We start from the raw sequence: 57,399 nt of genomic DNA on the forward strand, positions 1-57,399 counted from the left end.
TCTATTGTTTCTTATTTCTATTTTAACATATATCTTAATATTTTTATAATTTCCATTCCAGCAATCCTAGTTTATGGATGCATGCTACTTATCTTTTTTTTAATATTTTTTGGCACTCAAGAGTTTGATTGGAGTATTGGGGGAATACTCAACCAATCTGGTTTTTTATCACCCTCCCCTTCGTCATCAGCACACTAACCGCCCCCTATATTGTATATCGATGGACAGGCGAAGTGTTTGAGAGTCGGATCAACCGGAAGGTTCGTGCGCAGTTGGAAGAGAAAGATCGCATGCGAGAACTTCAGACCCCGCCAGAAAAGCCCTGGTGGGAAGAAGGCTTCGGACCAGATACCCTGCTGGACTTTTACCACAAATGCTTCCGGAAAAGATCTACTAAATGAAAGCGGTCGCAGTTTCCATCAGAAGATTTAGTGTAGCACACATTCCCAAGTCTCGCCAAATTCCGCTCCAAGCTTCAAGCGATGGTTTGATCCCGCGCACCATTCACCGCCGAAAGGATGAAGGAGGTTTGCCATAGAGTGCTTTGAACACATCATTAAATCGCCTCACACTTTGAAAACCAGCGGCAAAGGCGATGGAGGTAAGCGACATCGTCCCCTCATTGATCATCCTTTTGGCCCGTTGCACTCTTGCCGTTGCTGCGGCTTGTGTTGGACTGGCTCCTGCATGTTTTGCAAACAATCGTGAAAGATGACGCGTTCCAATACCTAGTTTGTTCGCAAGATCATCAACACTGTTCGTATCCAAGAACCCCTCATCAATCAAGCGTAGGGCCCGCCCCACGGTCGTCGCGGTACCAAGCCAGGCTGGACTGCCCGGTGCGGATTCTGGTCGACATCGAAGGCAAGGTCTGAATCCCGCCTTTTCTGCCGCAGCGGCTGTGGGATAGAAGGTAACATTTACCGATTTTGCAGGCCGCACAGGACAGATTGGTCGACAGTATATCCGTGTCGAACGGACTCCAGAAAAGAAAACACCATCATAGGCCTTATCGCGGGCCAAACGCGCACGATCACAGGTTTCAGAATCTGGGAAGAAGGTCGTTATTTCATCCATACCTCATTTTCCCTGAGGGCTTTAAGCAAGTCTAGCTGGAATCAGACTCGATCCCGCGATGGCGTCCGAAACCAGCCAGATCACGTTGCGCCAAAGTGATAGATCACAGGAAGCCCAACAAAAATATAGGAAAATCAATGCCCCAAAAATCAGAGGTAAAGCTACCAGAAATTGGGCTTCTCATTCTCTTGTCATTTTTATGGGGAGGATCGTTTACCCTTACTGAAATCGCTATCGAGACAATCCCACCAGCAACCATCGTCTGCGGGCGCTTGATCGTAGGGGCGATTCTTTTGAGCCTTTTTGCTGTTTGGAATCGTGTCACCTTTCCAAAAACGCTCAACCAGTGGACCCCAATGGTACTACAAGGGATATTGCAAAGCGCACTGCCCTTCATGTTGATCAGTTGGGGGCAGACGCATATCGACAGTGGCCTTGCTGGATTGCTTAATACAACACCGCCCCTATTTGTCTTCCTGATCGGTGCCTTTTTGTTGCGCGATAGAAGCGTTGGGAAGCGACATTTATTTGGAGTTCTGCTGGGGCTAATTGGCGTTCTGACCATTATGGAGCCTGCTTTACGATCGGGTGAAAGCAGTTCCACTTTAGGCCAACTCGCCGTAATCGGTGCCAGTCTTAGCTATGCTCTGGCGGCGCTCAATGCCCGAAGATTCAACACTCAGCCAGCGGTACTCACGGCGGCCTGCTCTATGAGCTTTGCCGCATTGATGATACTTCCTGTCTCGGTTGTTGTAGATCATCCGATGACCCTTGCGCCGACATTTCATGCCGTAGCGTCGGTCATCACCCTTGGTGTATTTTCCACTGCCATTGCGATGGCAATTTACTTTCGGCTTATCCGTACCCTGGGGCCATTGATTGTCACAACCGGCAGCTATATGCGCGCCGCCTTCAGTGTGCTGCTGGGCGTTGTGTTGTTACAAGAAGAGGCCTCGGCGACCTTAATCCTCGGTCTGATCATGATCTTTACGGCAGTGGCCGTTATCAGCGGACATCTGAAACTAATACCTAAAATCACATCGAAGAAATCCTAACTAAAAAGGACCGTTTAAAATGAAGGCTATGTTGCAATGGCTACTGGTTCAAATCACTTGGATCTTTCAATTGGACTGCGCATCGCTTCGCACCCGAAGCAATGAGCGCGCTGTGATTACGCTCGAGAGTTTTGGACATTGATTGCCTAAAAGCGGTCACATCCGGTCCCTACGAGACCACCAGTTGGAACGCTATCGGCGCAGTAGACAACGATAAATTTTGGACGGAAACACTGGTCGGCACAAGAGAAGCACAGGACTATCTGAAGTTCGTGAACAGAAACCTGCCCCCCCCAATAGACATGAGGTTTTCGCCAACCTGCAAAAAGGAGTCGGACCAAAGGAGAGCCTGCTGGACTTTTGCCGCAAACGCTTTCGCCCCCCAACCGAGTAAGGGCTAAGCGGCGATTGGTACGGTTACGACAATTACCTTAAGTCACTCCCCCAATGATTTGGTCGCGATTTCCAGGCTGTCGCGGCTGAGGCCGCTGGTTTTGGCGATGCGTTCCAACTGGTCGCGCATAAGGCGGCTGCGATCAGCGGGCAGGCGACGCCATTGACCAAAGACACCCAGCAAGCGGGCGGCGACCTGGGGATTGATGCCATCCAACTGCACCAGAACATCGGCGACGAAGCGATAACCCGTGCCATCAGCAGCATGGAACCGCACCGGATTTCCCATGGCGAAAGCCCCGACCAGGGCGCGCACCTTGTTGGGCTTTTTAATCGAGAAGGCTGAATGGGACATCAGTTTCTTGACGCGGTCCAAAGTATCGGCGCGATTGCTCATGGCCTGGACCGCGAACCATTTATCCATGACTTGCTCGTCACCCTTAAAGCGGTCATAGAAAGCCGCCAGGGCCGCCTCTTGCTCTGGCCCATCGGTATCGGCCAGCACAGAAAGTGCGGCCATGCGATCGGTCATATTGTCAGCCTGATCAAAGCGCGATTTTGCCAGCGCAATGGCGGCCGCGCTGCCCGTTGCGCCCAGATAGGCCAACGCCGTGTTGCGCAGGGCCCGACGCCCCGCAGACTCTGCGGCTGGATCATAAGGGCCAGTTTCCGCGAGAGCATCGTGCACCGCCAGAAACTCCGCCTGGAAAGCCTCAGCAATTGCCTTGCGCAGCATCATGCGGGCGGAATGGATTTCATCTATGGCGACCGGGCGCATCTGTTCTGCAATGTAATCTTCCGTCGGCAAGGCAATGGCCTGGGCGCGGAAGGCCGGATCCAAATCCGTGTCCAACAGGATTTTACCCAAGGCCTCGATCAAGGCCTTATCGATGACCGGCTCTTGTCCATCGCGCAGCGCCTGCACCATCTCCAACAGGCGCTTAGTGGCATATTGCTGACCGGCCTCCCATCGCGCAAAAGGGTCTGGATCATTGGCCATTTGAACGACGCGGTCTTGCGGTGTGTAAGCCGCTTTCAAAGCGATTGGCGCAGAAAATCCTCGGTTCAATGAGGGTACAGCCGGAGCGCTGATATCTTCAAACACCGTCACCAATGTCGCCTCGTTCAGGGCCAGCACGGTTTCCTCGCCCAAATCCTCCCCATCCACACGCAAGCGGAGGGGCTGACCGGTTATCGCATCCATCAATCCCATACGCAGCGGAATTGGCAGAGCCTGTTTTTCCGGCTGACCGGGTGTTGGCTTTGTGGTCTGTTCCAAAGTCAGTGTCAGTTGTTGTGCTTTGGCGTCATGCTGCCATTCTGCCTGAACCTCTGGCGTGCCCGCCTGACTGTACCAGGGTTTGAAATATGTCAGGTCACGCTTATTCGCATCGGCCATGGCGGCGACGAAATCATCACAGGTGACCGCCTGCCCGTCGTGACGCTGAAAATACAATCGCATACCGGCCTGGAATCCGTCTTCGCCCAGCAAGGCGTGAAGCATACGGATGACCTCCGCCCCTTTCTCGTAGACGGTCGCGGTGTAGAAATTGTTGATCTCGATATAGCTTTCTGGCCTAACGGGATGGGCCAGGGGGCCGGAATCTTCCGGGAATTGCCGCGCGCGCAGCATGCGGACATCCTGGATGCGCTTCACCGGACGCGAGCGCATGTCGGCGGAAAATTCCTGATCGCGAAACACGGTCAGGCCCTCTTTCAGGCTCAACTGAAACCAATCGCGGCAGGTAACGCGATTGCCGGTCCAGTTGTGGAAATATTCATGGGCAACAATGCCTTCGATAGAGCCAAAATCCGCATCGGTGGCCGTCTCTGGATCGGCCAGAATGTATTTCGCATTGAACACATTCAGCGACTTGTTTTCCATCGCGCCCATATTGAAATCACTGACCGCGACGATGTTGAAGATATCCAAATCGTATTCCAGGCCAAAGCGGGATTCATCCCAGGCCATGGACCGCTTCAGCGCATCCATTGCATAGGCACAGCGCGGCGCATTGCCCGGTTCGACCCAGATTTTTAGATCAACCACACGCCCGCTGCTGGTGGTAAAGGTATCTTCAAACGCGTCCAGAGTTCCGGCGACCAGGGCAAACAGGTAGCTGGGTTTTGGAAAGGGGTCGGCCCAGACGGCCTGATGCCGCCCGTCTGACAGATCGCTCTTATCCGTTAAGTTACCATTGGACAGCAGGACAGGATAAGAGGCTTTGTCGGCGCGAATTGTGGCGGTGAAAACGCTCATCACATCGGGTCGGTCGGGATAGAAGGTGATCCGCCGAAACCCTTCCGCCTCGCACTGAGTACAGAAAATGCCATTAGACTGATACAGGCCTTCCAGACGAGTATTTTCGACCGGATCAATGGCAACCTGTGTCATCAACTCAAAGGAAGCCGGTGGATTGTTAAGGGTCAGGCCGGTCTTGCTTTGGCTATACGCGTCTTTCCCCAGCGCTGTCCCATCGATCTCAATCGCCTTCAGACGCAAATCTTCGCCGTCCAGGGTCAAGGGACCGGTTGCCCCCGGCGCTCGCCGAATGGCAAGCCGCGCTGTGACCAGAGTTTCCTTCGGGGCCAGATCGAATTCCAAGGCCACATGATCAATGGAATAGGCAGGCGCACGATACTCTGACAGGCGGATTACGGGCGGCTGGTCGGTCTTCATCATAGGTCCTTAATGCAATAAAGGGGAACGCGATAAGGGGGCAGCGTGAGAGCCCACAGGCAAGACCTTTTCAGACCTTACGTCAAGGTGCGCCTGAAGAGCGTCACGGCCACAACATCTCCGGCCCGGAATAGCGGGCGACCAGGAAATCGACAAAGGCACGCACCTTGGCCGACAAATGGCGATTGGGCGGATACAGCGCATAAATGCCAATCGGGTCCGGTTCAAACGCATCTAGTGCTGAGATCAAGTCCCCGTTCCGGATGCTTTCTGCACATATAAAAGTTGGGGAATTCACGATGCCCAGACCCGCCGATGCCGCCAAAGCCAGGGCATTGCCGTTATTGGATGTTAACGTACCGCCGACACGAACGGAGATCCCCCCGCCTTTCGGATCATCAGGATCCTTAAAGTTCCAGGAATTCGGGGCGCTGAGATAGGTGTAGATCAGGCAGTTATGTGCTTCCAGATCTTTGGGATGTTCTGGTCGCCCCATTCGGTCCCAATAGTCCTTGGACGCCAGGATCGGCCGCCTGGTTTCTGCAATGCGCTTGGCGATCAGGCTGGAATCTTCCAACACACCGATGCGAACCGCCATATCAAACCCTTCCTCCAGGATATCGACACGACGGTCGCTGAAATCCATGAAGACTTTCACTTCGGGAAACTGCGTCATGAAATCCGGCAGTGCGCGGGCCAGATGGGTAATGCCAAAACTGACAGGTGCCGTTACCCTCAACTGTCCCCGCGGGCGTTCCTGCAAATGGGTGACGGCCAGTTCCGCCTCTTCCGCTTCGGCGATGATCCGGCGACAGCGCTCATAGAAGGCCTGGCCCACCTCCGTCAAGTTTAACCGGCGCGTTGTGCGGGCAATCAATTGCGCGCCCAGCCGTTGTTCCAGGCGCGTCACCTGCTTGCTGACCGCAGACTTTGATTGTCCCATCTTTTCTGCGGCTGCGGTGAAGCTTCCCGCCTCAACAACCGCTGCGAATACCGCAATCCCACTTAAATCCTGCATCGCCCATCACTCCAGGTTGGTGGAAAGACATTAGGGCCTTTTTCGAAACAATTAAATTCTTTTCTGATCGATTGTTCTTATTCGGATCGAGATTAAGTTATCTGTCAACAAATGAAACAGAAGGAGCAACGACATGGGACTCTTGGTAGACGGCGAATGGCACGACAAATGGTACGATACGTCCAAGACCGGCGGGAAATTTGTGCGCAGTGAATCAGTATTCCGAAACTGGGTCACTGCTGATGGCAGTGCTGGACCGACCGGCGATGCAGGTTTCAAGGCAGAGGCCGGACGCTACCATCTGTATGTGTCCCTGGCCTGTCCCTGGGCCCATCGCACCCTGATCTTTCGGGCCATTAAGGATTTGGACGAAATGATCGATATCTCGGTCGTCCACTGGAAAATGAAAGAAAACGGCTGGACCTTTGATGACAGCGATCAGGACGTCATTGCAGACCCGATCCATAAGGCGCGGTTCCTGCACCAGGTGTATACGGCGGTGAAGCCTGACTATTCCGGTCGGGTCACGGTTCCGGTCCTGTATGACAAGAAAACCGACCAGATCGTATCGAATGAGTCTGCCGATATCATCCGGATGCTGAATTCCGCCTTCGATGGGATCGGCGCACGGGCCGGAGATTACTATCCAGAAGCCCTGCGCGCGGAAATCGATGAGGTCAATGACCGGGTCTATAACACTGTGAATAACGGTGTCTATAAATCAGGATTTGCGACCGAACAGGCACCTTATGAAGAGGCGGTCACCGACCTGTTCGACAGTCTGGACTGGTTGGAAAATCGCCTGTCAAAACAACGGTATCTGGTCGGGGATCAAATCACAGAGGCGGACTGGCGTTTGTTTACGACCCTGGTTCGGTTTGATCCGGTCTATGTCGGGCATTTTAAGTGTAACCTGCGGCGGATCGTCGATTACCCCAATCTGTGGGCCTATACCCGGGAATTGTATCAACAGCCCGGCGTACAGGAGACCATCAATATGCGCCATATCAAGTCCCATTACTATGGCAGCCACGACATGATTAACCCGACCGGGGTGATCCCTGTGGGACCGGTTCTGGACTTTGGAGCAAATCCCGAGCAAACGGAGGCGTTTGCGACGACGAATTTGCCGAAATAACAACCAGCCAGAGTATCTTGTGTGAGCTCATGCGAACGCATGATGCTCTGGCGAACCCCATGGGCGGGATGCCCAGAAAGCCGCCTGACCGGAAAAAAGCCGGTGGACAAGACGAGGAGTGCGTATCATGACCCTTGAACTGAGACCTTTCGACAGCTTGGGCGCTGCCAATTTTGGCTGGCTGGATGCAAAGCACCATTTCAGCTTCGGGCACTATTATGACCCCAAACGGATGCATGTCGGCCCGCTGCGTGTCTGGAATGATGATACGATTGCACCGGGCACTGGTTTTGACCCGCACCCGCATCGGGACATGGAAATCATCACCTATGTTCGGGAGGGGGCAATTACCCATAAAGATAATATGGGTAATAAGGGCCGCACAGAAGCTGGCGATATCCAGGTCATGTCCGCCGGAACAGGTATCGTTCATTCTGAGTACAATGAAGAAGATGTCACGACCAAGATCTTCCAGATCTGGATCATACCGCGCAGTCAGGGTGGCAAGCCACGCTGGGAAACCAAATCCTTCCCTAGGGGAGATCAGGCGGGCAAATTGCATCCCCTGGCCTCGGGTCGGGCCGGGATCACCGGCGTCGCCCCGATTGATCAGGATGCGACCCTGTTTGCGGGCAGCCTGTCCAAAGGCACGGTCATCGACCAGATTTTAGGGCGCAACCGCTGTGCCTATCTGGTCCCCGCAAAGGGACGCGTGAAGATTGATGGCACGGAGATCAAAAACCGCGATGGCGTCATTATCCGCGATGCCAAATCGGTGAAGATCGAAGCCTTGGAAGACGCTGAAGTCATCCTGGTGGATGTTCCTAACGGATAAGCGTTGAAACAAGTCCCCCGACAACCGGACCTGAGTCCAATCTGGAGTCAGGTCCGGCTTTGCCTTATCTGGGAACAGTTACCGAATTATTTTTAGTCTCATATTGTAACATCTTTGACACGGGGTCACCTATGCGTGCGGGTGGCTGGAAATCGTTCTGCCCTCCCCTTTTCATCGGATGATCCTACCGTGCTTATCACCCTTTCTTTGCTGGTTCTTGGTCTTGCGCTGCTGTTCGCCGGGGGTGAAGCCCTGGTTCGTGGCGGTGTCTCCCTGGCGCTGAGATTTGGACTGTCGCCCCTGATCGTCGGCCTGACCGTTGTGGCCTTTGGCACGTCTTTGCCAGAGCTTCTTGTCTCAGTGCAGGCCGCGCTTTCCGGGTCACCTGATATTGCCGTGGGCAATGTGGTCGGATCCAATATTGCGAACATTCTGCTGATCCTGGGGGCGACCGCCGTGATTGCCCCAATCACCATGGCATTCAAGACAGTGTCGCGTGATCTGGTCATGATGATCGCTGCTGCTGTCGCGATGCTTGCCTTAGGGTGGGTCGGACTGATTGAAAGATGGATGGGCATGGCCATGCTGGCGAGTTTGATCATCTATCTGGTCTTTGCCTGTCGGAACACCCCCTGCGAAGAAGACCCGTCCGACACCAGTATGTCGAAATTGCTGTGGTGGCAGGAAACCCTGGCGATCCTGGGTGGTCTGGTTGCCCTGATGGTGGGGGCCAATCTGCTGGTCGGGTCGGCAACCGATATCGCACGCACCTTCGGTGTGTCCGAAGCGGTGATCGGCCTGACCATCGTAGCCGTCGGCACCAGCCTGCCTGAATTGGCCGCATCCCTGGTGGCGGCCATTCGTCGTCAGTCTGATATCGCCATCGGCAATGTGGTCGGATCGAATATCTTCAACATCCTCGCCATTCTGGGCATCACCGCGATGATCGAACCCGTCACAGTTTCCCCAGAAATGGCGCGCATGGATATTCCGGTCATGATCGGTGTATCCATCCTTCTGACCGGATTGATTTTCGCCCTGAATGGATTGGGGCGGATCGTCGGGGCTGGTTTCCTGGGCCTGTATGGCAGCTATGTCGTCTACCTGTATTAACGCCGCTTTATTGGTCGCAAAAGCGTGTCAGGCGATGGGGCATCAAGGTGAGTTCGTGATCAATTTCTGAGACGCGGGTTTGGCATAATTCCGGGCTGGCGCTGACCTTCGACCAATCTGGTGCCTTACAGCGTGTCAGCATATCCTCGAGGCTGTCGACGCATTGTTCAAAATGCGCTTTCGCCTTATCGAAACGCTCTTTCCCTGTGCGTAAAAAACTGCATGTCTCTAAATCAGTGGTGTTTGACCGATGCAGGGCTTCTTCCGTCAAATTTTGGGCTGCGGTCAGGTCACCAAGCCCATCCTGCATCATACCTTCCAGGGCATGTATGCGGTCTTCACAGTCTGCCGCAGCCACACCTGCCGACGCAATAAGCAACAGCACCGCGACGCTAGCCGTTTGGATGAAAGAAACCGTGGATCTTTTTCGCAACTGCCTTTGAAATACCATCCACATTCTCCAAATCCGACACAGATGCGCGCGATACCGCTTTCGCAGAACCGAAGTATAACAGAAGCGCCTTTTTACGCTTCCCCCCAATTCCAGGAATTTCATCCAATGGGCTGCGTACCTGATCTTTTGCGCGGCGCTTACGGTGTGATCCGATAGCGAAACGGTGCGCTTCATCCCGCAGGCGCTGAATAAAATACAGAACCGGGTCGCGGGGTGGCAGCAACAGGGGCTGATCCCCACCCGGCAGCATGATCCGTTCCCGGCCCGCTTCCCGTTCTGGCCCCTTGGCGACGGTCATGACGGGAACATCATCTTCCAGGCCCAGTTCCGCCAGTGCTTCCATCGCAGAACTCAATTGCCCCTTACCGCCGTCCAGAATGACCAGGTCGGGCCAGACACCGCTGGTGCGATCGGGGTCTTCCTTCAGGGCACGGGCAAAACGGCGATAGATGACTTCCTTGGTCATCGCATAATCATCCCCACCTGCCGGGGCATCGGTTAAGGCAGGCACGGGCGCCTCTGCAAGGCCGGGAACAGAGGGGCTGGCGGGCTCATCCTCTCCCCGAATGTTGAATTTGCGATACTGATTCTTTGCAAACCCGTCCGGCCCGGCCACGATCATTGCGCCAACCGCCTGACGCCCGGAAATATGACTGTTGTCGTAAACCTCCACCCGCTGCAGCGGCCCTTCCAGACCGCTGAGGTCCGCCAGGCCATTCAACAGCCGCACCTGGCTGGAACTTTCCGCCAGCCGCCGTTCCAATGCCTCCCTGGCATTGTCAGCGGCATGGTCCACCGCCTTACGCCGTCCGCCTCGTTGGGGCACGGCTATGGTGACCTTGCGCCCTGCCTTCAGTGTCAGCGCCTCTGTCAGAAGATTCAATTCGTCCGGAGCCTGGTTCAAAAGCACATCTTTTGGCGGCGGGCGGTTTTCATAGAATTGGCCCAGAAATCCAGCCAGAATCAAACCTGGCTCCATCTGTTTGTCATGGCTGGGGAAGTACGACCGCGTGCCATTGTTCTGGCCGGCACGAAAGAAAAAGACCTGAATACAGCTCTGGCCGCCACGCTGTTCCAGGGCAATCACATCCGCGTCGCCAATGCCTTCGATATTGATGTCCTGGCTGGATTGCACATGGGCCATGGCGCGCAATCGATCCCGATAGGATGCGGCGCGCTCAAAATCCATCGCGTCAGACGCTGCCTGCATCTCGCTGACCAGATCGTCTTTCACCTCCTGGGATCGACCCGACAGGAAGGCTTTCGCTTGCGCCACAGTGGCGGCATAGCCTTCTTGCGAGATATAGCCGACACAGGGCGCACTACAGCGTTTGATCTGGTATTGCAGGCAGGGGCGCGACCGATTGCGAAACACACCATCCGTGCAATTGCGCAGTAAAAAGGCGCGCTGCAACACATTCAGGGTGCGATTGACCGCCCCTGCTGAGGCGAATGGACCAAAGAAATCCCCTTTCCGGTCCCGCGCGCCCCGGTGTTTCACAATTTGGGGAAACTCCTGATCGCCCCGAATTAAGATATCTGGAAATGTCTTATCATCCCGCAACAGCACATTGTAACGGGGCATCAGGCGCTTGATCAGATTGTTTTCCAGCAACAGCGCCTCGACCTCGCTGGCGCAGGTGACAAACTCCATCGTTGCGGTTTCAGAAACCATGCGTTGCAAGCGGATCGGCAAACGCTCCGGCCTGGAATAGGTTGTCACACGCTTGCGCAGGTTATGCGCCTTACCGACATATAAGGGCTCACCATCTGCAGAAATCATGCGATAGACGCCAGCCTCGTTGCCCAGCTTCGCAAGATATCGCTTCACCACCGCAGCCCCGGTCGCAAGACTGGGGCGCGCGGCGACAGTGGGTGCCAATAAGGTCCCATCCGCCGTTTGGCTCAAACTCTCCGCTCTGGTGTCGTTGGGCATACACGTATCACTTTCCTGCCTCAGCATCATGGGCTCTTATAAACGCACACATGACACGCTGGCCTGTTGTTCTCTCTGCACATATGCCGTTGCAAACATTTCTGTCTACTCGGGTTTGCTGAACCTCATATTTCTTTCCGCCAAACGCATTGGTCAAGGGTGCCGATAGCGCTATTTTAACCTTGGCGAATTTCGTCCCATACGGGCCAAATTCAGCGCTGGCACGATTTAAATCCAGCTATCCACCGCGCCTGTGGAAAACCTTGTTGGTAACCAAGGGACGACCCCACGCCTCGCCACATTCCCTAGGGGAGTCAACGGTTTGCCTAATATTTAACCACCAAAAACTAACATATTGTTTTTATTAACATTATAATAAGTCAAGTATGAAAGATTGGTTAAACTGAAAAAAGCTCCTTGCCTGCAGACTTCCCCCGAATCCGGCAAATTCTCCTGTGCACAACTCAAAAACGATAAATTGAATTTTAGGCATATTTTTAAATATTTAGGCAAAAGTGCATTCAATACACACAACCAGCATTAAACTGTACAGTCTAAGTATTGGTGTCATCATCATTCTTCGATATAACATCCCAACCCTGCCTGTTGCCACCCCAGATGTTCTCCCCCATCCAGGGCGATCATCTGTCCGGTATAGCTCGGGCTTTGTATGATGAAGCGCACGGCTTTGGCAATGGCGGTGGGTTCGGTGCGCCGTTTCAAGGGAACAGCGTCCCATTGTCGGTCAAAATCGGTCGTATTCTGCCTGGCGCTGGGGACTGTTGGCCCTGGCCCCACAGCCGCGACACGAACCTGTGGCGCCAAGGCCAGCGCGAGCGTTCTAGTCAATGTCCAAAGGCCCGATTTCGATGCCGTATAGCTGATGAAATGCGGTGTAAGATTAAACACCCGTTGATCGATGATATTGACGGCGACACCATTCTTATCGTCGGGCAATGCCTTTGCGAAAGCCTGAATGATCCGCATGGGCGATTCCAGATTAATCGCCATATGAGATGACCAGCTATCCCGCGTAACCGTATTCCAATCGTCGCGTTCAAAGATTGAGGCATTATTGACGACAACACCCAATTCACCGAAAGCAGACAGGGTTTGGGCGACCAGATCCGTCGCCGCATCTGGGTCTGCCAGATCCGCATCGAACAAATGCACCTCTCGCCCCAAATCCCGAATTTCTTGGGCTGTCGCTTCGGCATCGGATTCTGATCCCCGATAATGCAGCGCGATATCAAATCCATACTGCGCCAAATCCAAAGCAATCTCTCGACCAATCCGGCGGGCCGCGCCCGTGACCAGCGCTACCGGGGCCAAGCGTTCATCCTGTAGCATAAAAGGCACCCGCATCAACGACGCCCCCGACGACGACCAGAAGAGGCCTTTGCCCCCTTGCGCCCCTTCGGCACAGCCTCAGGATTCTTACTGATCAGAGAGGCCGCGATCTCCACATCAATGGGCAGGGAATCGACTGGCATATCCAGGTCATAGGCTTCCAATCGCTTGATCTCGTCTCGCATCTTGGCCGCCGTTTCAAATTCCAGGTCGGCAGCAGCGGCCTTCATGCGCTCTTCCAAATCGCGGATATAGGTTTTCAGATCCACCCCGACCAAATGGGACTGTGCCCCATCACCCGTGCCGACCGTAACCCGATCCCGCTCGTAAACGGAATTCAGCACATCAGAGATGGATCGTTTGATGCTTTCCGGCGTAATGCCATGTTCCGCATTGTATAGCTGCTGCTTCTCCCGGCGGCGACTGGTCTCGTCCAGGGCATAGGTCAGGCTGTCGGTCATGCGATCCGCATATAACAGGACGCGCCCATCCACATTTCGTGCCGCCCGGCCAATCGTCTGAACCAGCGATGTCTTGGACCTCAGGAACCCTTCCTTATCCGCATCCAGGATCGCCACCACCGCGCATTCGGGAATATCCAGGCCTTCCCGCAGCAGGTTGATCCCGATCAAAATATCAAAGGCCCCCAGACGCAGATCACGGATAATCTCAATGCGCTCCAATGTGTCGATATCAGAATGCAGATAGCGGACCTTTAGGCCCGTTTCCGACATGTAATCGGTCAGGTCCTCGGCCATACGCTTGGTCAGCACCGTGACCAGAACGCGCTCCCCTTTCTCCGTACATTGGCGGCATTCATCCAGCAGGTCATCGACCTGATTGGCGGTTGGACGCACGATACAGACCGGATCGATCAATCCGGTCGGGCGCACCAATTGCTCGGTAATGACGCCCCCCGTCCGCTCCAACTCCCAGGGGCCTGGCGTGGCGGAAACAAAGATGGTCTGAGGCCGCATCGCCTCCCATTCTTCAAATTTCAAGGGACGGTTATCAACGCAGGACGGCAGTCGGAAACCAAATTCCGCCAATGTCGATTTCCGCGCAAAGTCACCCCGGAACATACCGCCGATCTGCGGCACGGTGACATGGCTTTCATCCAGCACCAACAGGGCGTTGTCCGGCAGATACTCAAACAGGGTCGGTGGCGGCTCCCCGGCATTGCGCCCGGTCAGATAGCGGGAATAGTTCTCAATCCCGTTACACGCCCCCGTCGCTTCCATCATCTCCAGGTCAAAGACCGTGCGTTGTTCGATGCGCTGTAATTCCAGCAGTTTCCCGGCCTTCTCAAATTGCTCCGTGCGCTGACGCAGTTCCAGCTTGATGCGGTCCATTGCCTGTTTCAGCGTCGGGCGCGGCGTAACATAGTGGCTGCCTGCATAGACCCGGACTTTCTCCAGGGTTGCTGTCTTCTCCCCGGTCAGCGGGTCAAATTCGTGAATTGCATCGATTTCATCGCCAAAGAAAGACACCCGCCAGGCGCGGTCTTCCAGGTGGGCCGGAAAGATTTCAATCGTATCGCCACGCACGCGAAAGCTGCCGCGCTGAAACTGAATGTCGCTGCGTTTATATTGCAGGGTAACCAATTCGCGCATCAGATCGCGCACATCCATGCGCTTTCCCGCCTCCACATCAATAACCATCTGGCTATAGGTTTCGGGGGAGCCAATACCATAAATGCAGGAAACAGACGCAACGATGATCACATCATCCCGCTCGAACAGAGCCCGGGTCGCAGAGTGACGCATCCGGTCGATTTGCTCGTTTCGCGAACTCTCCTTCTCAATGAAGGTGTCAGAGCGCGGAACATAAGCTTCCGGCTGGTAATAATCATAATAAGAGACGAAATATTCGACCGCATTATTGGGAAAGAAGGATTTCATCTCCCCATATAATTGCGCCGCGAGTGTCTTGTTTGGCGCCAAAACCAGGGTGGGGCGCTGTAACTCCTGGATCGCATGGGCGATGGTGAAGGTCTTACCAGACCCGGTCACGCCCAGCAGGACCTGGTCCCGCTCCCCTTCACGCACACCTTCGACAAGCTGCTTGATCGCCTCTGGTTGATCGCCAGCGGGTTGATAATCGGACTCTATTTTGAAAGGGACGCCTCCCTCAGTCAAAGGGCGTGCATATTTCGGTGTTTCACCGAAGATATACCCGACGGGCATCTCTGGTTTCAGATCAATGGTGTCGCTCATAGGGGTGACTATAAACCGCGATTGGCGGCAAGCAAGAGATGCACGAAAGCAATCCCAGCCTTAATGACGGATCAGCCAAACCAGCGCGATCCCAAACACCAGCGCCCCCATTCCGACGCGACGCAGACTCGTTGGTGAAAATGTCAATGCCGCTGCCATCATTCGCTGCATTTGGGTGGGAATTAATGCATAAAGCAACCCTTCCAAAACACATAAAAATGCAAATCCCGTCATCAGCGACGTCCAAAATTCTTCCATGATTCCCTCAACTTCCTGTTTATCGCGCGGCCGATGCCAATACTGGCACCGGAAATTACGCCTGAAACGGTCTGCACATTCTTGCCATATTGCCCTGAATGACGTAGTTACATCACCGAGGGTGAATTCGCCCGACATATTTTATTCTGGCACCTGGCACTTGTTTTTCCCGCTCATCAGTTTGGAGCGACACCGCCTTAGTATTTGCGGTACGGTTTGCAGGGGAGAGTATCATTTTAAAGTTGAACACCAGCCTGCGCTGGATTGCCAGCGCACTGACAGGGATTGTTTTCGCCACGGGCCTATCGCTTGGTGGTGCCCAGGCGCAGTCTGAAATGGCTGCCTTGGCGCCGCGCGTCGGCCCTATGTCTGACTCCACCAGTGCGCTTCCTGCGATTCTGGCGCGAAACGATATCGCCCTCTATACCGAAATTTTTGATCTCCAGAATGACGGCCAATGGGACAAGGCGGATCGGCTGATCGCGCAGTTGTCGGATGATTCTCTGATGGGCCATGTGCTGTTTCAGCGCTATATGCACCCGACCGCCTACCGGTCTTCCTATCAGGAATTAAAGAACTGGCTGGCCGATTATGCGGATCATCCCGGCGCAACGCGCATTTACGGTTTGGCCCTGAAACGCAAACCGTCATCTGTTGGCTATCCACGCAAGCCTCAGGCCGTTGAAATGCCTGCCATGGATGCAGTCGTCGCCTTTGACGAGCCTCAGGGCGGGTCCGAAACCGAATCACCGGCTACGGAAAGCCGCAAATATGCGGGGAAATCCTCAAGCCAGCGCGCCAAAATTCGTGCAATTCAGTCCCAGATTCGATCATTGGTTCAACGCGGCAATGTGACCATCGCCTTAAAAAATCTGGATACCAAGGCCAATCGCGCCCTGTTTGATCCGGTCAGCTTTGCCGAAAGCCTGGGCGTTATCGCGCGGGGATATTTCCGGTATCATGAAGATCAGGAAGCCATGGCGGTTGCCAAGATGGCAACCAAACTGGCCGGTGATGATGCCGCCCGCGCCCATTGGTGGGGCGGATTAGCCGCGTTCCGGGCGAAAGATTGGAATACCGCTGCGGCGCATTTCGCCGCGCTGAGCCTGTCGGTTGAGGCGGATGATTGGCTGAGGGCGGCTGGCGGGTTTTGGGCTTCGCGTGCCTATTTGGTCGGGGGCGAACCCCAGAATGTATCTGCCATGCTGCAGCGCGCCGCAGAAATGCCGCGCACATTCTATGGCCTGCTGGCGACCCGCGCCCTGGGCCAAACACCCCCATTAGATTTTGAAATGCCGGTTCTGTCCGATACAGAGACGGAGTTTCTGTTAGAAATCCCCGCAGCCCGTCGGGCAATCGCGCTGATCGAAACCGGCCAGACCAACCGCGCCGATGAAGAATTGCGGCGGTTTGTGGATGAATTGCCGCCGTCCTTTGTTGGGACACTTCTTGCGCTGGCTGATCGGGCGGGGCTGGCTGATGTCGCCTTTCGCCTGGGGCGTGATATGGAGCGCCGCCAGAAGGTCAGCCTGGACGGTGCCCTGTATCCAGTACCAGGCTGGGAACCGGAAGATGGTTTTGGCATTGATCGCGCCTTGATATTTGCCATCGTGCGCCAGGAATCTCAATTCCGCAGCCGCGCGATCAGCAGCGCTGGTGCGCGGGGCTTGATGCAATTGATGCCGGCCACCGCCGGATATATGGCGGGCGACCGATTCCATGGTTCATCCCGTGCGGAACTGTTTGAACCTGGCCTGAACCTGTCGCTGGGTCAGAAATATGTGCATCATGTCCTCAATCTGGCGGAAATTGATGGAAACCTGCTTTATGCGCTGGCGGCGTATAATGCGGGGCCTGGCAATTTGCAGCGTTGGCGGGCCAAGATTGATTATGCCGATGATCCGCTGTTGTTCATCGAAAGCCTTCCGTCCCGTGAAACCCGCGCCTATATTGAGCATGTCCTGTCCAATTTCTGGATCTATCGCCTGCGGTTGAAGCAGAATGTCGATAGCCTGGATATGTTGATCGGGGGATCCTGGCCGATTTATGTCAGTCAGGATCAAAAGGGTTCCCCGACCGGAGAGCCCCGCACAGTGCGGATCAGCGCGGAGTAATTTCAATGCTGGGTGTTGATAAGAGCCTGCCGTTCAAACCGGTGCGAATTGCGGTGCTGACTGTCTCTGATACCCGCACCGTTGAAAATGACCGATCCGGCGACTTGCTGGTCGCGCGCCTGGAACAGGATGGTCATATCCTGGCAGCACGTCAGATTATCATTGATGATGCAGCACAGATTGTTCAGGTCCTAAATCAGTGGATCGATGACCCGGAAATTGATTGTGTCATAACCACCGGCGGCACTGGTCTGACCGGGCGTGATGTCACCCCCGAAGCATTCGCCGCCGTTCGGGAAAAGGACATACCGGGCTTTGGCGAGTATTTTCGCTGGATGTCCGCCCAGAAAATCGGAACCTCCACCATTCAAAGCCGCGCCATGGCGGTCCTATCCCGGGGCACCTATCTGTTCGCCCTGCCAGGGTCTACGGGGGCCTGTAAGGATGGCTGGGATGAGATCCTGCACTATCAACTGGATTTCCGCCACAGACCCTGCAATTTTGTTGAGTTGATGCCGCGCCTGCGTGAAGTTTAACGCCGCAAACGCCAGATCAGTAAGACCGACACAGCAGATACCGGCACCATCGCAACAAAAACCCAAACCCCCGCAGATTGGGCATCCGCCAGTGTCGGTTGGTCCCCATAGCCCACCAGATTCGCCACCAGCCCGCTAACTGCCGCCCCCAGCGCATAGCCGACGGTCTGAACCGTGGTCATGGCACTGGCGGCCCTGTCTTTATCCTCCGGCGGCGCCGCCTCTGTACAGCGCTGAAGGATATGGCCAAAACAGGCCCCAAATCCGGCCCCCGTGATAAACAAGCACGGCAGGATGGCCCAGACGGGACCGGGTGTTACCAGCAAGGCAAGACCTATTGTTGCCCCTAAGATCGCCAGAAAAGACAGGCGAATGGCAATCACCTGCTGACGGGGAGCCAGACCTGACAAAGACAGCGCCCCCACTGTCCAAGCCACCGATTCCAGCGCGATCATGTACCCAACACCCAGAGGCCCAATGTCATGTAACGTATGAAGCAGGACCGGGCCATAGACGGAAAATGCAATCGTTGCGAAAGAGATCAGGAATATCCCGATCAGGCCAATACCAGTGATATGGGTCATGTCCGTGATGCTGTATGGCAGCAGGCGGCTGTCGGTTGCCGCCTTGTCCAGACGCAGGAACAGCGCGAAACCAAGAATACCGATGCAGGACAAAGCCCCCATCAATACAAGGCTGTCCTTCTGGAGCCCCGCTGTTGCGATACACAAGACCGCAACAGACAACACCAACAGACGGCGCCAGGGCAGGCGCGCCGGATCTGATGGCGGCGATACCGCCACCGGCAAGGCCCAGCGCAAGGCAAATGCGAGAAACAGCGCCTGAGCACAAAACGACCAAAATCCCATTCGCCACATATCAAATTCTGCAAAAATACCACCAACTAACGGGCCTAAGAAGGCCGACGCACCCCAGACCGCCGAAATCGCGGCCATAACGCGGGGCGTATAGTGACTGGGGAATAGTTTCGCGACACCAATCATGGTGCATGCGACCAACATACCGCCCCCGAACCCTTGCAGGACACGCCCCGCAATCATTCCCCCCATTGTCGGGGTGACGGCGCTGACCAGACATCCAATCGCCACAGCCAATGCTGACCAGATCATCAACCGGCGCAGACCAAGCATCCGTGCGACCAATGCCGAACTGCACGCCGCCGTGATCGAGGCCAGAAGGTAGAGCACGAAATTCCAGGAGATGAACGCCTCTCCCCCCACATCAGCGACGACGCCGGGCAGCAAGGTGGCGATGACGGTGCTGTCTGCTGCATGCAGCCAAACCCCGAATGACAACACGGCGAAAAGACCGCGATTGGGTCCGGATAAAACCGTCCCCCAGGATACCGGATTTTCTGTGGTCATCCTTCAGCCTGCACGAAATTCAGCGCTTGATAGGCCGTACGTTGAACATGCTTGCGCTTCAACGGGCTGGCAAGGAACCGGCGCAGGGCAGCAGCGGCCAGGGCATTGAACTGTGTTTCCGGTATTTCCTGCATTTCTTCCCGTATCGCGTAGCTGAGCTTTAATAAATGGCTGGAAACGATGTACTCGAACTTGCCATGATCCTCAACGCCCGATAGGGCCTGTTGAACCGCCTCCAAGGGATCATTGCTGCGCCAGGGGGCCTCATCAATATCAGGATCGGTAAAGCCACTGTTGCGCCCAAGGAAACATCCCATCTGTAACAGGCCTTGGGGCCACAGGTCCGGATAGCGTTCTGCCAATTTCCGCACCGCATTGCCGAAGGTAACCGTATGGGTGAAGTCCAGCCAGCCAACGCTTTGGGCGATGCTGCTGTCGGTCTTGTCCTGCCAATCCAGATCGAAATGCAACAATTGCCAGGCCCCAGCCGTCATGGCGGCGTCGTATAGGGCAATCGGATCCTTCGAACCCGCGCTCAGCCGAGCCAAAATCTCCCGAGCAGATCCCCTGCGAAGCGACTCTGAGTCTGGCTGTTCTGATCCCTGCCCATCCCATGCCTTGAGGGCTTTACCATAGGCACGGAATTCCGGAATCAAATCCTCCCGACTGGCATAGATAAAGGATCGGGTTAGCATCAGACACAGCATCAACAGGCTTTCGCGATCCCCCAACGCCGCGGTTAAGGCTCGCATCTTATAGGTATAAATCGCGGAATGACCGAAATCCGCATAATGCGACAGGGCTGCCCGTGCAAAGCCCCGCTCCATATCCGACCAGGTCAAACCATCAGAAACGGCCCCTCGGACATGGGAACAGGCCGCCGCCTCATCTTCCGCCTCAACCGCGGCGACATAGGCATCCTCATCCCAGGCCCGGGAGGTTGTTGGATAGGAAAATACGGGTTCGCGCCGCGTATCCCAGGCGAAATGACCAATGCATTCTGTCAGCATTCCCAATTGCCGCACCGGGTCTTGAGTCTCACCGCGAAGGCTCAGCCAATCGGCGGCGGCGGGCAAGGCATGGGTCGCGCCATATTCAAACCGGTCCCCCACCCTTGCAATCGTGCGCCGCAAACCGTCCAGCGGATCCCCGCCCGCTTTCATCAGGCGCGCCAATTCCCGTGCAATGCGGTCATATTCATGGCGGTCGAAACAATCGGTGATGTTATCCAATGCCTGAGCAATCGCCGCTTCAGCCGGTGGATCGATTAGGTCCAGTTCCACCTGCCTCGCAACAATCCGGGCTGGATATCGCCGCAGTTTATCACCCCCGACCAGGGTCTCCCCGCTGTCCAGATCAAATTTCCAATTGTGCCAGTTACAGGTCAGGACACAGCCGGAAACATCCCCTTCCGACAAGGGATAGCCTTCATGAGGACAGCGGTTGTTACAGGCCAGGACCTGTCCATCCTGCCACAACAGCAGGATTTGCTTGCCGTCGACTTTGACAACCAGCCGACCGGCCTTTTGCAGTGCTTCGGCTTTAGCGACTGGCTGCCAGTCTTGCGTCTTGGTTTTCATTTACATCCTCGCCTGTCTTGCCCTGCAACGCGATATCCAGACCGTACCATATCGCAAGCTGGGCTATACACTTTCGCATCAAAATAGTTTCTATAGATTTAACTTTATAAATATGACTCACCTATCTTGCTTTAATCAAGTTTTTTCTTTAGAAAGTTTCACATGACAAAACCCACACAGAAACCGCGCTCTCGCCGGGATATCCTGGACCGATTGAAACGCGACGGACCGTCGGACGCATCCGCATTGGCCCAGGCAATGGGCGTCACCCCAATGGCGGTGCGCCAGCATCTGTATGACTTGCAGGCGGAAGGGATGGTGACGACGCAGGAGGACCCCCGCACTGTCGGGCGTCCTGCAAAGCTGTGGCAATTAACACCGGCGGCGGATCAATACTTTCCCGATGCACATGCCGATCTGGCTGTTGGATTGATTGATGCCCTGAAAAACAGCCTGGGTCAGGATGCGCTGGATCTGTTGATCGCGGAACGGTCCAGGCGGCAAAGCGCGGATTATGCCGCAACCCTATCAAAGCCAGAAACCCTGCGCGACAAACTGGACGCCCTGGCAAAGATCCGAACCCGCGAGGGGTATATGGCAATGGTCGAACCCCTGGCCGATACGGATGGATATCTTTTCATCGAAAACCATTGCCCGATTTGCAGTGCCGCCAAGGCCTGCACAGGGTTGTGCGCGATGGAATTGACGGTGTTCAAGATCGCGCTGGGCCCGGACATTCGGGTGGAACGGACCGATCACATACTGGCGGGCGCGCGCCGCTGCGCTTATCGCGTCACGCCTTACTGATCAGGGCCAGACGCTCCGCCACACGGGCCAAAACCGCCGGCCATTCCTCATCAGGCATGCGCCAGAATACATCCGTGTTGGGATAGAATGGGTGGCGTTCCGCCCCCAGCGTAATCCATTCAGGCTTCAGCAACAGCGACCAACAGGGCACATCCAAGGCACCGGCCATATCACCGACCGACGTTCCCATATTGATGACCAGATCACAGGCCTGGGTCAGGGCGGCGGCCCCGTCCAGATCATTGAACAGATCAATATCATCAAAATGCGTGATGGAACGGCCTTCCAGCTCTTCCGGTTGAACGCCATATTGCAAATTCACAAAATGCACATTGGGAACCGACAATACCTTCTGCCATTGGGCAATTTCCGTCAGCGCCGCCTGACTGCGCACGCGCCGCAAGCCGCTGCGCCAGGCAATACCAACCTTCATGCCACTGCCCAATTGATCCAGCCGCTTCTTGATCGCTGCGACCTGATCAGGATCGGCGGTAAAATAGCCTGCCGTTTCTGGAAAGTCAGAAAGCGCGTTGCGAAACAGTTTCGGCAGGGACGCGACAGGGATGGAGACATCCGCCTGGGCATTGGCAATATCAGGCCGCCCAATGGTCTCAACCGTGGAGAAGGCGCGCTGAACCAGGCCCTGCAAGCGCGGGTCACAGCCAACCAGAACAGTTGCCCCCTCACCCGCCGCACGCACAACATCGGGCAGGCAGGACAGGCTGCGAATTTCATCCCCCAGCCCTTGTTCCGGCACGATCAACAAGCGCCTGCCTTTCAGGGCATCGCCCTGCCAGGGCGGCAGGTCTGGACTGGTGACCGGGACACGTTCCCCACAATCCAAACCGCTTTCATACAGCGCCCATCCTTTGGCAAGGTTGCCCTGCCCCAGATGACACAGGGCCAGTTGAAAGGCATGGCGGGCATCGCTGGGGTCCAGCTTATAGGCCTTATCATAGGCAACGGCGGCTTCTTCCAGCCGGTCGGTCGCAGTCAGCATATTACCGTAATTGCCCCAGATATCGGCAAAGTCCGGCGTGGCGCGCAAGGCGTCGTGATACAGGGCTTCCGCCTCATCAAAATGACGGGCTGCGGTCAGGATCATCGCCAGATTAGCCATCGCCCCTGCGCTTTCCGGCGCAATGGACAGGGCGTGACGGGCAATATCTTCGGCTTCTGAAAGTTGCTCCAGCCGCATCAGTGCCGCGGCCAGATTGGTCAGGCTATCTGGATCATCCGGTGCCAGTTCCAGCACCGCCTTGAAACAGGCAGCCGCCTCCTCGACACGGTTGGACGCAGACAAAACCACGCCATAGTTTAGCATCATATCGGCATCATTGGGCGCATAATTCAGGCCGGTTTCAAAGGCAGCCAGCGCCGCCCCATAGGACCCCATGCGATACAGGGTAACGCCCAGATTCTGATAGGCCTCAACATAATCAGGCTTCAAGACGACGGCACGCCCGAAGGCTTCGGCTGCCTTTTGCAAGGTCCCCGTCTCACGCAGCAGGGCACCCAGATTGTTCCATATTTCCGGCGATTTCGGTGACAGGGTCAAGGCCTTGCGATAGGCCTGTTCCGCCGCTTCGGGATTACCCGCCCCTTCCAACGCCAGTCCCAACAGGGTTAAGACCTCAGGATTTTTCGGATCGGCCTTGCGGGCTTCCGCCAATAATTCCGCCGCCGCCGCCGGGTTGCCCAATTGATAGGCCAGGGCCCCGCGCAGGCGCAGGGCATTTGGATCTGTCGGATGCTGTTCCAGAATCTGTCGGTAATGGGCATCCGCCTCCATCAGGCGCCCGGCCTGATGCAATGCCATGGCCTGGTCCAGCCGGGAATCATCAGATCCCCCGCTGGTCCCATTGCCAGCCCCGTTACCGGTTCCATTCCCTTTACTTGCGCGCCGCTGCTGTCTGTTCATGGTGGGGGTATAAAACCCTCAAACCTCTGGGTCTAGGTCTAATGCAGCGGAATTCATACAATATCGCAATCCGGTGGGCTGTGGCCCATCGGGAAAGACATGCCCCAAATGCGCATCACAGCGGGCGCACAGAACTTCCGTGCGGCGCATGAACAGGCTGTTATCCGATTTCTCTGCCACGGCGGTTTCGTCGATTGGCTTAAAGAAACTGGGCCAGCCGGTGCCACTGTCGAATTTTGTATTCGAATGGAACAGTTTTTCACCACAGCATTTACAGGTGTAGATGCCGCGCGTCTTTGCATCATGATACTTGCCGGAAAATGGACGTTCCGTCCCCTTCTTGCGGGTGACCTTGTATTCTTCCGGGCTCAAGCGCTTTTGCCATTCAGCGTCGCTTAACGTCATTTTTGCTTTATTGCCAGCCGTATCACTCATGATCCGGTGCTCCTTTCCAGTTCCATTTCAGACTGCAATGCCCGCACGCGATCCCGCAGTCGGTGCATCGGACCATCCCCAATACCAATCTCATCCATGGCAGATACCGTTTGTTCCAGATAATCCGAACAGGGTCCCAGTCTACCGGCGGCGCGGGCGATCTGTTGCGCCACCTCTTCCATCGGGCGGCATCCTTTATAGCGATCGCAATCCCGACGCATGACAAAGGCAATCGCATGAAACGCCCCGCCATCATTATCTATCAGGCGCACCCAGGTCGGGCGATAGGACCCCGCCAACATTTCGCGCGCCCAGATCACATCCAGTTCTTCATCCGCCTGTGCCTCATCAATGCGCAAGGCAACGCCCTGCACCGACCCGCCGCGATCCAGCCCCAATACCAGGCCAGGACAATCGCGCGTTCCGCGCCCGATCTGTGTTTCCAGACAAAAGGCGCGATGATACCCATGCAATCTTGCAATCTTTCGGTCCACAAAATGAAAGGCCGGGTTCCACATCAGGGATCCATATGCAAAGACCCAGATATCCGACCCTTTGGGGCGCGCCGCCACGGTCGCAATCCGCGATGCGCGGCGTTCCTCATCACATAAGGGCTTTAACAGACCTTCCGCCTCCGCCTGGCGCGCCATTTCCTGAAAAAAGCCGTTCTTGATACCGTCTCTGTCGACCAAAATTCCCATCCATCTTTATGATTCGCATAAGATAACATGGAACATCGCGGCTGGAACGCAAGGCCTTACTGGGACGCAGACTTATTCCCCACGGTTTTCAAATCGCGCACGATCCGCATCGCCGGAAATAATACCCAACATGACATCCCGGAATCCTTCCACAGCGTCAGGGCCGGCATTTCGATAGGCGCGCGCGATGCGCTTGCGTTGAGTTTCCGTCAACAAGCGCTCCAACTCCGCGCCCTTGTCTGTCAGGGTCAACAATCGCTGGCGGCGATCTTCCTGTCCCTGATCCTGACGAATATACCCCTCCGCCATTAACTGGCTCAGCACACGGCTCAGGCTCTGCTTGGTGATCTTCAGAATATCCAGCAGATGCGATACGGTCATGCCCGGATAGCGACCAACGAAGTAAATCACACGGTGATGTGCCCGCCCCAGGTCGCGCTGTGCCAGAATGATGTCCGGTTCACCGGTGAAATCCCGATAGGCATAGAACAAAAGTTCTATCGCCTGGCGCAATTCTTCATCGCGCAGAAACAAAGGATTTCCACCGGTCTTGGCAGACCGATGTCTATCCCCACCCAGAGATGGTGAAGAAGGAGGTGATCCACGCTTAGAAGAATTTATGTCAGTCATGTTGACATATATGCCTCATGATGTTACGTCTGGCAACAATGAAGCGTATTGGATCATATCTTTTGACCCGGCTCCAGAGTAATAAAATTACCAAAAAATCCGAACCGTAGTAAAGAATGGTCGGAAAAATCGTTGTAAGTCATGAACTTACGAGAAAAACCTCGGGGAACCAGCGTGGAAGCTGGCAACACCCCCATAATGGAGTGGAAACGATGTCCTTAATGCCCTTTGATGATCGCGATGGCTCCATCTGGATGGATGGCAAACTGGTGCCATGGCGGGATGCCAAATTGCATGTTCTTACCCATGGCCTGCACTATGCGTCTGGCGTGTTCGAAGGGGAACGCGTCTATGGCAAAGAGATTTTCAAGCTGACGGAACATACCGAGCGCCTGCACCAGTCTGCGGAGCTGCTGGGCTTTAAGATTCCGTTCACTGTCGCTGAAATTGACGCCGCCTGCGATCAGGTCGTCGCCGCCAACAATATTGTCGATGGCTATGTGCGTCCCATCGCCTGGCGCGGATCGGAAATGATGGGCGTGTCTGCACAACAAAACACCATCCATCTGGCAATCGCAGCCTGGGAATGGCCCGCCTATTTCAGCCCGGAAGCCCGCATGCGCGGCCTGAAAATGCGGATTTCCGATTGGGCGCGCCCCGATCCCCGCACAGCACCGACACGCAGCAAGGCCGCTGGCCTGTATATGATCTGCACCATGTCCAAGCATAAGGCGGAAGCGGAAGGATACCATGACGCGCTGATGCTGGATTGGCGTGGGTATGTTGCCGAAGCAACCGGTGCCAATATTTTCTTCCTGATGGAAGATGGAAAGCTGCATACGCCCGATCCGGATTGCTTCCTGGATGGCATCACCCGGCGCACGGTCATCGATCTGGCCCGCCGCAATGGCTATGAAATCGTGCAGCGACACATCAAGCCGGAAGAGATGGCACAGGCAACAGAGGCCTTCCTGACCGGGACGGCGGTGGAGGTCACCCCGATTGCATCGATTGGTGACTATCAGTTCACGCCGGGCAAAGTCTGTGAAACTTTAATGAAGGCCTATGACGCAGAGGTGCGCAGAGGCTCAGATAAGGCGGCCTTGATCACAGGGTCTGCGGCATAAGCGTTTAGAATGATTTTTCGGTCGTGCCAATCGGGACCGGGCGTGATAAGCCCGGTCCCGTTCGCATTTTAAAGACCAATGCCTTTCGCCGTTCCTATCAAAAAGGTCGTTTGAGCAGCCCGTATGACCCAACAGACTAAAACAAAACTCTCTCCCCGCCAGGACACTTCCTTGGAGATCAGTGTTGTTGTCCCGGTCTGCGATGAAGAAGGCAATGTCTCTCCCTTGATTGAAGAAATTGCGACGGCCTTCCCGGATACAGATCGGGTGGAAATCATCTATGTCGACGATGGCAGCCGTGACAGCACACCTGCTGTTCTGAAAGACTGCCAATCAAAGCACAAGAATCTGCGTGTTCTGACCCATGCCCAGCGATCCGGCCAAAGCCGCGCGATCCGCACAGGTGTTCTGGCCGCGCGCGGACGTCTGATCTGTGTGCTGGATGGTGATGGCCAGAACAATCCAGCCGACCTGCCCCGCCTTGTCGCCATATTCAATGCGGCCCTGGCGGAGGGAGAAGCCATCGGCATGGTCATGGGGGAGCGCGAGAAGCGCCAGGATTCAGGTTTTCGGCGGTTTATCAGCCGGGTCGCCAATGCCTGCAATAGAGCGCTTTTAAACCATACCGCGAAAGATGTCGGCTGTGGCCTGAAAGTCGTCGCAGGGCCCGTCTTCAAGCAACTACCCTATTTTGATCATATGCACCGCTTCATGCCGGCCTTGATCAGTCGCGAAGGCTTTTCGGTTCGCTATGAACGGGTGACGCATCGCGCGCGGGATCGCGGCCAGTCCAAATATGGAACGCTGGAGCGTGCCTTGGCCGGATTGGTTGATTTGTTTGGTGTCTATTGGTTGGTGAAACGGTCAAAACGGCCGGATGTTCAGGAAGAGGTGCCCCATGGGGTGGATCGATAAAATCATCGCAAATATCGGAGCCATGGCTCCGGAAGAGATCATCTGGCTGTCTATCGGCTTTCTGGGCCAGTTTCTGTTCGCCATGCGATTCATCATTCAGTGGATCGTCAGCGAAAAGAAACGCGACAGCGTGATACCCATCGCATTCTGGTATTTCAGCATTGGCGGCGGCGCTATCCTGCTGTCCTATGCCATATGGCGGGCGGATCCCGTGATCATTCTGGGGCAGTCGACGGGTCTGTTTATCTATTTGCGCAATCTATATTTTGTCACACGCCGCCGGAAGGTCGATTTCGATGTGCCCGACCCGGACCGGGAAGGAATGGCTGCCGATACGCCCAAGACCTCAGATGGTATCACTAAACAAGGCCCGAAAGCGTAACGCAGCAGGGTCCAGTTTTTTCGATACTGACGCCGGAATTGCCTGCACCAGGGTTGCGGAAACCGGCCTGGCTATCGGTGCCAGAAAGGCCAGATCCTGTTGCCATTTCTTTTCTTCGAACCAACGATACAGGATCAGATTGGTGCCACAGGTAAAGACGCCCGCATAGAGAATGTCGCTGAGGAAATGCGATCCATTCATGACCCGCAGAATCCCCATGCCGATCCCAGCGGCCACAGTGACCAATATCCAGAACTTTCGACGTTTGGCGGCATACAGCGCCAATGCCAGGAATACATATCCCACCGACGCGTCCCCAGAGACAAAGGAACAGTTTCCGTCGCATTGTTGGGCTGGCAATAGCGGCGGGGTGAATATTTGTGCCCCGGCAAATTCAGTCACCTGTTTGGGACGGGCCCGCCCCCAGTTTTCCTTAAAAACCCCGTGTACGACCAACCCGGTCGACAGGATCAGACATAACAGCAGGAACGCATATCGCGCCAGCTTGCGAACCTGCTGAATCCGAACTGTGAACAACCGCCACAGGAACACAACAAGCCCGACAACAACCAAATAGCTGAATAACGGGCGCAAGACATCATTCTTGAACGCCGTGAATTCACTGCGGCTCAGCCAGAATTCATTTTCGCCCAGATAAACCTGTTTTGATACCCACAGATCTATCTGGGGAAAGGGTAGGAAAAGGACCGTCAGGGCGATAAAAACCAGCCCACAGATTTTCAACATCCAGACCGTGGACCAGGCTGGGCTGCCAAGCGACATCATTTCGGATCCTCCAACACACGCAGTTCCAGATTTTTGGCCTGCCCAACACGATCAACTTTCCCGATGGAGGGCAATTCTTTGACCGTGGTAAAATGACTTTCGATGGACTGGGTGCCATGGGGCGTCATCAACAATACGCGCGATCCATCAACGGACGGGCTGTACAGCCAGGCCATTTCGTAATGATGATCAATCTTGGTGTCATGGTTCCAGGTCCGGATGACAATTTCCGGCTGGTCGCGCAACGCATAGGCCATAGAGGCGATCATCATGCGATTGTCCATCAACAGCACGGACAGATTTTCAGCCTTCATCCTGTCAGTTACCTGATAGGCCACCTGATCCCAACCGCTGAGGTCCTGAAATGGATCCCGACCCAGGGCGCGGGCGGTGGCACCTGGCATCAGCACCGCCCCATACAGGCCTGCCGCCACGATCATATGCAGCGCAATCGATCCCCATAACCACCAACGCCGCCTTGTCTGGGCAAGCAGCACAGAAGTTACCAGGATCGCCGCTGCAGGATAGGCCGTCGCCGCCCAGTTCGCATTGGCCCGGGACAGGATCGCCTGAATTGAAATAATCAACAGAATGGGCAGCGAAAATGCTAACAGCAAACGCGCTGGTTCAGACAGGGCCTGACAGGCGCGACGGCTGCGCGGGATTACCAATAGAAGAACCACAAACAAAACCGGACCGAACACGCCAAACTGCGCACCCAGAAAATCCCCCAATTCATTGAAATGCAGGACCACTCCCTGCCAATGGACATTATCAGCCGTATGTCCAACAGTCGCCCAGCCATGCACCTTGTTCCACCAGACATTGGGCAGAATGGCGCAGGTCCCCAGCCCAAAGCCTGCGATCAAATGCGTTGCTGCGACGCGGGCCTTTTGGCGGGCCTGTGCACTGATCAGCAGATGCACCAGCGCACAGATCAGAAAATAGGCCATGGCGTATTTCGCGTTCAGGCCCAGTCCGAAACAAAGCGCCAGGAGTACCGCCCCCCCCCAGGTTGGGCGCCGCAACAATGCCCCATAGGCCCACAGGCATCCTGTCCAGAAAAACAGCAAAAGCGCATCTGTCGACATGATCAGGGACGAAAATGACACGGCAGGCACGGTCAGCCAGACGATCCCGGTCCACAGCGCGGTGCGATTGTCGAACAACAACCGGGCCGTGCCAGCCAATAGGATGGCGGTCGCCGTTTGAAACAATGCGGCAGGCGCACGAATGCACCATGTGTCATCGCCACAAATGCTGGTCGCCGCACCAATGACCCAGGCGATCAGAGGGGGCTTGGAATAATATCCGAACTCAAACGTCCGGGACCAGGTCCAATACTGTGCCTCATCCCCATGCAGCGACAACCCTGTCGCATAGGAAACCATCAGGCGAACCGCACACAGCGCCAGCGCAGCGCTCAGCAACAGACGCCACATACTTTGTGTGCTGATATCCCCTGACACCTGATCCTCACGCGACATAGCGATGCACCCATCATGTACCCGGGACATCAGACATTCGCCAATGCGAACCCTAGAAACCCCAACATAGTGTTTCCATGCAAGCCATCGTCGCAAACAAGGTTGTTTGGATATGATTTGCTTCGGATGGGCTAGGGCGTACACCATTCGCCCGCGATAACCAAGAACCCTTAAAGGCCCAAAAGGCGATGTTTCTTAATTTAGCGTTCACGTGGAGATTTTGTCGCGGCGAAACTGCGCTTATACTGCGCTCATGAACACTGATACGCATATTCTTGTGGTTGACGACGATGCGCGCCTGCGCAGCCTGTTGCGTGACTATCTGACTAAAGAAGGCTTCCGGGTCACCCAGGCGGAGGACGCTGCAGATGCACGGCGCAAGATTGCTGGCCTGACCTTCGATATTATGATCCTGGATGTCATGATGCCCGGCGAATGTGGCCTTGATCTGGCAAAATCCATCCGTCAGGAGGTTGGTGTGCCAATCCTGATGCTGACCGCGATGGGGGATACCGAAAACCGCATCCAGGGGCTGGAAGCCGGTGCCGATGATTATCTGCCCAAGCCGTTTGAGCCCCGCGAACTGATCCTGCGCATTCAATCGATCCTGCGCCGCCTGCCCGCTGCGGCAGAACCAAGCCGGGCCTCTGTTGTGCGTTTGGGCGATTTGTTGTTCGATCTGGGTCGCGAATTATTGTTGCGCAACAATACGCCGGTGCGCCTGACATCCACAGAAACCGCCCTTATGAAGGTGATGGCCGGAGAGCCCGGACGCGTCATGAGCCGGGATGAACTGACGCAATTTGTAGACATCGATGGCGGTGACCGGGCAGTAGATGTCCAGATGACCCGCCTGCGCCGGAAAGTGGAGCCTGATCCAAAAGTCCCCCGCTATCTGCAAACCGTTCGGGGACGCGGCTATGTTTTAAGGCCCGATGGATGACGGAGCCCTCCCCGATAAAGCCCACGCATTCGCCCGCTGGTAAACCGATGGGACCGATCCGATCCGCGCTGCGCACCATTCGCCTGACGATAAAAAGCGGCCTGCCCAAGACGCTGTTCGGGCGCGCCCTGATGATCATCGTCATGCCCCTGATCCTGTTACAGATTGTATCGGCATGGGTGTTTTATGATCGCCACTGGGATACGGTCACCTGGCGCCTGTCGGCCAGTGTCGCAGGGGATATCGCCAATACGATCGACCAATTGCGCCGCACACCCGATGCCCGCGACGAAATCTTTCAAAGCGTTCGCCAGAACATGGAATTGGATATCACTTTGCTGCAAGGTGAAATCCTGCCCAATCAAGAGACAGAAATCAGCAGCCAATTGGATCGCCTGTTAGCCCAGGCCATGAACGAGCGTGTACGACGCCCCTTTATCATCGACAGTTCGTCCTTTCGGAAACAACTGATTTTGCAGATTCAGTTGAAGGATGCGGTGCTGAACGTCGTTGTGCCGGGCAGCCGACTGTTTAGTTCGACAACCTATATCTTTATCCTTTGGATGGTTGGCACTTCTTTAGTGCTGTTTGCCGTTGCCTCTATTTTTATGCGCAATCAGGTGCGTCCGATCCGGCGCCTTGCCCGTGCGGTTGAAAGTTTTGGAAAAGGTCGAGAGCCAGAGCAGGATTTCAAGGCGGAAGGGGCCCTGGAAGTGCGCCAGGCCGCCAATGCGTTTAACCTGATGTCCGAACGCATCCGTCGCCAGATCCGCCAACGCACCGATATGCTGTCGGGGGTCAGTCATGATCTGCGCACCCCTTTGACCCGCATGAAGCTGCAGTTGGCGATGCTGGGGGATTCGCCAGAAACTCAGGAACTCAGCGTCAATGTCTCCGAAATGGAGAAAATGATTCAGGATTACCTGACCTTTGCCCGTGGCGAAGGGGGGGAGAAATCCATTGAATGCGACTTGAGTGAGGTCGTCAAAGACCTTGCCGCAACATGGCAGGCCTCCGGTATCGCCCTGGATTGCCATGCAGAAGGTAAGATCGTGACATGGTTGAAACCCAATGCCTTTCGGCGATGCATTGATAACCTGATCGCAAATGCGTCACGCTATGGCAGCCAGGTCTGGTTACAGGCCGGAAAGCGGGGCAATGCCATTGAAATTCTGGTGGATGACAATGGCCCTGGCATTCCTGAGCAAGAACGCGAAGACGCCTTCCGCCCCTTCTATCGTCTGGATCGGTCCCGCAATCCATCCACCGGCGGTACGGGTCTGGGCCTGTCGATCAGCCGTGACGTTGCGCGCACCCATGGCGGTGAAATCCTATTGGAAACCTCCCCCCATGGCGGGTTAAGGGCCCGTGTACGACTGCCTATCTAGAAGTTTCAGCGGCCCTATTGGTATCTTCCCCAACCATCTGACAGATATCCTGGGGCGTTTTTCCAGCCTTACGCAAGGCCTGTAACGTGATCGCCTTATCACGTTTGGCATATCGTCTGCCCTGCGAATCCAGCAGCAATCGGTGATGGCGATACACCGGCGTTGGAAATCCCAGCAGGGTCTGCAGGACGCGGTGGATATGGGTGGCGTGCAACAGGTCTTCCCCCCGCGTCACACAGGATATCTGTTGAAACGCATCATCCACGGTAACCGACAGGTGATAGCTGGTTGGCACATCTTTACGCGCCAGAACAATATCGCCACAGCTTTCTGGCACGACCGTGATTATCCCACGATCCAGATCAGTAAAGGTCAATGGACCGGTCATATGGGCAGCCCGATCCATATGCAGGCGGATCGCATGAACCTGCCCGGCCGCGATCCGGTCTTTCGCGATCATCGGGTCCAAATGCTTACAGGTGCCCGGATACAGCGCACCATCCGGCCCATGCGGGGCGCGCGGGGCGTTGGCGACCTCTGTCCGAATTTCCCGGCGCGTGCAAAAACAGGGATAGGTCAGCCCGCCCTCTTCCAATGTATGGAGAAAATCATGATACACCGGAAAACGATCCGATTGCCGCAGCACCGGATCGGGCCAGGTCAAACCCAGCCAGCGTAAGTCTTCGTAAATCGCCTGCTCATAGGCCTGCGTACAGCGCGCCAGGTCGATATCCTCAATTCGCAACAGAAAGGTACCGCCCATCGCTGTTGCTTGCCGGGCGGAAAACAGGGCGCCATAGGCATGCCCCAAATGCAGGAAACCGCTGGGGCTGGGCGCAAATCGGGTTGCGGCAGAATTGAATCCATCCATACCCACTGGCGTAGTTTGCCTCTACAGGGTAAGTCAAGAGCCATGGATAAATCACATATCATCGCCGCCCTGGACGCCGTTGCCGCACATGACACAGATGTGGCGACCGGGTTGAGTCTGGTTGGATATCCGGAGCCTCGCCTGCGGCCCCATGGGTTCAACACTCTGCTGAGCATTATCGTATCACAGCAGATTTCCAAAGAAGCGGCAGGCGCCATCCAGGCGCGGTTGGAAGCATTGAATCCGGGGGGGCAAGCTGAACCCTTTCTGGCATTGGGACCAGATGCGATTCGCGCGGCGGGCCTGTCGCGCCCCAAGGTTGCCTATGCCCTGGGACTGGCGGACGCGATTGCCCGTGGCACCTTAAATCTACAGGCTGTCGCCACAATGCCTGATGAGCAGGCCGTTGCGGCGATCATGGGCCTGAAAGGATTCGGGCGGTGGAGTGCAGAGATTTACTGCATGTTCTCCCTGCAGCGGCAGGACCTGTTTCCCGGCGAAGACATTGCCTTGCAGGAAGCGATGCGACGGCTGAAAGGCCTGCCCAGCCGACCGGATGCGAAACAGGCGCGCCTTTTGGCGGAAAACTGGTCCCCGCATCGATCCGCCATGGCCGTATTTCTTTGGCATTATTACCGGGGCGCACCCGCCTGACAGCACATTTGCGCATCCCGGCTGTATCGTCCAAGCTGGGCAAAATCCAATCCAAAGCTTAAGGAAATTCCTATGACCGATACACCGGTTCTAAGCGGACCAGAACAAGCCCCCAACGACGGTCAGAAACCTGACCGCTTGATCATTTTCCTGCATGGGCTTGGGGCCAATGGGGATGACCTGATCGGCCTGGCACCGGTCCTGGGTCAGGTCTTCCCGACCGCGCAGTTTCTGGCCCCCAATGCACCGGAAGAATGTGATATGGCCCCGATGGGCCTGCAATGGTTTTCCCTGCAGGATATGAGCCGCGAACAGTTACAGGCGGGCGTCGATTCTGTCACACCGGTTCTGCACCGCTATCTGGATGATCAAATCGCGCGGTTTTCTGTGACGCCGGACCGCGTTGCAATCGTCGGCTTCAGCCAGGGAACGATGCTGGCGCTGCATGCAATGCCGAAATATTCAGGGCTGGTCGCCGGTGTCCTGGGGTATTCTGGAATGCTGATCGCCCCGGAATCCCTGGCCGACGAGAATATTCGAAAACCACCGACCTTGTTGATCCACGGAACGGAAGACCCGGTCGTCCCTGCTGAAATGTCAAAGGTGTCGGGCGAAGCCATGAAAATGGCCGGGTTTGATGTAGAAGTCGCCTATTCCAAAGGTCTGGGCCATTCCATTGACGAAGCGGGCTTGCGCCTTGGCATTGAATACTTGCAGCGCGCGTTTGGTGACAAGGAAGTACCAGAGACCTAAATCAGATAACAGCCGCGATAAGAAACAAGCGGATCTCGCCTAAAATTGGATGCGTTATATATTTGTCATTGAAATCGGATAGAGAGAAGGGAGTGTCGGGTCCTCATTACAACAATGTGATAGTTTCCAGCAGGCTTACACAAAATGTTGTGGTGATGACAAAATATGGGGTAACGTACCTGTATCGGTTCTGACGAAATCGATCTGGTGATACAGAAAGTTCGGAGTGCGGCAATGTTAACCGCCTTAGATCATAGTCCCGCTTTGGTGCTGAATGCGGATTTCAGGCCGCTCAGCTACTTTCCTTTGTCGGTTTGGGACTGGCAAGACACCATCAAGGCCGTCGTTGCCAAACGGGTCAACGTCATTTCGGAATACGATATGGAGGTGCGCAGCCCGACCTTCGCCCTGCGCCTGCCCAGCGTGATCTCCCTGAAAGAATATGTTGCCCCGGCGCGACGCCCCGCGTTTACCCGGTTTAACGTATTTCTTCGGGATAGGCTGGTCTGTCAGTATTGCGATGGAACCTTCCCGGCACATGACTTGACCTTTGACCATGTTATCCCGCGCAGTCAGGGTGGGATCACCAGTTGGGAAAACGTCGTCGCCGCCTGTAGCCCGTGCAATCTGACCAAAGGTGGCCGCACCCCGAAACAGGCCAATATGCCATTGCTGCGCGCCCCCATCGAACCATCGACCTGGGAATTACAGGAACATGGCCGGGCCTTCCCGCCAAACTTCCTGCATGAAAGCTGGCGGGATTATCTGTACTGGGACACCGAACTGGAAACCTGATCCAGTCCGGACCGCTCTTTACCCAAATCATGTATATTTTCACCTCTTCGGACAAAGTTGGGTTTGTCTCGCGCCGATAACGCGCTGTAGCATCATGCGTTCGCATGAGCTCATACGTGAGGCTCTTACCGTTTGTATTAGTGGCAAATACGTCGTCGCAAACATATCCGTTTGCTCGGGATTTGCTTTAGACTGATCGAAACAGATACCGAGGATGACATGGCTTTACTTGCGTTAGATGATCAGGGCTTCAAGCAATCCCTATGGACAGCTACAGGCGGCGACGCACCCCATTGCCCGCCATTGGATACAGACAAACAGGCTGATATCGCGATTGTCGGGGGTGGGTTTACCGGACTGTCCACCGCCCTGCATCTGGCAGAGCGCGGTGTTTCCGTTATCGTGCTGGAAGCACGCGAACCCGGCTGGGGGGCATCGGGACGCAATGGCGGTCAGGTGATTTCCGGTCTGAAACATGATCTGGCCGAGTTGGAACGCCTTGTCGGCCCCGAAATGGCCCGCCGAATGATTGGCTTTGCCGATAAATCAGCCGATACCGCGTTTGCTATCATCGATAGATTGAAACTGGATTGCGATGCCGTGCGGGGCGGATGGGTCCAATCCGCCCATGGCGTGGGCGTGCTGGAAGATCAGAAGAAAAAAGCGGAGAAAATGGCAGCGCGTGGTCGCGCGGTTAGCATGCTGTCACAGCAAGAGATGATCGAGCGCGTGGGAACAGATTGGTATGTAGGAGGCCTGTTCGATGCTGCGGGCGGTACCGTCCAGCCTTTGAAACTAGCCCGTGGCCTGGCCCGGGCAGCCCAGGCAGCAGGGGCACAAATCCATGGTGAAACCGCCGTAACGGGGTTAGCACAGGCCCCGCATGGATGGTCCCTAACGACAGGAGATGGCATGACCGTCACCGCTGGGAAGGTCCTGTTATGCACGAACGGGTATTCTGATCTGGCGCCGTTACAGGATGCGACAACGCAATCGGTTGTCCCATTTTACAGCTATCAGATGGCGACAAAGCCGCTGTCGGATAACTTGCTGAAAAGCCTGCCTGTCCATGGTTTGGGCGTTTCCGAAGCAAGGCGCGTTTTAAGTTACTACCGGATCGACTCCCAAGGGCGCTTCATCATGGGCGCGCGGGGCAAACTGAACGGATCCCTGGATGATTCCGCCTTTGATCTTGCCAAACAGCGTATGCAGGAAATGTTTCCCAGACTGACGGGTGTGCCGATGGAGAATTTCTGGAATGGGCGCGTTGCCGTCACCACCGATTCCCTGCCCCGCTTAATGCAGATCGCGCCCGGATTGGGCGCTGCGATCGGGTGGAATGGGCGAGGTGTCGCCATGACCACCGCAACGGGATCGGTTCTGGCGGACTGGTTGTGCGATGTCCCCCACAAGGATTTGCCTATGCCCATCAATGCGCCGCGCCTGATCCCCTTTCATTGGCTGAAACGGCCTGCCTCTGGCGTCGCCGTCATGTGGAAGAGCTTCCTGGATCGGCGAGAACGCAAACTGTAACCCCGCCATCACACCGGCGGGGCACCATGCAGCATTTCACACAGGCCGACATAGTCGGGCTCCCGATCCGGGTCAATCAAGCCATGGCGGATAAAGAAATCGATCAGGACCGGGGCGCAATTGAATTTGAACCGGTCCGTATCGCGCACGATTTCCATGACTTCCTGTGCAGGCATCAGGTAAAACCCCGCAACTTCCCCATCGGCCGGGATTGGGGTGAAACTTTCATCCAGTTCCAGGTCATAACAGAACATCTGATCCGGCTTCAGCCCTTGCGGGCTTTCATACAAATAAGATATCGCCCCGACCGCACGGGCCTGGCGCGCCAGATGCGCGGGGATTGAGGCCTCTTCCGCGCATTCCTTGATAAGATTCTGCGCCAGGGTCAGACCTTCGGGATGCCCCCCGGCGACCGTGTTATCCAGCAATCCGGGATAAGATGGCTTATCATGGGCGCGCTGTGCGATCCAAAGGTACAGACCGTCTGGCTTTCGCACATATCCATTCAAATGAAAGCCCCAACTGCGAATGCCTAAGAAAGGACATCCCGCCCGTTCAATCGAAAACACAGCGGGATCCGAAAACCGTTCAGCAACCGCATAACGCTCGTCCCGCCACCCTTGAATAAGGCCTTCATCGGCCATTACGCGCAGGGCATAATCCACCGCTGCCGTCGCAGAATCGTAATCGAACAAAGCCGCATGCAGATCAACCTGTTGCCCCCCCACCACGAAGATATCGGGGAAACCGGACAACCGTTCCAATCGATCCTTGCGGATCCAGCCCAATTGCTGACCGCGCCCAAAGAACGGCAGATAATTTTCACGCGATCCATTGTTACAGGCGAGAATCCGGTCCTGATAGGCCACGGTTACCTCTTTTCACACACCAAAACGCTGCGAACACCGACAGTCTGACGCATCACCGCGCCAACGATATCACAGCTCTGCGGGTCCAGGCCGCTGACCTGCACATCGATGATCAGATTGGGGTCAATTCCTCCGTCGATCACAGCATTCAACTTCTGTGTAATCAAGCCACGCTTTGTGATGGGGGCCAATACGCGGGCCAGGATGCCAACATCCGTATCGGCGGTGACGGAAAAACAATACACTGAAGGGGATGTACCGACATCATTGGACGGCACCGACAAAGGTAAGGTCATGGAAGTCTCATTTCTCTGTGAATAGCATCAGGTGGCGGCACAGGCCCGGACCCCCCAGCCGCATTATATGCGGGGGACCGGGTCCGTAATTCGACCAATGCGCCCAAACAGCGCCACAGAGAAATTCGAGGTCAACATACTGAAACCATATATCCGGTTGGAAGGTGACGCAAGAATATTACAAACCACCCTGGAACAGCCACAGGATAAGCCATAAGGTAAAGACCGACCCAATCGTCGACAGGCATATTGATGTCGTCGCCAGGGCCTGGGCCGTCCCATATTTCTGGGAAAATATATAGACCATGACACCACTGGGCTGGGCCGCTGTAATGGTGGCAATTTGTACCCACAACGGATCCAAAGCAAAAATATACGTGCCCGCCAGATAGACCAATAACGGAAACAGCATGATCTTCAGCGACACCTGGACCATGGATTGAACCACACGCCCGGCAATACCATAGCGCTTCAGCGACGATCCCAAGGCAAACAAGGCACAGGGCAGCACGGCCCCCTGCATGGTTTCGGCAATCCGCGCCAAAGGTGTGGGCAGAGACAGACCCGCCAGATTTGTCGCCATGCCCAGAAACAAACCCCACAGGATGGGATTGCGAATCAACCCGCTGGCAACCTGTTTGGGCAGTGCGGCCAGACCACCGCTGCGGCGCGATTGGCTCATTTCCAATAGAACCGTCGTGCCGGTGAAAAAGATAATGCCGTGGACAGACAGGATCAGAAAGAACGGCAGAGCCGCCGTCTCTCCATAGGCCAGCAGGATCAGGGGCAGACCCAACAGAACCGTGTTGGAAAAAGCACTGCCCATCCCGGTCAGGATAGCCCCCATTATGTCGCGCCCAAAGATGAAACGCGCGACCAGAAAGCCGATCGCATAAATCAGAATTCCTGGCCCGTAATAGCTGGCAAACAGGTTCCAGGGCACCTTGTCTGGCAATTGCGTGGTCGCAATCGTCCTGAACAGCATGAAGGGAACGGCGAAATTAAAAACGAAAGATGCGACCCCCGCTTCCGCAGATTCAGAGAACCACCCAAGGCGGGCCGCGACATACCCAAGGGCTGCAATGCCAAAAATCGGCAGCAGAATGTTGATTACGATATCCAAGAGAGCCGAATCCTTATCTTATCTGTTTTCTGATTACTCCGTGTGGCTACTCTGGGCAAGTCAGAGACCTTGCGGTTCGGGGAGTAGCGTGCCATCTATCACCCGATGGATTGGGCCCAGCGAGGGAGAGACCCGGCATGGCAGACCTCTGGATTTTCGGGCGGAAACCAGCGGCAATGGTGCGTCACCGGCATGGTGGCTTTAACGCGACATTTCCAATGAACGGCGATACGGTTGTGGAGCAGGCTGGCCTGACCCGCGATGCCAATGCTGCGCGTGAAAAGGCGGAATCGTCCGGAATCAAACCACCGCCCCGCATTGAAGGGCGCGAGGCACAAAATGTGTTGAGCTTTCAATCCCGTGGTGATCGTGCCCAGCGCACCAATCTCAGTCCCCGAAATGGGGGACGTCCGGGTCCCTACCGCGAATAGCCCCGAACGTGATCACCTCAGAAGCCCGACTATACGCCTTAAGCCAAGCAGAATCGCTGGCCGCAGAGGCTGTTGACCATCTGTCGCAAACAGTCCGGAACGCTGAAACCGGCCGCGTGGACCCAATCGCTCTGGAGCGCGCACAGCATCAAGCCCATGGCACGGCCTGGCTTGTGTCCCATGTCGCCGGACTGACGGCCCTGCATGATTGGGCCCAGCGCTTGGAAGAAACAAACTCAATGGGGCCTGTTGAGGCTGGGATTTTGCGCATCGGATTTGCGGAATATCTGAACAGGATCATTCACGGATTGCCCATGGGGCAAACCGAAACCGTGCGCCCCCATGAACTGGGAACGTCACTGCATGCCATGGGCATGGCGACCGATCCAACCCTGAATGCCCTATTTGCAGACCCGGACCTGCCAGAAATTCGCATGGCAACCGCCCTGGCAATGTCGGAACATGGATTTTCCAATCCTGCCGACGACCCCGATGGCGAAATTTCCATGATGCGGACGCAATACCAACGCTTCGCCGAAGCCGAAATTGCACCGTTTTGCCATCGATGGCATCTGGATGATATCCTGATCCCCGATGAAACGGTGCAGAAGGTTGCAGATCTGGGAACCTTTGCGATTACAATTCCACAGGCCTATGACGGTCTGGGACTGTCCAAACAGGCCATGGTCGCAGTGACGGAGGAACTATCCAGCTTTCATTTGCCCACCGGATCGTTGGCAACCCGGCCTGAAATTGCCGGGGAATTGATCAGCAATAGCGGGACCCAGGATCAGAAAGAGCGCTTCCTGCCGGGGATCGCCAGCGGAAAGATCATGACAACCGCTGTCTTCACAGAACCTGATATCGGTTCGGACCTGGCGCATCTCAGCACCAGGGCGGTTCGGCGGGGCGCTGTATATCAGGTATCCGGGGCAAAGACCTGGATCACCCATGGCGGGCGCAGTGATCTGATGACCCTGTTGGTGCGCACACAGGCGGGCAGCCAGGATCACAGCGGCGTTTCCATGCTGTTGGCCGAAAAGCCGCGTGGCACGCCTGCAACCCCCTTCCCTGCGCCGGGCATGACAGGGGGCGAAATCCGCACCCTGGGTTATCGCGGCATGAAGGAATATGACATCGCCTTTGATCGGTTCGACGTACCCGCCCATAACCTGCTGGGGGGCGAAGAAGGTCTTGGGTTCCGGCAATTAATGGCAACCTTTGAGTCGGCACGCATCCAGACCGCCGCGCGCGCGGTTGGCGTCGCCCGCAATGCCCTGCGTTTGGCCATGGATTATGCCACAACCAGACGGCAATTCGGCCAGTCCCTGATCCGGTTTCCCCGTATTGCAGATAAGCTGGCCCTGATGGCGGCAGAAACAGAGATTGTCCGGCAATTGACACGCCATGCCGCCTTGGCAAAAGATACCGGACGGCGCTGCGATGTGGAAGCAGGTATGGCCAAGCTGCTGGCGGCGCGCACCGCCTGGGCGGCAGCCGACGATGCCTTACAGATTCATGGCGGGATCGGCTATGCGCTGGAAAGCCAGATTTCCCGTGTTTTGGTGGATGCGCGGATATTGAATATCTTTGAGGGTACCGGCGAGATTCAGGCACAGGTCATCGCCCGTGGACTGTTGAGTCGTCGAAATTAGCGGCTCGCCACCCTATATGGACAGTTAATGCCCAAACGGAATGCCCAAACAGAAAAATTAAAGGGATCACCTCAATGCACCGCAAAAGCCTCCTTGCCACCCTTTCACTGCTGTTTATTTTTGCAACACCGCAGGCTGCACAGGCACAGGAATACTCTGTGCTGCCGCATTCAGCGCGCTACAGCATCACATTGATTGAAGCAAAGGTTGGCGAAGTCACCATGCTGGATGGCGGCCTAAGCGTCGATCTGGTCAAGGGCTGCAAAAACTGGACACTGCAATCCAATTTGAATTTAGCAGCAGGCAATCAGGATGGCGCAGGCTTCGTTCTGGTTATGAATCAAGCCGCAACAGAAAGCCTGGACGGGCGACGGTTTGAATTCAAAACAGACGTTGTGGTCAATGATGCCCCGGAAGAAACCTATCAAGGCATCGCAACACTGGAAGAAGATGGCCGAGGGGAGGCAGAGTTCACCCTGCCTGAGCAAAAGAAAGTTCGTCTGCCACAGGATACGCTGTTCCCGATTAATGCGATGCGGACCAATCTGAATGCCGCTTGGGGGGCGCAACAGGTTCTGACGAACTATATCTACTTTGATGGCAGTGAATTAAGCGCCTGGCGCGCCACGGACCTGGTTGCCGGCACGCCAGAGCCCTTGGATGCGCAGGCGCAGGATCCCGACGGCATCACGAAAATCGGGCAGGCAAAGCGGGTTGTCACAACATTATTTGATTTGACCCACACTGATGCAGAGCCGATTTCAACCTATATTTCCGATATTCTGCCCAATGGAATCGTCACGCGCCTGACCATTGATCTGGGCTTCATGGTCGCCGAAGCGCGATTGATCGAAGTGCTGGCGATCCCAGAACCGGACTGTTAACCCTACCCTTCACGTCAGCTTGTCATAAAAGGTCATGGATATGAGTTGCTTTGTTAAACAGAAAAATAAAGAGACACGCAGCATAACGGGAATCGTAAAAGCCGACTATGACACTTGGCTTTCAAACCAATCGGACCCCGTTCAAACCTGGATCAAAGGGTCTGGGTTCAAGGCGAAGCCCGGTGCCGTTGCGATTTTCCCAGACAAGGCGGGGGCCCCGAACAACGCCCTGGTGGTCCTGGAAAATGAACAGGATCTGTGGTCCTGGGGCGCAGCAGCGGTTCGACTGCCAGCCGGGCGCTATTGCCTGTCGCCCGAACCTGATGCCACCATGGCTTACAATGCCAGCCTCGGCTGGGCCTTGGGCAGCTATGATTTCGACCGCTATCGCAAACGCTCGGAACCTGTCCGGGAATTGGTCTGGCCGAAGAATGCGGACAATAAGCTTGTTGCAGCCGTGTCTGCGGGCATTTATCTGACCCGCGATCTGGTCAATACGCCGGCGTCGGATATGGGACCGGAAGAGCTGGCTGCGGCGGCATCGGCCTTGTCACAAACTTTTGGCGCACATTGTGAAACCATCATCGGGGAGGACCTGCTGACGCAGAATTTTCCGATGATTCATGCGGTTGGCCGTGCGTCAACACGCGCGCCACGCCTGATAGACCTGCGCTGGGGCAATCCGATCCATCCGAAAGTAACGCTTGTTGGAAAAGGCGTCTGCTTTGACACTGGTGGGCTGGATTTGAAGCCATCCAGTGGCATGCTGATGATGAAAAAGGACATGGGGGGCGCGGCCCAGGTTCTGGGCCTGTCGCGCATGATCATGGAAATGGAGCTTCCGGTCAGTTTGCGCGTGTTGATCCCGGCTGTGGAAAACAGTGTATCAGGCAATGCCTTCCGCCCCCTGGATATCCTGAATACCCGCAAGGGATTGACGGTCGAAGTCGGCAATACCGATGCGGAAGGTCGCCTTGTTCTGGGCGATGCGCTGGCCTTGGCCTGTGAAGAAACGCCAGACCTGTTGATTGATTTCGCCACATTGACCGGGGCCGCCCGGGTGGCCCTGGGAACCGATCTGCCTGCCTTATTCTGTAACAGCGACAGTCTGGCTGCCGCGCTGTCACAGGGCGGTCTGGCCGCAAAGGATCCAACCTGGCGCTTGCCGCTGCATCAGGCCTATACCGGGATGCTGGACAGCAAGATTGCCGATACCAACAATGTTTCCTCAGGCGGGTATGCGGGGGCCATCACGGCAGCCCTGTTCTTGGAAAAATTCGTCGAACCGGAAATCGAATGGGCCCATTTTGATCTGATGAGCTGGAATACAAGCACGAAGCCCGGTCGCCCGGAAGGCGGCGAGGCACAAGGAATCCGCGGCGTATTCCTGACTCTGCAAGACCGGTTTACCCGCTAAAGCAATATTCGGTCAAAGCGACCATGAATGACCTGATATTGCTCTAGTGATCAAACCCTAATTTATCGTTTCAACCTGCTTATTTTTCGATGCGGTTGGCGTGGCTTGCGATGTCACCATCAATTGCACCCGAACCAGGCCTGCATCACTGGGATCACTGTGCTGTGTGAAGCCCAGATCCGCGCACATATCCAACATGGGTTTGTTATCGCGCAGCACATCGCCATACAGAACATCTATACCGCGCTGGCGGGCATATTTTATCAACAGGCACATCAGCGCATAGCCCAAACCTTCACCCTTGTGGTCCTGTCGCAGCAGGATTGCGTATTCCGCCTCTGCCCCATCCGCGTTGGCGATCAGGCGGGCAACCCCGATGATGGAGTCTGAATCCGCCGGGTCCAGCGCAACAAATGCCATCTCTCTGGCATAATCGATTTGGGACAGGCGGGCCGCCAAACGCTCTGGCAACAGGCGCATCGGGTGCAGGAAACGGAAGCGAATATCTTCCGGGGCGGACCGGGCGACCAGATCGCTTAATCCAGGCGCGTCCTCGGGTCTGATCGGGCGAACATTGACCATTGTTCCATCCCGCAATGGCACAGTCCCTTCCTGATCGCGGGGATAAGGGTGGATCGCCAGGCGCCGCGCCGGATTATCGCGCAGTTCCCGGGACACGGCTGCAACACGGATTCGGGCATCCAGCGCCATGACACCGGCACTGTCCGCGATCAATGGATTGATATCCAGCTCTTTCACTTCTGCAAAATCGATCGCCAATTGGCCAATCTGAATCAGGACAAGCCTCAGGCTTTCAAAATCCACAGGCGGCTCATCACGATACCCGCGCAACAGCTTATGGACTGCCGTTTCCTCTATCAGGGTCTGGGCCAGAACATCATTCAATGGCGGTAAGCCGGTTACGGTATCGCCAACGATTTCAACCTCTTTGCCCCCCTTCCCAAACAGGACGACCGGGCCGAATTGCGGGTCTTCATTCAGCCCCACAATCAATTCATGGGCGCCGGGCCGGCGAATCATCTGCTGAACACTGACCCCTTCGATTTGGGCATCGGGAAATTCCTGATGCATCCGCTTTAGCATCGATTCCGTGGCGTTATAGACCTGATCGGGCGATGACAGGTTCAGCACGACCCCGCCAACATCGCTTTTATGCGTAATATCGCGCGAAAGAATTTTGACCGCCACCAGATCCCCCATGGAGAACCCTCTGGCGATTTCCGCCGCTTCGGCGGGCGTGCGGCCAATTTCGGTTCGCACAATGGGAATGCCATAGGCTTCCAAAACCTGCTTGGCCTCAACTTCGCTCAGCCATTCCCGATCTTCCGACAGGGCCTGATCGATAATGCTGCGCACCTTATCTCGGTCCGGCTCCACACTATTGGCGCGTGCAGAGGGCACCTGCATCAGATTCACCTGATTGCGGCGATATCGAACCACATGCATAAAGCCCCGCACAGCCTCTTCGGCGGTGTTGTAGGTTGGAATGCGCGCCTCTACAAAGCGGCGGCGCGACTCAGCGGCGGACATATCCCCCAGCCAGGATGTCAGGATCGGGCGATGACGGTCCCGGGCCACTTCCAGAACAGCCTCCGCAGCTTCCAGCGAGTTACTGATTGCGGTGGGGCAATTCAAGACCAGCACAGCATCGGCCGCTTCATCCGCAATCAAGGCCTGCAGGGACTCACGATAGCGACTACCCGGGGCATCGCCAATAATATCAACCGGGTTTCCCTTGCTCCATGTCGTTGGCAGGCAGGCATTCAGTTTTTCAATTGTCTGTGGCGACAGTTCGGCCAGATGACCGCCCTGTTCAATCAGGCTGTCTGTTGCCAGCACACCAATACCGCCCCCATTGGACAGGATCGCCAGACGATCCCCCACCGTATTGGGATCGCCATCCGCCAGGGATCCCATCCGCCGTAATTCACTGGACAGTGTCTGAACCGCATCAAACAATTCCTGCATATCATAGACCCGCAACATGCCAGCCCGCCGGAAGGCTGCATCATAGACCGAATCTGAACCCGCCAGCGCGCCGGTATGAGAGCTTGCAGCCCTGGCCCCTTCGGCCATGCGCCCCGCCTTGATGACAACAACGGGTTTAGTGCGGGCCGCCGCGCGGGCTGCGGACATGAACTTCGCCGCATCCCCCACGGCCTCAATATACAGCATGATCGCGCGAACCTCTGACGCTGTGGCCAGATAGTTCAACATGTCGCCGAAATCGACATCCATTTTGTCGCCGACGCTGATCATGTGGGAAAAGCCGATACCGCGCCCCGTCGCCCAATCCAGGACAGAGGTCAACACCGCCCCCGATTGCGCGACAAAGGCTAAATCCCCGATCTTGGGGTTCATATGGGCAAAGCTGGCATTCAGGCCTATTGCCGGAACCATCATGCCCAGCACATTTGGTCCCAAAATCCGCATGGAGCCCGCCGCGTCCATAACCGCCTGACGGCGTGCATGGCCTTCCGTGTCGTCGCCCTCTCCAAAACCGGCTGTGATCACACAGGCAGCCTTGCATCCCTTTTTATTCAGGTCCGCAATAACCTGGGGCACCGCATCGGCGGGGGTCGCGACAATGGCCAGATCCGGCACCATGGGAAGGCTTTCAATATCCTTCCAGGTCATGCTGCCGCCAATCGCGGAATGCTTGGGGTTGACGGGCATGATCGGCCCTTCAAACCCACCGCCAAACAGGTTCTGCGCCAGCACCGCCCCCACGGAACCAGCCCGTTTGGATGCGCCAATCAAGGCGATAGAGCGTGGATTGAACAGGTATTCTAGGTCACGTACGGACATGGGGCACCTTCATTGTTGCGCGATTTCAATCAATCGCTTTACGCCTGCACGAGCAGTTGTCCCGTCCCTGATTTTTATCCGTTCTTCAGAGCCTTTTGCGCCAGAACCCGATTATACATGTCGGTCATTGCCGACCCCCAACAACAAAAAATAACCTTTTCGATGCCTGAATTCTCCGCCAAGACATCATACACGGTAGATATTGCAATTTCTGTCGCCAATTCCGCCGGATAGCCATAGGCCCCAGTGGAGATTGCCGGAAATGCGACGCTGCGCACGTTATTTTCCACAGCCAATTGCAAACAATTACGATAACAGGATGCCAAAAACCCCGCTTCTCCGGATTGTCCGTCGATCCAGATCGGACCGACAGTATGAATGACGTGACGCGCCGCCAATCGAAAGCCTGGGGTGATGCGAGCCTCCCCGGTCGGGCATCCGCCCAAACCGGCACAATATTCCATCATTTCTGGCCCGGCAGCGTGATGAATAGCCCCGTCAACGCCCCCACCCCCGATCAGGGGTTCATTCGCAGCGTTCACAATCGCATCCACGGTCAACCGTGTAATATCGCCATCAATAACGGCAATCCGATTGTCGTTGGAAAAGTTAGCTTCTTTCATGTGCGCTACCGACATTTCTCCAGCTTTCGGCTAGAGCATCATGCGCTCGCATGCGCTCACACAGGATACTCTAACCACATATTTTCTGAGCAAATACGTCGTCACAAACGATCCCGTTTGTTCGGGATTTGCTCTTGGAGGCCTGCCTATTTTGCCGCCACACTTTCGTTATGGGCGGTAATCGAGGCCTCAATCATCTCTGCAGCTTTTTTCGAGTCCGCCCATCCGATGATCTTGGCCCATTTACCGGGCTCAAGGTCCTTATAATGGGCAAAGAAATGGGCAATCTGATCAATCAGAATCTTTGGCAAATCCGTATAATCTGTCACTTCATCATAATAGGGATGCAGCTTGCTGTGGGGCACGGCGATGATTTTTTCATCCATGCCGCTTTCGTCTTCCATCATCATCACACCAACCGGCCGCGACCGCACGATACTGCCAGGTACGACGGGAACGCGCCCAACAACCAGCACGTCAATCGGGTCGCCATCCCCACATAAAGTATGCGGAATAAAGCCATAGTTTGCCGGATAGAACATGGCGGTATGCAGGAAACGGTCGACATACAGCGCCCCTGAATCCTTATCCAACTCATATTTCACCGGTTCCGCCCCTTGGGGGACTTCGATCACAACATTAACGTCCCAAGGTGGCGCAACGCCTGTGGCAAGCAACTCAATCCGCATAAAACTTCCTTTTCATTTATCCGCGGTAACCGCAGCCGGCCACCAATGTCTGACCCTCTAGATAGTACTTAAATTGCTGCACTGCAACATGGGAGAAATCGTCGCAACGAAAAAACAGTCAATCGGCTGACTTGGTTGGCTTATATGCCTTGTAGCGCGACAGCACGAAGATCAGCACCAAACCCGGCACCGCCAGGAACGAGGTCATGATGAAAAACTCCACCCAACCGACCTGTTCTACCAGCCACCCGCTGGGGGTCGACAACAAGGTGCGCCCGAAAGCCATAAACGATGTCAACAAGGCATACTGCGTCGCTGTGAACTCACGATTACACAGCACCGACAGATAGGCAATAAAGGCTGCCGACCCCAATCCCCCAGTAAAATTATCGCCCCAGATCGCTATCGCCAACACACTGACATCGGTGCCGGAAACAGCCACCCAGGCGTACAGCATATTTGTCGCTGCTTGCAGAATACCGCCAATCACAAGAGAGAGGAACAGCCCGATCGCGCGGACCAGCACGCCACCGGCAAACACCCCCACCATGGTTGCAATTATTCCCGCCGTTTTACTGACCAACGCGATATCAGTGCCGGTAAAGCCCATATCGACATAAAAAGGATTGGCCATCGTCCCCCCGATGGCATCGCCAAATTTGTACAACAACACAAATGTCAGGATTACAAAGGCACCGGGACGCACCAGAAATTCCGAAAATGGAGAGATCACGCCAACCTTCATAAAGGTTTTCATATCCCTGATTTCCGCTGTCTTTGGATGATCGGGTTCCTTGACCAGTAAAACCGCCAACATTCCCAGCGTCATGAACCCCGATAAGCACACAAATACCACGGCCCAGGAGACAAAATCAGACAGAAACAGAACGCCCGCCCCGGAAATCAAAAGACCAATTCGATACCCACCTTGCGTGGCAGCCGCTCCAGCCCCTTGCTCGTCCTCCTCTAAAAGTTCAATGCGCAGGGCATCCAGCACCACATCCTGACTGGCGGACAAAAATCCAATCGATGTGGTTAGAATCGCGACCGGTGCCAGCGCGACAACCGGATCTGTAAATCCAAGAGATGCAATAGCCGCCATCAGCAAAATCTGAATGAACAGAGCCCATCCCCGGCGTTGACCCAGTTTTGCCGTAAACAGCGGCAGCGATATTTTATCGATCACTGGCGCCCACAGAAACTTTAACGCATAGGGGGTTCCGACTACGGCGAATAGACCAATCGACGTCAGATCCAGCCCCTGTGTCCGCAACCAATAGCCAAGCGTACTTAAAGTCAGCAACAACGGCAGGCCACTGGCGATGCCCATCAGGGCGATCAGAATAATGCGCCTGTCTTTGTAAATCAGCAGGCCCGCCCTGAAGCGCTGTAACGCGGTGGTGTCGGTCACGATGGGTCTAAATCCTTTTCGCCAGCGGTTGCGCGTGATATCGCGAATGACACGGGGACACTAGCCCTATTCGGTCGATGAGGCAGCAATGAAGCAAGAACAGGCGGAAACCTTGGCACTACAGGCGTTAAGTTTTCTGGTGGAAGATGAGGATCGGCTGGACCGATTCCTGGCCCTGTCCGGATTAGACCAGAACGACCTGCGCGACCGCATCGCCGACCCGGCCTTTCTGGGTGGGGTTCTGGATCATTTGCTGGGGCACGAGCCTGATCTGTTGGACTTCGCCGCAACGGCCGATATTGACCCAACATTTGTTCTGCGCGCGCGGGCAACCCTGCCGGGCGTCAATCCGGACTGGTGACCTGGGCCGGAATGGTAATGCGACAGTAATGCCGCCCATCCGTCAGCCGCGCCTGGATGCCTTTGGCAATGGCGGTCATATCCTCACAATAGCCGTCCGGCATAAATTCCGGATGACCCGCAGCCCGCAACAGGCCTGCTGCCCATTCCGCCTGGATACTGCAATAATTGGTATAATCAACTTCGATCATTGGCGTTACGCCTGCAGAAAAATTCCTGAATTCTGCCCCGTCATCCGTTTGAACTATAGCACGTTCTGATAACCATATTGAGAATAGTTTCATGAATATTTTAAAGCGGCGCTCAAGGACTTGTCGCCTTGGGGAAAACCGGGCAAGTAGTCAAAATGACTTCGCCGCACACCCAGTCCCAAGAGACGACAAATTGGAATCGCCGCCTGTTCGCTCTGGCTGGACCCATTGTGCTGGCAAATTTATCGGTTCCCCTGCCGGGCATCGTCGATACCGCCGTGATGGGCCATCTGCCCGATCCCAGCGGGCTTGCGGCTGTCGGCCTGGGGGCGATGATATTCTCCACGCTGTATTTCAGCTTCAGCTTTCTGCGCATGAGCACAATTGGCCTGACCGCCCAGGCGGATGGCAGAGGCGACGCCGCAGAGGTCCGCATCGTTCTGTATCGTGGCGGCCTGATTGCAATCGCATTGGCGATTATCATGATGGTCTTTCAAGATCCCATAGGCCGATATGCCTTCCAACTGACCGATGCGACAGAAACCGTCCAAACATACGGCCTGTCCTATTTCGACATCCGGATCTGGGGCGCGCCAGCAGCCCTCTTGAATCTGGTGGTACTGGGATGGATGTTTGGGTTTGGCAGTATGCGCCTGCCCGTCACCATCCAGATTGTTACCAATCTGGTCAATGTCGTGCTGGATTTTGTTTTCGTCTTTGGGTTCGATTGGGGCATTGAAGGCGTCGCCCTGGCCACCGTCATCGGTGAGCTGGTTGGTGCTGCCCTGGGCCTGTATTTCATTGCGCGCCGATTGCGGCATTTGGGACAGTCCCTGCTGCCCGATTGGGTCAGTGTCTTAGAGCCGGCCGGCCTGAGACGCCTCTTTGGTGTCAATCGCGACCTGTTGATTAGGACCTTCTGTCTGCTGATCGCCTTTGCGCATTTCAAAATTGCCGGCGCGGAATTAGGCACGGTCACATTGGCGGCGAACCTGGTGCTGCTGATCTTTCTGGATCTCAGCTCCTATGGATTGGATGCCTTTGCCAATGCGGCGGAAATCCTGATCGGAAAGGCTGTGGGACAACGCAACCGGGCCGTATTTTTAACAGTTACCCGCCTGTCCTTAGTGTGGGGTGGCCTGGTTTCCCTGGTCGCGGTGCTGGTTTTTTTCCTGTTTGGCAATCACATCGTCGGCCTGATGACCGATCAACTGCCCGTCCGCGATGTATCCGCAAATTTCATGCTGTGGGCCGCGTTCCTGCCCATAACCGCCGTCTGGGCCTTTGTGCTGGACGGGATTTTCGTTGGCGCGACCCGATCAGCAGCCCTACGCAATGGGATGCTGATCTCAATTGCGCTCTACTTCGCCTCAGAATGGGTGCTGACCGGACAGTTTGGTAATGACGGATTATGGGTGGCGCTGCATATATTCCTGTTGGCACGCGGCCTGACACTGGCAGTTCAGGTCCCCGCATTGGTCCGTTCAATTGATACGCAGCCCCCCGCGCATGCTCAGGCCGTGCGATAACGCTGTATCGCGTTTCGCAGCGCTTTGGCCACCTCAACGCGTTCATAGGGTTGCAGGAAACGCCCGATTTCTGTGCCTTGACCATGACTTTTCAGGATCAACTGACTCTCATGACGGGGTGGATCATCCATTTGTACCGTCACCCAACTGGGCTCTAACTGGATATGCTGGATGGTGCCCGATGGGTCTGTTCGCACGATATGCAAACCATCATCCGTCATCAGCAAATGCTCACACCGCCGGGCATCCCGAAAATTAAGCCTGAAGGCGATGTAAACCAGCGCAATCTCCAAACCACAGAAACCCGCCACGGGCCAGGCCCCGGCAAGGAAGAAGGCAAACCCGATCAGGAAACCACAGCCCCCGATCGCGATCATCACAAGCAGAAATCCACGCTGATCCAGGCTGCGGTGAGGCCGCAGCGTCGCATCAAGATAGATGGTCTGTTCGTGAGTGTCGCGCATGCCCCATAGATTAGCGCGAATTACACAGTCGTAAAGCGCCCGCATGTGAGAGAAATGCTTTCTTGGTGACCATGGCTTCTTTAATGTGCCCGGTGAATCACAGGCTGACCAATCAAAACAATCGAATTGCCCATTCATGAAAAAAGCCGATATCCATGAGTTTTTCGCCCGCTTGCAAGCGGCAAATCCAGAGCCCAAGGGGGAGCTTAACTGGACCAATCCCTATACGCTGCTGGTGGCCGTCGCCCTGTCAGCGCAAGCAACGGATATCGGTGTGAACAAGGCAACCGAACGCCTGTTTCAAATCGTCTCAACCCCGCAAGATATGCTGGCCTTGGGGGAGGCACGCTTGAAAGACCACATCAAGACAATCGGACTTTATAATTCCAAGGCCAAGAATGTGATGCAGGCTGCCGAGATTCTGGTGCGGGACTTTGGCGGCACCGTGCCACAGGATCGCGCCGCCCTGGAAACCCTGCCCGGTGTTGGGCGCAAGACCGCCAATGTGGTGTTAAACATCGCCTTTGGCGCAGCGACCATCGCCGTTGATACGCATCTGTTCCGGGTTGGCAATCGTACCGGCATGGCAAAGGGAAAAACGCCGCTGGAAGTCGAATTAAAGCTGGAAAAACGGATCCCGAAAGAATTTCTGCGCCACGCGCATCATTGGCTTATCTTGCATGGTCGTTACATCTGTAAGGCGCGCAAACCGGATTGTGGGGCGTGTATTGTCAATGACTTGTGTGGCTTCAAAGGAAAAACCATTAGCGCCTAACCGTAAAGGAACCCGGAATGCCGAAAATTGACCCCGAGATATTAAGAGAGCGCGCAAATGGAACACTGGTATCCCTGTTGGGCATAGAAATCACCGATGCCGGCGATGGTGTCAGCAAGGGGCGGATGAAAATCACACCCAATCTGTTGGCACCCAATGGGTTTCTGCATGCAGCCTCGGTCGTTGCCCTGGCCGATACATGCTGTGGTTATGGCACCTTTGCCGATTTACCGGAAGGGGCGGAAGGCTTCACCACGGCGGAGTTGAAATCCAATCATATGGGAACCGCACGCAAGGGCAGCCTGATCTGTCGCGCCCATGCCAAACATCAGGGACGCACCACTCAGGTCTGGGATGCGGAAGTGTTTTCCGATGCCAGACCCGACCGGCCCATCGCCCTGTTTCGGTGCACACAGATCGTCCTTTGGGCGCGGAATGAGGGATAGGACCCTCGACAATATTGCGTTGCGGCATTAGGTAGGAACCAACCATTTTGACACTAAGGGAGTGAGATCATGATTTTTAAGACTGTAGGTATTATTGGTGCCGGGACCATGGGATCAGGCATTGCAACCTCTTTGGGTCAACAAGGTGTTGCTGTCGTTCTGGTCGATACCAACCAGGCCGCCGTTGATCGGGGTCTGGCCGCTGCCAAGAAATTCTATGATCGCGCCGCTGAAAAAGGCAAAATGAGCACGCAAGATGCCGATCAGGCCTATGGGAAATTGACAGGCGCGACAGAGCTTTCCGCCCTTACGGACTGTGATCTGATCATTGAGGCAATTTTTGAAGAATTCAGCGTTAAAGAGGACCTGTTCAAACGTCTGAACGCGCATTTAAAGCCAACCACTGTGGTTGCAACCAATACGTCAGCGCTGCGGGTCTCAGAATTGGCTGAAACCGTTGACGACCCGACCCGCTTTCTGGGCCTGCATTATTTCAATCCAGCCGCAATCAACCCGATTGTGGAAGTCGTGAAGGGCGAAAAGACCGACGAAGCCCTGTTCCAGAAATGCGTTACCTTTATTAAGGAAACCGCGAAGAAGCCCATTCCGTGCAAGGACGCCTATGGATTCGCCATCAATCGCTTCTTCGTCCCCTATGGCAATGAGGCTGTGCGGCTGTTGGATGAAGGTGTTGGCACGACCGCCCAGATCGACCGTGTAGCACAGGACTGCCTGGGCGTCGCGGCAGGCCCGTTCATGGTGATGAATCTGGTGAAGCCGAAAATCATGTTCCATGCCCAGCGCAATCTAGGCCCGCACGGTGCCTTCTATGCCCTGGCCAATGGCTTGGCGGATCGCGGAGACACGGATTATGAATTTGAAATCGGCGACGATGCAACGGGCTCTGCCGAAAGCGATGCGATCATCGCCGACCGCCTGCGCGCAGCCACCTTCCTGCCGGTCCTGCAATCCCTGGACGAAGATGTCGCCAGCCCGGCCGATATAGACATGGGCGCGGGCCTGGCCCTGCGCTTTGGCAAGGCGCCGTGCGAATTGATGGATACGCTGGGCAAGGACGAAGTTACCCGCATCGTTTCCATCGTGACCGAAAAATATGGCCACGACCTGCCCGAAAGCATCGCCAAAGTTGGCAAACTGCGCGGCTGATGCCGATTGGACCTTTGGTTATCTATTGCCCCATTTTTTACTCCTCCCCCCTTGAGGTGGGAGCCCCATATGCGATTCCCCTCCCCCCTTGAGGGGGGGAGCCCCATATCTTACCCCTCCCCCCTTGAGGGGGGGAGGTTGGGAGGGGGGTGCTCTCTCCTCCGCAATCCAGCCCACTGCAGGGAAAGGCCTTGCGGCCTATCACCCCCACCCCAACCCTCCCCCCTCAAGGGGGAGGGAGTAGATAAAACCGTCCTCCCCCCTCAAGGGGGAGGGAGTAAACAGAGCCGTCCTCCGCCCAGAGGGGAGAGAATGGACGCCCCATCAAGAGGGATAAAACAAAGCTTACTGCCATAGAATTCACTAATACTATCGCTGTGCGGTTTCCCAATCGGGGTTTTGCCAGACTTCGCGGTCTTCGCGCGGCAATGGGGGATGGCCCAAGATCGCATCGCTCATTTTCTCTGCGATCATCAAGGTTGGGCAATTGGTGTTGCCATTCACAACGATTGGCATCAGGGACGCATCTACGACTCTTAAATTTTCCACACCAAGCACACGCCCCTGAGAATCGCAGACTGCCATTATATCCTGGGCGGAGCCCATCTTGCAGGTACCGGACAGATGCCATTGGGTATCCACCGCCTTGGTCAACATCTCATCAAGCTCTGCATCGGTGACATAGGCTGGGCCGGGGAAAATCTCGTCACCTGCTAAATCCTGAAAGGCCGATTGGTCGATCAATTCACGCACCAGACGAATGCCCTTGCGCAATATGTCACGGTCGCGGGGGTCTTTTAGATAGTTCACCAGGATACCCGCCTGACCATTGGGGTCGGCATTCTTTAAGAATACCCGCCCCCGGCTGTGGGCCCGCATCAAACCGATATGAATTTGGAAGGAATGCACCGTCATCGGATCAACCGACCCTTCCTTCACGGCAATGGGGATGATGGTCAATTGGATATCCGGATAATCGACCCCGGCGCTGGACCGAATGCAGGCGACAGCATCAAATTGATTGGACGCCGCTACACCAGTTCGCGACAGAAACCATTGCAGACCGATCTTTATCTTCCCCAGGCCCCGCGTATGGGGAAGCAGGGAAACCGGCTGACGACACAGATACTTCATTACGAAATCAGGGTGTTCGTTCAGGTTCTCCCCCACACCTGGGCGGTCTGCGACAACATCGATACCATGATCGCGCAGATGCGCCGCCGGACCGATCCCAGACAGCATCAGCAAATGGGGCGACGCGACGGCACCTGAAGACAGAACAACCTCTTTACCCGCCCGGTACTGCCGCAAGGTTCCAGATTTTTCCTGAACTTCGATGCCAATGGCCGTCTTGTTCTCAAATAATATTCGCTGCGTGCGCGTGTCAGTCAGGATGGTTAGATTTCTGCGGGACCGGATCGGGTCCAGAAAGGCCCGTACCGCGCTCCAGCGCTGGCCCCCATGCACCGTGCTGTCCAACAGGCCAAACCCTTCCTGAACACGCCCGCAGATATCCCTGGTGCGGGGATAACCCGCCTGTTCTCCCGCATCCAGAAAGGCCTGAAAGATCGGATTTCTTGCAGGTGGGCGGGTGACTTTCAACGGCCCATCCGTACCGCGATACTCATCATCGCCCCCGGCATAGCTTTCCAGCCGCTTGAAATAGGGCAGCACATCGGCATAGCCCCAGCCATCACAGCCCATCTGTCGCCAGGTGTCATAATCTCTGGCATGGCCGCGAATACACACCATACCGTTGATGGAGGATGATCCCCCCAGCACCTTGCCACGGTCATGCTTTAAGACGCGGTTGTTCAGGCCCGGTTCCGGTTCCCCCTGATAGGCCCAATTGTGCTTTGTCCGACCCAGCGCGATGGTCAGAGCCGACGGCATCTTCAGGGTCCAATCATTGTCATCAGGCCCGGCTTCCACCACCAGCACAGAATTCTTAGGATCGGCACTCAGGCGATTGGCCAGCACACAGCCCGCTGATCCGGCCCCGATGATAATGTAATCTGAAACAGTTTCCACCTTTGTCATTCCGCAGCGGCTTTGCGCGGGAAGGACTGACCCCCGGTCAGTGCATCATAGACCAGCTTGTGGAAATGATGCACCAGATGCTCGCTATTGGGCCCCCGCTCCGCATCGATCATATAGCGACCTTGATCAAAGCCGAAGGACTGCACCCCGCGCTGCACCAGCAGATTAAGCCAGATATCTTCCGGTCCCAGTTGCGTGTTGAACCAATCCATCGCGGCCCGGCTCAAGGCGCTTTGGGGGCGGGATTTCGGACAGTAATGCCCAAACCGCAGCAGCGTCTTTTCCGGCCCCAGCGGGATTGAATTGAATGTGCCAATCACATCGGCATAGGGAAAGGCATACAGCGTCGTCATCGGCCACAGCTGGATATTATAGAACCAGTCCGTCTGATATTTCTCCCCCGCAATGGGATGACCAAAGGCTGTCTTCACCTTTTTGGGCGGCCCTTTAAAGTCCCACCAATGTCCATGCGCCTGAAGGTCATATCCCTTGAAATCAATCAACGATGCCAGTTCCTTATGGACCGGACCGGACAGTTTAAAGTGATAGCCCTCAATTGCGTTATCTGTGATGATTTTCCAGTTCGCATCGACGACATAGTCCACCTCTTCCACAAAGGTGATATCGTCCAGATCCGGGAAATACGGGCGCATCGCATCCAGGGCACCGTCCATTTCTTCGGCAATCGGCGTCGCGTTGCGGTCCATATTAATATACCAAAAGCCGCCATAATTCTCCGCTCTCACTTCCTTTAAGCCATAGTCCGCGGCGTTGAACCCTTCCAGCGCATTGGTCCGTGGTGCGATCTTCAAATCGCCGTCAAAAGCATAGGTCCAGGCATGATACGGACAGGTGATCGCCTGTTTGAAGCGACCGCGACGGTCTTCCACCAATTGCGTGCCGCGATGCTGACAGACATTGTGAAAGGCGCGCA

Annotated in this window: 53 protein-coding genes (1 of these 53 running past the window's edge); 25 read left to right on the plus strand and 28 right to left on the minus strand. The window is 55.6% G+C overall.

Going from position 1 to position 57,399, the window contains the following annotated elements:
- Window positions 1-504: 504 nt before the first annotated feature.
- On the minus strand, window positions 505-1,077 hold the full coding sequence (locus ACOSDM_RS11455) for a bifunctional transcriptional activator/DNA repair enzyme AdaA (RefSeq protein ID WP_420724666.1): 573 nt from the start codon (window positions 1,075-1,077) through the stop codon (window positions 505-507).
- A gap of 137 nt (window positions 1,078-1,214) precedes the next feature.
- Between ACOSDM_RS11455 and ACOSDM_RS11460 the strand changes: the two genes are divergently transcribed.
- Entirely contained in the window at window positions 1,215-2,132 is a 918-nt protein-coding gene (locus tag ACOSDM_RS11460) for a DMT family transporter (RefSeq protein ID WP_420724667.1), read from the plus strand.
- Window positions 2,133-2,568: 436 nt separating this feature from the next.
- Here the strand turns inward: ACOSDM_RS11460 and pepN are convergent, their stop codons facing one another.
- The gene (pepN, locus tag ACOSDM_RS11465) at window positions 2,569-5,208 is read right to left on the minus strand and encodes an aminopeptidase N (protein WP_420724668.1); all 2,640 of its coding nucleotides are present in this window, start codon (window positions 5,206-5,208) and stop codon (window positions 2,569-2,571) included.
- Window positions 5,209-5,308: 100 nt separating this feature from the next.
- On the minus strand, window positions 5,309-6,223 hold the full coding sequence (locus ACOSDM_RS11470; protein WP_420724669.1) for a LysR family transcriptional regulator: 915 nt from the start codon (window positions 6,221-6,223) through the stop codon (window positions 5,309-5,311).
- Between the two features lie 133 nt (window positions 6,224-6,356).
- Between ACOSDM_RS11470 and ACOSDM_RS11475 the strand changes: the two genes are divergently transcribed.
- The 3 genes from ACOSDM_RS11475 (at window position 6,357) to ACOSDM_RS11485 (ending at window position 9,309) form a co-directional block, all read left to right on the plus strand.
- Window positions 6,357-7,361, plus strand: coding sequence for a glutathione S-transferase family protein (locus tag ACOSDM_RS11475; RefSeq protein WP_420724670.1), 1,005 nt, complete (start codon window positions 6,357-6,359; stop codon window positions 7,359-7,361).
- A gap of 127 nt (window positions 7,362-7,488) precedes the next feature.
- Window positions 7,489-8,196 (plus strand): pirin family protein, encoded by a 708-nt coding sequence (locus tag ACOSDM_RS11480; RefSeq protein ID WP_420724671.1) that lies wholly within the window; start codon window positions 7,489-7,491, stop codon window positions 8,194-8,196.
- Between the two features lie 189 nt (window positions 8,197-8,385).
- A complete protein-coding gene (locus tag ACOSDM_RS11485; RefSeq protein WP_420724672.1) occupies window positions 8,386-9,309 on the plus strand; it encodes a calcium/sodium antiporter in 924 nt (307 codons plus the stop codon).
- Between the two features lie 7 nt (window positions 9,310-9,316).
- On the opposite strand, the gene ACOSDM_RS11490 is transcribed toward ACOSDM_RS11485, so the two are convergent.
- From ACOSDM_RS11490 to ACOSDM_RS11510, 5 genes are all read right to left on the minus strand, one after another.
- Window positions 9,317-9,694, minus strand: coding sequence for a hypothetical protein (locus ACOSDM_RS11490; protein ID WP_420724673.1), 378 nt, complete (start codon window positions 9,692-9,694; stop codon window positions 9,317-9,319).
- Window positions 9,695-9,701: 7 nt separating this feature from the next.
- Entirely contained in the window at window positions 9,702-11,699 is a 1,998-nt protein-coding gene (uvrC, locus tag ACOSDM_RS11495; protein WP_420724674.1) for an excinuclease ABC subunit UvrC, read from the minus strand.
- A gap of 573 nt (window positions 11,700-12,272) precedes the next feature.
- Window positions 12,273-13,049, minus strand: a complete 777-nt coding sequence (locus tag ACOSDM_RS11500) for an SDR family oxidoreductase (RefSeq protein ID WP_420724675.1) — start codon at window positions 13,047-13,049, stop codon at window positions 12,273-12,275.
- 14 nt (window positions 13,050-13,063) lie between these two features.
- Window positions 13,064-15,235 carry an excinuclease ABC subunit UvrB gene (uvrB, locus tag ACOSDM_RS11505; protein WP_420724986.1) on the minus strand — a complete coding sequence of 724 codons (2,172 nt, stop codon included), beginning with the start codon at window positions 15,233-15,235 and terminating at the stop codon, window positions 13,064-13,066.
- A 90-nt stretch (window positions 15,236-15,325) separates the two neighbouring features.
- Complete coding sequence (locus tag ACOSDM_RS11510) at window positions 15,326-15,523, minus strand: DUF2065 domain-containing protein (RefSeq protein ID WP_420724676.1); 198 nt, start codon at window positions 15,521-15,523, stop codon at window positions 15,326-15,328.
- Between the two features lie 242 nt (window positions 15,524-15,765).
- Between ACOSDM_RS11510 and ACOSDM_RS11515 the strand changes: the two genes are divergently transcribed.
- Both ACOSDM_RS11515 and moaB read left to right on the plus strand, forming a co-directional pair.
- On the plus strand, window positions 15,766-17,637 hold the full coding sequence (locus tag ACOSDM_RS11515) for a lytic transglycosylase domain-containing protein (protein WP_420724677.1): 1,872 nt from the start codon (window positions 15,766-15,768) through the stop codon (window positions 17,635-17,637).
- Window positions 17,638-17,642: 5 nt separating this feature from the next.
- A complete protein-coding gene (moaB, locus tag ACOSDM_RS11520; protein WP_420724678.1) occupies window positions 17,643-18,173 on the plus strand; it encodes a molybdenum cofactor biosynthesis protein B in 531 nt (176 codons plus the stop codon).
- On the opposite strand, the gene ACOSDM_RS11525 is transcribed toward moaB, so the two are convergent.
- Both ACOSDM_RS11525 and ACOSDM_RS11530 read right to left on the minus strand, forming a co-directional pair.
- Entirely contained in the window at window positions 18,170-19,558 is a 1,389-nt protein-coding gene (locus ACOSDM_RS11525) for an MFS transporter (RefSeq protein ID WP_420724679.1), read from the minus strand. The genes moaB and ACOSDM_RS11525 overlap by 4 nt on opposite strands.
- On the minus strand, window positions 19,555-21,138 hold the full coding sequence (locus ACOSDM_RS11530) for a Rieske (2Fe-2S) protein (protein ID WP_420724680.1): 1,584 nt from the start codon (window positions 21,136-21,138) through the stop codon (window positions 19,555-19,557). Before ACOSDM_RS11530 ends, ACOSDM_RS11525 begins: the two co-directional genes overlap by 4 nt.
- Window positions 21,139-21,300: 162 nt before the next feature.
- Here ACOSDM_RS11530 and ACOSDM_RS11535 point away from each other — a divergent pair, with 162 nt between their 5' ends.
- On the plus strand, window positions 21,301-21,945 hold the full coding sequence (locus ACOSDM_RS11535; protein ID WP_420724681.1) for a helix-turn-helix transcriptional regulator: 645 nt from the start codon (window positions 21,301-21,303) through the stop codon (window positions 21,943-21,945).
- On the opposite strand, the gene ACOSDM_RS11540 is transcribed toward ACOSDM_RS11535, so the two are convergent.
- The 4 genes from ACOSDM_RS11540 to ACOSDM_RS11555 all read right to left on the minus strand — a co-directional run bounded on the left by ACOSDM_RS11540 (window position 21,932) and on the right by ACOSDM_RS11555 (window position 25,632).
- Window positions 21,932-23,866: a tetratricopeptide repeat protein gene (locus ACOSDM_RS11540; RefSeq protein WP_420724682.1), complete on the minus strand. Its 1,935-nt coding sequence runs from the start codon at window positions 23,864-23,866 to the stop codon at window positions 21,932-21,934. The genes ACOSDM_RS11535 and ACOSDM_RS11540 overlap by 14 nt on opposite strands.
- Window positions 23,867-23,884: 18 nt before the next feature.
- Window positions 23,885-24,301, minus strand: a complete 417-nt coding sequence (msrB, locus tag ACOSDM_RS11545) for a peptide-methionine (R)-S-oxide reductase MsrB (protein ID WP_420724683.1) — start codon at window positions 24,299-24,301, stop codon at window positions 23,885-23,887.
- A complete protein-coding gene (locus ACOSDM_RS11550) occupies window positions 24,298-24,993 on the minus strand; it encodes a gamma-glutamylcyclotransferase (RefSeq protein WP_420724684.1) in 696 nt (231 codons plus the stop codon). Before ACOSDM_RS11550 ends, msrB begins: the two co-directional genes overlap by 4 nt.
- An 81-nt stretch (window positions 24,994-25,074) precedes the next feature.
- Window positions 25,075-25,632, minus strand: coding sequence for a MarR family winged helix-turn-helix transcriptional regulator (locus ACOSDM_RS11555; RefSeq protein ID WP_420724685.1), 558 nt, complete (start codon window positions 25,630-25,632; stop codon window positions 25,075-25,077).
- A gap of 212 nt (window positions 25,633-25,844) precedes the next feature.
- Between ACOSDM_RS11555 and ACOSDM_RS11560 the strand changes: the two genes are divergently transcribed.
- The 3 genes from ACOSDM_RS11560 (at window position 25,845) to ACOSDM_RS11570 (ending at window position 28,056) form a co-directional block, all read left to right on the plus strand.
- Window positions 25,845-26,759, plus strand: coding sequence for a branched-chain amino acid aminotransferase (locus tag ACOSDM_RS11560; RefSeq protein WP_420724686.1), 915 nt, complete (start codon window positions 25,845-25,847; stop codon window positions 26,757-26,759).
- 123 nt (window positions 26,760-26,882) lie between these two features.
- On the plus strand, window positions 26,883-27,674 hold the full coding sequence (locus ACOSDM_RS11565) for a glycosyltransferase family 2 protein (RefSeq protein WP_420724687.1): 792 nt from the start codon (window positions 26,883-26,885) through the stop codon (window positions 27,672-27,674).
- The gene (locus ACOSDM_RS11570) at window positions 27,658-28,056 is read left to right on the plus strand and encodes a lipid-A-disaccharide synthase N-terminal domain-containing protein (RefSeq protein ID WP_420724688.1); all 399 of its coding nucleotides are present in this window, start codon (window positions 27,658-27,660) and stop codon (window positions 28,054-28,056) included. The genes ACOSDM_RS11565 and ACOSDM_RS11570 overlap by 17 nt, the downstream gene beginning before the upstream one ends.
- Here the strand turns inward: ACOSDM_RS11570 and ACOSDM_RS11575 are convergent.
- Together ACOSDM_RS11575 and ACOSDM_RS11580 are read right to left on the minus strand one after the other, a co-directional pair.
- Window positions 28,021-28,842: a phosphatase PAP2 family protein gene (locus ACOSDM_RS11575; protein WP_420724689.1), complete on the minus strand. Its 822-nt coding sequence runs from the start codon at window positions 28,840-28,842 to the stop codon at window positions 28,021-28,023. The genes ACOSDM_RS11570 and ACOSDM_RS11575 overlap by 36 nt on opposite strands.
- Complete coding sequence (locus ACOSDM_RS11580; RefSeq protein ID WP_420724690.1) at window positions 28,839-30,359, minus strand: glycosyltransferase family 39 protein; 1,521 nt, start codon at window positions 30,357-30,359, stop codon at window positions 28,839-28,841. The genes ACOSDM_RS11575 and ACOSDM_RS11580 overlap by 4 nt, the downstream gene beginning before the upstream one ends.
- Window positions 30,360-30,582: 223 nt before the next feature.
- Between ACOSDM_RS11580 and ACOSDM_RS11585 the strand changes: the two genes are divergently transcribed.
- Together ACOSDM_RS11585 and ACOSDM_RS11590 are read left to right on the plus strand one after the other, a co-directional pair.
- On the plus strand, window positions 30,583-31,272 hold the full coding sequence (locus ACOSDM_RS11585; protein ID WP_420724691.1) for a response regulator: 690 nt from the start codon (window positions 30,583-30,585) through the stop codon (window positions 31,270-31,272).
- The gene (locus ACOSDM_RS11590) at window positions 31,269-32,660 is read left to right on the plus strand and encodes an ATP-binding protein (protein WP_420724692.1); all 1,392 of its coding nucleotides are present in this window, start codon (window positions 31,269-31,271) and stop codon (window positions 32,658-32,660) included. The genes ACOSDM_RS11585 and ACOSDM_RS11590 overlap by 4 nt, the downstream gene beginning before the upstream one ends.
- Here ACOSDM_RS11590 and gluQRS read toward each other — a convergent pair.
- Complete coding sequence (gene gluQRS, locus ACOSDM_RS11595; protein WP_420724987.1) at window positions 32,653-33,531, minus strand: tRNA glutamyl-Q(34) synthetase GluQRS; 879 nt, start codon at window positions 33,529-33,531, stop codon at window positions 32,653-32,655. The two genes, ACOSDM_RS11590 and gluQRS, sit on opposite strands and share 8 nt — an antisense overlap.
- 42 nt (window positions 33,532-33,573) lie before the next feature.
- Between gluQRS and ACOSDM_RS11600 the strand changes: the two genes are divergently transcribed.
- The 4 genes from ACOSDM_RS11600 to ACOSDM_RS11615 all read left to right on the plus strand — a co-directional run bounded on the left by ACOSDM_RS11600 (window position 33,574) and on the right by ACOSDM_RS11615 (window position 37,266).
- Window positions 33,574-34,185 (plus strand): DNA-3-methyladenine glycosylase family protein, encoded by a 612-nt coding sequence (locus ACOSDM_RS11600; RefSeq protein WP_420724693.1) that lies wholly within the window; start codon window positions 33,574-33,576, stop codon window positions 34,183-34,185.
- Window positions 34,186-34,257: 72 nt separating this feature from the next.
- A complete protein-coding gene (locus ACOSDM_RS11605) occupies window positions 34,258-34,938 on the plus strand; it encodes an alpha/beta hydrolase (protein ID WP_420724694.1) in 681 nt (226 codons plus the stop codon).
- A 234-nt stretch (window positions 34,939-35,172) separates the two neighbouring features.
- Complete coding sequence (locus ACOSDM_RS11610; protein ID WP_420724695.1) at window positions 35,173-35,733, plus strand: HNH endonuclease; 561 nt, start codon at window positions 35,173-35,175, stop codon at window positions 35,731-35,733.
- 219 nt (window positions 35,734-35,952) lie between these two features.
- Window positions 35,953-37,266 carry an NAD(P)/FAD-dependent oxidoreductase gene (locus ACOSDM_RS11615; protein ID WP_420724696.1) on the plus strand — a complete coding sequence of 438 codons (1,314 nt, stop codon included), beginning with the start codon at window positions 35,953-35,955 and terminating at the stop codon, window positions 37,264-37,266.
- 8 nt (window positions 37,267-37,274) lie between these two features.
- Here the strand turns inward: ACOSDM_RS11615 and ACOSDM_RS11620 are convergent, their stop codons facing one another.
- From ACOSDM_RS11620 to ACOSDM_RS11630, 3 genes are all read right to left on the minus strand, one after another.
- Window positions 37,275-38,135, minus strand: coding sequence for a DUF4743 domain-containing protein (locus ACOSDM_RS11620; protein ID WP_420724697.1), 861 nt, complete (start codon window positions 38,133-38,135; stop codon window positions 37,275-37,277).
- Window positions 38,136-38,137: 2 nt separating this feature from the next.
- Window positions 38,138-38,431 carry a hypothetical protein gene (locus ACOSDM_RS11625; protein WP_420724698.1) on the minus strand — a complete coding sequence of 98 codons (294 nt, stop codon included), beginning with the start codon at window positions 38,429-38,431 and terminating at the stop codon, window positions 38,138-38,140.
- A 178-nt stretch (window positions 38,432-38,609) separates the two neighbouring features.
- Window positions 38,610-39,554, minus strand: coding sequence for an AEC family transporter (locus tag ACOSDM_RS11630; protein ID WP_420724699.1), 945 nt, complete (start codon window positions 39,552-39,554; stop codon window positions 38,610-38,612).
- 137 nt (window positions 39,555-39,691) lie between these two features.
- Between ACOSDM_RS11630 and ACOSDM_RS11635 the strand changes: the two genes are divergently transcribed.
- From ACOSDM_RS11635 to ACOSDM_RS11650, 4 genes are all read left to right on the plus strand, one after another.
- Window positions 39,692-39,985, plus strand: a complete 294-nt coding sequence (locus tag ACOSDM_RS11635; RefSeq protein ID WP_420724700.1) for a hypothetical protein — start codon at window positions 39,692-39,694, stop codon at window positions 39,983-39,985.
- 8 nt (window positions 39,986-39,993) lie between these two features.
- Window positions 39,994-41,640 carry an acyl-CoA dehydrogenase family protein gene (locus tag ACOSDM_RS11640; RefSeq protein ID WP_420724701.1) on the plus strand — a complete coding sequence of 549 codons (1,647 nt, stop codon included), beginning with the start codon at window positions 39,994-39,996 and terminating at the stop codon, window positions 41,638-41,640.
- 74 nt (window positions 41,641-41,714) lie between these two features.
- Window positions 41,715-42,524, plus strand: a complete 810-nt coding sequence (locus ACOSDM_RS11645; RefSeq protein ID WP_420724702.1) for an EipB family protein — start codon at window positions 41,715-41,717, stop codon at window positions 42,522-42,524.
- A gap of 40 nt (window positions 42,525-42,564) precedes the next feature.
- Window positions 42,565-43,941: a leucyl aminopeptidase family protein gene (locus ACOSDM_RS11650; RefSeq protein ID WP_420724703.1), complete on the plus strand. Its 1,377-nt coding sequence runs from the start codon at window positions 42,565-42,567 to the stop codon at window positions 43,939-43,941.
- Window positions 43,942-43,998: 57 nt separating this feature from the next.
- On the opposite strand, the gene ACOSDM_RS11655 is transcribed toward ACOSDM_RS11650, so the two are convergent.
- The 4 genes from ACOSDM_RS11655 to ACOSDM_RS11670 form a co-directional block, all read right to left on the minus strand.
- Window positions 43,999-46,770, minus strand: a complete 2,772-nt coding sequence (locus tag ACOSDM_RS11655; RefSeq protein WP_420724704.1) for a GNAT family N-acetyltransferase — start codon at window positions 46,768-46,770, stop codon at window positions 43,999-44,001.
- Between the two features lie 74 nt (window positions 46,771-46,844).
- Window positions 46,845-47,393, minus strand: a complete 549-nt coding sequence (locus ACOSDM_RS11660; RefSeq protein ID WP_420724705.1) for an O-acetyl-ADP-ribose deacetylase — start codon at window positions 47,391-47,393, stop codon at window positions 46,845-46,847.
- 146 nt (window positions 47,394-47,539) lie between these two features.
- Entirely contained in the window at window positions 47,540-48,082 is a 543-nt protein-coding gene (ppa, locus tag ACOSDM_RS11665; RefSeq protein ID WP_420724706.1) for an inorganic diphosphatase, read from the minus strand.
- A 118-nt stretch (window positions 48,083-48,200) separates the two neighbouring features.
- The gene (locus ACOSDM_RS11670) at window positions 48,201-49,493 is read right to left on the minus strand and encodes an AmpG family muropeptide MFS transporter (protein ID WP_420724707.1); all 1,293 of its coding nucleotides are present in this window, start codon (window positions 49,491-49,493) and stop codon (window positions 48,201-48,203) included.
- 88 nt (window positions 49,494-49,581) lie between these two features.
- On the opposite strand from ACOSDM_RS11670, the gene ACOSDM_RS11675 reads away from it, so the two are divergent.
- Complete coding sequence (locus ACOSDM_RS11675) at window positions 49,582-49,854, plus strand: DUF3572 domain-containing protein (RefSeq protein ID WP_420724708.1); 273 nt, start codon at window positions 49,582-49,584, stop codon at window positions 49,852-49,854.
- Here the strand turns inward: ACOSDM_RS11675 and ACOSDM_RS11680 are convergent.
- On the minus strand, window positions 49,838-50,044 hold the full coding sequence (locus ACOSDM_RS11680; protein ID WP_420724709.1) for a hypothetical protein: 207 nt from the start codon (window positions 50,042-50,044) through the stop codon (window positions 49,838-49,840). The genes ACOSDM_RS11675 and ACOSDM_RS11680 overlap by 17 nt on opposite strands.
- 155 nt (window positions 50,045-50,199) lie before the next feature.
- Between ACOSDM_RS11680 and ACOSDM_RS11685 the strand changes: the two genes are divergently transcribed.
- Window positions 50,200-51,573 (plus strand): MATE family efflux transporter, encoded by a 1,374-nt coding sequence (locus tag ACOSDM_RS11685; protein ID WP_420724710.1) that lies wholly within the window; start codon window positions 50,200-50,202, stop codon window positions 51,571-51,573.
- Here ACOSDM_RS11685 and ACOSDM_RS11690 read toward each other — a convergent pair.
- Window positions 51,558-52,037, minus strand: a complete 480-nt coding sequence (locus ACOSDM_RS11690) for a DUF2244 domain-containing protein (RefSeq protein ID WP_420724711.1) — start codon at window positions 52,035-52,037, stop codon at window positions 51,558-51,560. The two genes, ACOSDM_RS11685 and ACOSDM_RS11690, sit on opposite strands and share 16 nt — an antisense overlap.
- A gap of 136 nt (window positions 52,038-52,173) precedes the next feature.
- On the opposite strand from ACOSDM_RS11690, the gene nth reads away from it, so the two are divergent.
- The 3 genes from nth to ACOSDM_RS11705 all read left to right on the plus strand — a co-directional run bounded on the left by nth (window position 52,174) and on the right by ACOSDM_RS11705 (window position 54,425).
- Window positions 52,174-52,812 (plus strand): endonuclease III, encoded by a 639-nt coding sequence (gene nth, locus ACOSDM_RS11695; RefSeq protein WP_420724712.1) that lies wholly within the window; start codon window positions 52,174-52,176, stop codon window positions 52,810-52,812.
- A gap of 17 nt (window positions 52,813-52,829) precedes the next feature.
- Window positions 52,830-53,258, plus strand: a complete 429-nt coding sequence (locus ACOSDM_RS11700; protein ID WP_420724713.1) for a PaaI family thioesterase — start codon at window positions 52,830-52,832, stop codon at window positions 53,256-53,258.
- 69 nt (window positions 53,259-53,327) lie between these two features.
- Window positions 53,328-54,425: a 3-hydroxyacyl-CoA dehydrogenase NAD-binding domain-containing protein gene (locus tag ACOSDM_RS11705; RefSeq protein WP_420724714.1), complete on the plus strand. Its 1,098-nt coding sequence runs from the start codon at window positions 53,328-53,330 to the stop codon at window positions 54,423-54,425.
- 369 nt (window positions 54,426-54,794) lie between these two features.
- On the opposite strand, the gene ACOSDM_RS11710 is transcribed toward ACOSDM_RS11705, so the two are convergent.
- Both ACOSDM_RS11710 and ACOSDM_RS11715 read right to left on the minus strand, forming a co-directional pair.
- Window positions 54,795-56,465, minus strand: coding sequence for a choline dehydrogenase (locus ACOSDM_RS11710; protein ID WP_420724715.1), 1,671 nt, complete (start codon window positions 56,463-56,465; stop codon window positions 54,795-54,797).
- A protein-coding gene (locus tag ACOSDM_RS11715; RefSeq protein WP_420724716.1) for an aromatic ring-hydroxylating oxygenase subunit alpha crosses the window boundary here: on the minus strand, window positions 56,462-57,399 show its 3' portion. Its footprint extends 232 nt past the window's final position; 938 of the gene's 1,170 nt are visible here — the last part of the coding sequence; its start codon lies off the right edge, out of view; it ends in the stop codon at window positions 56,462-56,464. Before ACOSDM_RS11715 ends, ACOSDM_RS11710 begins: the two co-directional genes overlap by 4 nt.

The organism is Hwanghaeella sp. LZ110, from assembly GCF_048892525.1.
Classification (GTDB): domain Bacteria; phylum Pseudomonadota; class Alphaproteobacteria; order UBA8366; family Aestuariispiraceae; genus Pacificispira.

Excerpts from the sequence above, each read along its gene's own strand:
- ACOSDM_RS11455 (WP_420724666.1), bottom strand. The coding sequence starts at position 1,077 with ATGGATGAAATAACGACCTTCTTCCCAGATTCTGAAACCTGTGATCGT.
- ACOSDM_RS11460 (WP_420724667.1), top strand. The coding sequence starts at position 1,215 with ATGCCCCAAAAATCAGAGGTAAAGCTACCAGAAATTGGGCTTCTCATT.
- pepN (WP_420724668.1), bottom strand. The coding sequence starts at position 5,208 with ATGATGAAGACCGACCAGCCGCCCGTAATCCGCCTGTCAGAGTATCGT.
- ACOSDM_RS11470 (WP_420724669.1), bottom strand. The coding sequence starts at position 6,223 with ATGCAGGATTTAAGTGGGATTGCGGTATTCGCAGCGGTTGTTGAGGCG.
- ACOSDM_RS11475 (WP_420724670.1), top strand. The coding sequence starts at position 6,357 with ATGGGACTCTTGGTAGACGGCGAATGGCACGACAAATGGTACGATACG.
- ACOSDM_RS11480 (WP_420724671.1), top strand. The coding sequence starts at position 7,489 with ATGACCCTTGAACTGAGACCTTTCGACAGCTTGGGCGCTGCCAATTTT.
- uvrC (WP_420724674.1), bottom strand. The coding sequence starts at position 11,699 with ATGCCCAACGACACCAGAGCGGAGAGTTTGAGCCAAACGGCGGATGGG.
- ACOSDM_RS11500 (WP_420724675.1), bottom strand. The coding sequence starts at position 13,049 with ATGCTACAGGATGAACGCTTGGCCCCGGTAGCGCTGGTCACGGGCGCG.
- uvrB (WP_420724986.1), bottom strand. The coding sequence starts at position 15,235 with ATGCCCGTCGGGTATATCTTCGGTGAAACACCGAAATATGCACGCCCT.
- ACOSDM_RS11510 (WP_420724676.1), bottom strand. The coding sequence starts at position 15,523 with ATGGAAGAATTTTGGACGTCGCTGATGACGGGATTTGCATTTTTATGT.
- moaB (WP_420724678.1), top strand. The coding sequence starts at position 17,643 with ATGCTGGGTGTTGATAAGAGCCTGCCGTTCAAACCGGTGCGAATTGCG.
- ACOSDM_RS11525 (WP_420724679.1), bottom strand. The coding sequence starts at position 19,558 with ATGACCACAGAAAATCCGGTATCCTGGGGGACGGTTTTATCCGGACCC.
- ACOSDM_RS11530 (WP_420724680.1), bottom strand. The coding sequence starts at position 21,138 with ATGAAAACCAAGACGCAAGACTGGCAGCCAGTCGCTAAAGCCGAAGCA.
- ACOSDM_RS11535 (WP_420724681.1), top strand. The coding sequence starts at position 21,301 with ATGACAAAACCCACACAGAAACCGCGCTCTCGCCGGGATATCCTGGAC.
- ACOSDM_RS11540 (WP_420724682.1), bottom strand. The coding sequence starts at position 23,866 with ATGAACAGACAGCAGCGGCGCGCAAGTAAAGGGAATGGAACCGGTAAC.
- msrB (WP_420724683.1), bottom strand. The coding sequence starts at position 24,301 with ATGAGTGATACGGCTGGCAATAAAGCAAAAATGACGTTAAGCGACGCT.
- ACOSDM_RS11555 (WP_420724685.1), bottom strand. The coding sequence starts at position 25,632 with ATGACTGACATAAATTCTTCTAAGCGTGGATCACCTCCTTCTTCACCA.
- ACOSDM_RS11560 (WP_420724686.1), top strand. The coding sequence starts at position 25,845 with ATGTCCTTAATGCCCTTTGATGATCGCGATGGCTCCATCTGGATGGAT.
- ACOSDM_RS11565 (WP_420724687.1), top strand. The coding sequence starts at position 26,883 with ATGACCCAACAGACTAAAACAAAACTCTCTCCCCGCCAGGACACTTCC.
- ACOSDM_RS11570 (WP_420724688.1), top strand. The coding sequence starts at position 27,658 with ATGGGGTGGATCGATAAAATCATCGCAAATATCGGAGCCATGGCTCCG.
- ACOSDM_RS11575 (WP_420724689.1), bottom strand. The coding sequence starts at position 28,842 with ATGATGTCGCTTGGCAGCCCAGCCTGGTCCACGGTCTGGATGTTGAAA.
- ACOSDM_RS11580 (WP_420724690.1), bottom strand. The coding sequence starts at position 30,359 with ATGTCCCGGGTACATGATGGGTGCATCGCTATGTCGCGTGAGGATCAG.
- ACOSDM_RS11585 (WP_420724691.1), top strand. The coding sequence starts at position 30,583 with ATGAACACTGATACGCATATTCTTGTGGTTGACGACGATGCGCGCCTG.
- ACOSDM_RS11590 (WP_420724692.1), top strand. The coding sequence starts at position 31,269 with ATGACGGAGCCCTCCCCGATAAAGCCCACGCATTCGCCCGCTGGTAAA.
- gluQRS (WP_420724987.1), bottom strand. The coding sequence starts at position 33,531 with ATGGATGGATTCAATTCTGCCGCAACCCGATTTGCGCCCAGCCCCAGC.
- ACOSDM_RS11600 (WP_420724693.1), top strand. The coding sequence starts at position 33,574 with ATGGATAAATCACATATCATCGCCGCCCTGGACGCCGTTGCCGCACAT.
- ACOSDM_RS11605 (WP_420724694.1), top strand. The coding sequence starts at position 34,258 with ATGACCGATACACCGGTTCTAAGCGGACCAGAACAAGCCCCCAACGAC.
- ACOSDM_RS11610 (WP_420724695.1), top strand. The coding sequence starts at position 35,173 with ATGTTAACCGCCTTAGATCATAGTCCCGCTTTGGTGCTGAATGCGGAT.
- ACOSDM_RS11615 (WP_420724696.1), top strand. The coding sequence starts at position 35,953 with ATGGCTTTACTTGCGTTAGATGATCAGGGCTTCAAGCAATCCCTATGG.
- ACOSDM_RS11625 (WP_420724698.1), bottom strand. The coding sequence starts at position 38,431 with ATGACCTTACCTTTGTCGGTGCCGTCCAATGATGTCGGTACATCCCCT.
- ACOSDM_RS11635 (WP_420724700.1), top strand. The coding sequence starts at position 39,692 with ATGGCAGACCTCTGGATTTTCGGGCGGAAACCAGCGGCAATGGTGCGT.
- ACOSDM_RS11645 (WP_420724702.1), top strand. The coding sequence starts at position 41,715 with ATGCACCGCAAAAGCCTCCTTGCCACCCTTTCACTGCTGTTTATTTTT.
- ACOSDM_RS11650 (WP_420724703.1), top strand. The coding sequence starts at position 42,565 with ATGAGTTGCTTTGTTAAACAGAAAAATAAAGAGACACGCAGCATAACG.
- ACOSDM_RS11655 (WP_420724704.1), bottom strand. The coding sequence starts at position 46,770 with ATGTCCGTACGTGACCTAGAATACCTGTTCAATCCACGCTCTATCGCC.
- ACOSDM_RS11660 (WP_420724705.1), bottom strand. The coding sequence starts at position 47,393 with ATGAAAGAAGCTAACTTTTCCAACGACAATCGGATTGCCGTTATTGAT.
- ppa (WP_420724706.1), bottom strand. The coding sequence starts at position 48,082 with ATGCGGATTGAGTTGCTTGCCACAGGCGTTGCGCCACCTTGGGACGTT.
- ACOSDM_RS11675 (WP_420724708.1), top strand. The coding sequence starts at position 49,582 with ATGAAGCAAGAACAGGCGGAAACCTTGGCACTACAGGCGTTAAGTTTT.
- ACOSDM_RS11680 (WP_420724709.1), bottom strand. The coding sequence starts at position 50,044 with ATGATCGAAGTTGATTATACCAATTATTGCAGTATCCAGGCGGAATGG.
- ACOSDM_RS11685 (WP_420724710.1), top strand. The coding sequence starts at position 50,200 with ATGACTTCGCCGCACACCCAGTCCCAAGAGACGACAAATTGGAATCGC.
- ACOSDM_RS11690 (WP_420724711.1), bottom strand. The coding sequence starts at position 52,037 with ATGCGCGACACTCACGAACAGACCATCTATCTTGATGCGACGCTGCGG.
- nth (WP_420724712.1), top strand. The coding sequence starts at position 52,174 with ATGAAAAAAGCCGATATCCATGAGTTTTTCGCCCGCTTGCAAGCGGCA.
- ACOSDM_RS11700 (WP_420724713.1), top strand. The coding sequence starts at position 52,830 with ATGCCGAAAATTGACCCCGAGATATTAAGAGAGCGCGCAAATGGAACA.
- ACOSDM_RS11705 (WP_420724714.1), top strand. The coding sequence starts at position 53,328 with ATGATTTTTAAGACTGTAGGTATTATTGGTGCCGGGACCATGGGATCA.
- ACOSDM_RS11710 (WP_420724715.1), bottom strand. The coding sequence starts at position 56,465 with ATGACAAAGGTGGAAACTGTTTCAGATTACATTATCATCGGGGCCGGA.